This window comes from Nostoc mirabile CHAB5784 (assembly GCF_020829645.1).
Taxonomy (GTDB): domain Bacteria; phylum Cyanobacteriota; class Cyanobacteriia; order Cyanobacteriales; family Nostocaceae; genus Nostoc; species Nostoc mirabile.
On record NZ_JAIVFS010000054.1, the window covers coordinates 1 to 54,527 of the forward strand.

Below are 54,527 nucleotides of genomic sequence, written 5' to 3' on the forward strand. Positions count from 1 at the left end.
AGCTTAATACAGGCAAATGTACGGCTGGTATAGATGGGATGAGAAACCTCAACTGCTATCAACGCTTGACACTTGCTACACAACTAAATATCAACCATTGGCAGCACGCCAAGCTCAGAAGAGTATGAGAAACTAAACAAAAGAATCTAATCTAAGGACAAGTTAGATGATGTCAGAAATGACAACAAACGGACTGAAGAAACAGCTAGAAAACTGGAACCAGATTAACTGGAAGAAGGTGAACAAAGCTGTCAGAAACTTGCGGCAAAGAATCTTTCGTGCGAGAAAGCTTGGGGACTTCCGTAAGCTTAGAAACTTACAGAAATTGATCCAAAAAAGCTACGCAAATTTACTATTGTCAGTTCGACGTATCACCCAAACCAATCAAGGTAAAGCAACGGCAGGCATTGACAAGGAAATCGTCAACACCCCAGAGCAACGGGTGATTCTGGTAAAAACCTGGAATGGGGGAAACCTCAAACCAACTAGGCGAGTAGAGATACCCAAGCCTAACGGCAAGAAACGACCGCTTGGAATCCCAACCGTGCGCGACAGAATTGAGCAAGCAATAGTAAAGAATTCACTAGCTTTATAGGATAGCAGAAAACCAAGATTGGAATTGTCCAGAATGCGGCGAACCCTTATTCAACGGCGAGGAAATCGAAACCCATCACATAGTATCTGTTGCCGAAGGTGGAACAGGCGACTTGGAAAACCTCCAGCATTTGCACAGAGCGTGCCACAAACAGGTACATAAAACCCAAGTTAAATCTCGCTTGAAGTAAGGCTTGAGCCGTGTAAGTGCGAAAGTCTTATGCACGGTTCTTAGGGGAGGGGAGAGCGGTGACGCTCAAACCTTACCCGACTAATTGGTCTGAGGTGTTCAAAATACATACACTCTAGAAGAGAAAATGATTAGACACAGTTACGTAACTAGTGAATCTTGGATAGCTCTACCGTGGAAGAAATTCCGCCGAAATCTATTCCGCCTTCAAAAGCGTGTGTACAAAGCTGTTCAAGTTGGAGACAAGCGGAAAGCGCGGTCAATCCAAAAGCTTATTATGAAATCCACCTCGGCTCGATTTCTTGCAATAAGACAAGTATCACAGTTAAACGCTGGCAAGAAGACAGCAGGTATTGATGGCAAAAAGTCCCTCTCATTTGAGGAACGTTTTGCACTTGAAATAACACTCAAGTCCCAGTATAACAACTGGCATCATCGCGGCTTACGGGAAATTCCAATCCCTAAAAAAGACGGAACCACCAGAATGCTAAAAATACCGACTATCGCGGATAGAGCTTGGCAATGCCTAGCAAAATATGCACTCGAACCAGCACATGAAGCCACTTTCCACGCCCGGAGCTACGGGTTCAGAACTGGACGGTCAGCGCATGACGCGCAGAAAAACATTTTTGACAACTTACGCTCCCAATGCAACGGAATAGAAAAACGAGTTATAGAACTCGATATTGAAAAGTGCTTCGACAGGATTGACCACTCAGCAATAATGAATAGACTCATTGCCCCCAAAGGCTTAAAACTCGGAATATTCCGATGCCTCAAGGCAGGGGTTAATCCAGAATTCCCCGAACAGGGTACACCTCAAGGGGGAGTTGTCAGTCCACTATTAGCAAATATCGCGCTCAACGGGATTGAGAGTATCCACGATTCAGAGCCAACGGGCGGATCAACGAGCCATCAATCCGATACGCGGATGACATGATTATAATACTCCGCCCCGAAGATAATGCGACAGAAATACTTGAAAGAATCAGCGAGTTCCTCCGCAAACGCGGAATGCAAGTAAGCCAAAAGAAAACCAAAGTAACTGCTACGACAGATGGGTTTGATTTCCTCGGCTGGAACTTCAAAGTTCAGAGCAACGGAAAGTTTAGAAGCACTCCATCAGTGGGTAATTTTAAAGCCTTCCGCAAGAAAGTAAAAACTATCGTCAACAACTCGAATTATGGTGCTAAGGTCAAAGCTGAAAAATTAGCCCCCTTAGTTAGAGGATGGCGGAACTACCACTGCCACTGCAAGATGAACGGGTAAACAGAAATCGAGAGGTACGCGAGATGCGAACAGCCGAAACGATACTGAACATCATACGTGAACGAGAGCTAAGGCTCTCAAAACGTAATGGTTACTGGAAAGCTACGTGATACGGAAACGGTCATGCGTAGTTTGGAGGGGGGTGGTTGGAAAAGTGCCAAAAATGGTAACTCGCTGGCTACCTACCCTACCGCACGCCCAGATTTAACAGAGAGGTGCGCGGGATAATACCCGCCATCGACTCAACCAAAAGCTTGAGAGCATTACGCGATTTATGCCTGATACAGTACGGTATCCAAGCAATAGGAAACCCTGCTGATAAGGCATCCTACATTAACGCCCTCCTGACCTTCCCTGTTATAGCCTGCAAGCAAGTGTCAGAAAATAAAGGATTGAAGTCTCCTATGCTCTCTCAAGTACAAGCGCTAGAAGCAACGCTAGAAGCGATGGGAACACCAACACCAGAGCAGTCAGCATTGCTCAAGGTGACGATGGAGGGAAGGAAGCTAGAGTACCCAGCACGGTACAGTCAAGAGAAGCTGTTTGGACTCTATCGAGTTAAATGGCATCTGGATACAGCATTAGAGATACTGGGAATGCTCTAAATCAGGACTTACGCAAACGATAGCCGAAAAGAATGATTTTCTTCTTAGGGCAATTCATGAATTGCCCCTACGGCGTGTAGTTTTGCGTAAGTCCTATAAATGATGAATTAATCATCGTACAAAATCCGTACAAAAAATAATGGAGTACAAACCGTGAAAGTTCATACTCCATTACAGGGGAGAGAGCAGGACATAAGCCGGGTTCTGTTCTCTTGCGAGGGCAGTTATCTATCTGGGACGCTTGTTACCAAACGCCTCTAGCGGCTCTCATTGAGCGGAACTGGTAAAAGACCAACCGTAGTTCCTATCGCCTTGCTCCCAACCGGGGTTTACCGAGCCAGCACCTCTCGATACTGCTGGTGCGCTCTTACCGCACCTTTGCACCCTTACCAAGTTGGGGAGTGGGGAGTAGTGAGTGGGGAGTGGGGTTTTTCTTTCCCTATTCCCTATTCCCTATTCCCTATTCCCTATTCTTGGCGGTATCTTTCTGTGGCACTATCCTCACGATCGCTCGCACTGGACGTTATCCAGCAAGTTTGGTCTTTTGGGAGTCCGGACTTTCCTCAAACCAGTAACTATGACTGATCTGCAACCGCCTGCGCCTACTCTCTCCTTAGATCCAGTGTAATCTTTGGAAGTCCCTAGTATGTTGACATGGCATTACTTTTTTTTATTCCAAGGTAGAGCGTAAGTCCAAGGTAGTTTCTTGACTGTGAAAGGACAATTGATAATGCTAATGGGAGGAAAATCACGACCTGGGGCTAGACCTAAACGCACCTCAGATATCCGTAGCACCAGTTGCAGGGAAAAGTCCAACTCCTTTCTTCTGTTAATAAAGTCGTTGTACAATTTTTTTTGCCCTTTTTGCAGTCCGTTGATATCAATTAGTGGTTTTTTGGCTGAATAGGTTCCAGCTACTTGATCGCGCTCGAAAACATCTTCTGCTGTCACCGTTTCAGAAAGTGTTTTCTTGGGGGCAATCAGGCTAGGACTTTGGGGTACTGCTAAGTCGCGGGTTAAGTCTGGTGATTTCCGAATTACGCGGCGCGATTGCTTGCTATGTTCAACTACTAAAGAACTGTTGTCCCAGTCAACGTATACAGCAACATTATCAGATTTATTTTCAATGCTAATTCCTAAATCTTTCAGTTCGTCAATTGGGTATGAGGATTTGAGTTTAAAGGAAATCCCAATTTTATCGTCGAGATTGTTTTCTTTGAGTTGCTCGTCAACGATTCCTTTTTTAAACTCAAACTTAATTTGATCATCGATGGATTCAACCATGCGGTTAAAAACGTATGAAACACCGATAATATAAATTGTTAAAACTACTAAATTCTGGTCGCTACTCCTCATAATTTATAATATTAACTCCCGGTGCTAATAAATGTATATCTGAGTCCTGATCCATCTACGATTTTTAATTACGTTTGATTACTACAGAATTTTGCAGCCAGCCTCGTCGCCAAAAAAACAATAGCAAACCAAATGCGATCGCTCCCATCACTGCCAAGCAAAGTGGGTAGCCCCAATACCAATTCAACTCAGGCATATTATATGGCGATTTTTCAGTATTGAAATTCATACCATATATTCCGGCAACAAAAGTCAGTGGGATAAATATCGATGAAACTATCGTTAGCACTTTTATGATTTCATTCATTTTATTGCTCACAGCTGAAAGGTACACATCCATTAATCCAGATGCTAGTTCTCGGTAAGTTTCCACGATCTCCATCACTTGCACTGCATGGTCATAACAGTGTCGCAGGTAGATTTGCACCTCCTCACCAATCACTTTACTACCATCTCGAATCAAAGAATTAATCGCATCTCGCTGGGGCCAAATAGCACGACGCAGTTGCAGTAATTCTCGCCTAATTTGATAAATATTTTGTAGTGTTTGCGGCGTAGGTCTGACTAATACTTCCTCTTCTAACTCTTCGATTCGCTCCCCATAAATCTCCAGCACAGGAAAAAAGCCATCAATAATCGCATCTAACACAGCGTAAGCTAAATAATCGGCTCCCTGTTTGCGGATAATACCTCTGCCTTTTTCAATTCGCGATCGCACTCTTTCAAAACAATCATGTTCTGGTTCTTCTTGTATTGTGAGCAAATAATTTTTCCCTAATATCAAACTCACTTGCTCACTGTAAAAACCACATGTTCTTTCCTTTGGCACTACCATGCGGCAAATGAACAGCAATTGGTCTTCATAATCCTCTGTTTTGGGACGGGTCGGTACATTAACTACATCTTCTAAAACTAAAGGATGTAACTCAAAAACCTTACCCAATCGTTGTAATATGTCTTGACTGCCTAAACCTTGTACGTCTACCCAAGAAATCGATTCGCTATCAAGATATGGGGCACACTCCTCAGGAGTTGCTATTTGTTCGCGGATGAAATCGGTTTGGTTATAGTCAATCAAGAAAATTATCGGTTCTGGAGCATCTGCATCAATAAAAATGGTTCCAGGTACAGTCCCTGGTTGGTGATAGAACTCATCTTCGTTTGGCTTATTTCCTATTTTGGGAAGGCGATGCAGTTTTCGTGCCATGCAATATTACCTAATAGTTATTAGTTATTAGTCATTTGTCATTTGTCATTAGTAAAAATAATTGACTCGTGGCAACTGACAACTTACACGTAATTTTACAAAAATTAATACAAATACGGCAATTTCTAGATTAAGCAATTATTTAGGTTGCTAACTTGGTCATCAACATTTTGTTGGTAGTCAGTTGTACTCACAAATAAGCACTGAAAAGTTTCATAATTACAGCTATTTTCAGATAAATAGGGTCGCGTCGTAAGGGCACAGCATTAGACCTCTTGCATAAATCACAAAATTTGAACCCCACCCCGCCAACCCCACCCCTTACTCCCCTCCCCAAGGCATCGGGGAGGGGATTAAGGGGAGCCAACGCGGTCTTCTTACATTGGGAGAGGCTAGCGCCAAGGGGGTTTCCCCCATGAGCGACTGGCGTGTGGGGTGTTAGGGACTTTTGCAAGATATCTATTGCTGTGCCCCTACGATAGGTGTGGTTTAAATAAATGAAAACTGCTGTAAGTTTATTTACGTTCAGTGAGTTACCAGCAATACACTTAACATATTGCTTCTGAATCAGCAATGCCATAAAAAAACAGTTTGCCTTAGTAAGACAAACTGCTTAAAAAATATTTATTTGGGTGAGCAGAAGTTAGAACATGCCCATGCCGCCCATGCCGCCCATGCCGCCCATACCGCCCATACCGCCCATGCCGCCCATATCAGGGGCAGCAGCAGCAGATTTCTTCTCCGGTTTTTCAACAACGATCGCTTCGGTGGTTAAGACCAAACCAGCAATGGAACCAGCGTTTTGCAAAGCTGAACGCACGACTTTGGCAGGGTCAATAATACCAGCAGCGATTAAGTCTTCAAATTCGCCGGTAGCAGCGTTGTAGCCAATGTTGAAGTCGCTATCCCGGACTTTCGAGACGATCACAGAACCTTCAGCACCAGCGTTGTCTGCTATTTGGCGCAAGGGGGCTTCTAGCGCTCGTTCGACAATATCAGCTCCAATTCTTTCTTCGTCATTTTGTAGGCTGTTTTTAATCTCTTCTACCTTCTTAGCTAAGTGAATTAAAGTTGTCCCACCACCAGGAACAATACCTTCTTCCACAGCAGCTTTAGTAGCGTTCAGCGCGTCTTCAATCCGCAGTTTACGGTCTTTGAGTTCGGTTTCGGTTGCCGCACCCACTTTAATCACTGCCACACCGCCAGCGAGCTTGGCGATGCGTTCTTGCAGTTTTTCTTGATCGTATTCAGAATCGGTTTCTTCCAACTGTCTGCGAATTTGACCAATCCGCTTTTGTACTTCTGGCTTGGTGACACTACCAGCTACAATTGTGGTGCTTTCTTTGTCAATGGTGATTTTGCGGGCAGTTCCCAGCGCTTCTAGAGAAGCGGTATCTAGACTTAAGCCGATTTCTTCAGAAATCAACTGTCCATCGGTGAGAATAGCAATATCTTCTAACAAAGCTTTGCGGCGATCGCCAAACCCAGGTGCTTTAATTGCAGCCACAGCAAGTACACCCCGCGCTTTGTTCACTACCAAAGTTGCCAAAGCATCACCTTCAACATCTTCAGCGATGATCAGCAAGGGCTGACCAGAACGGGCGACTTTTTCCAAAATCGGTACTAAATCTTGAATGCTGCTGATTTTTTTGTCAGTAACCAAGATTCGGGCGTTTTCAAATTCGACGATTTGCCGCTCGTTGTTGGTGACGAAGTAGGGTGAAATGTAACCCCTGTCAATCTGCATCCCTTCAACTACTTCTAGTTCGGTTGTGAGAGATTTAGATTCTTCAACGGTAATTACACCATCTTTGGTGACTTTTTCCATTGCTTGGGCTAACATTTGGCCAACTTCTTCATCGTTACCAGCAGAGACAGTAGCAACTTGAGCGATCGCACTTCCTTCTACTGGCTTGGCTAACCTGGCAATTTCTTGTACAAGTGCCTCAATAGTTTTGTCGATCCCGCGCTTCAAACTAACTGGGTTACTACCCGCCGCGACGTTCTTCAAACCTTCCCGAATCAAGGCTTGTGCTAAAACTGTTGCCGTGGTTGTACCATCCCCAGCGACATCTTTCGTTTTTGAGGCCACTTCTTGGATGAGTCTTGCACCAGTATTTTCCAAAGGATCTTCTAATTCAATTTCCTTGGCAACAGTGATACCATCGTTGACAATTTGAGGTGCGCCAAATTTTTTCTCTAAAAGGACATTGCGACCTTTGGGCCCCAAGGTGATTTTTACGGCATCGGCAAGGGCGTTAACACCCCTTTCTAGAGCTCGCCGAGATTCCTCGTCAAATGCAATAATTTTCGCCATGTTTCATTTCTCCAGCGCTTCCATTAGACAATTTAGCACTCACAGCGCCAGAGTGCTAATCTCTCAAGCGGCTCAAGTTACAAATGGAAATAAAAAAATTGATTAATATACAGGTGATGCTCATATTACATACAGGCAGTAATGCTTGAATTGGGAGATGAATCTATACAACTCCCTTAAGTCCCTCGGTATTGCCGACCCTAGCGGCACCGGCTGGTTGGCGGTAGTATTTACGTTTCTTTTGGCTTGCCTTGTAACGTGGCGTTTAATTCCGACAGTACGCAAATTCGCCTTGCGGGTAGGTTGGGCTGACCAACCCAACGCACGGCGGCTCAACCGAGAACCTTTACCCAATGCAGGGGGGCTGGCTATCTACGCGGGTGTGATTGCCGCCCTGGTTTTAGCTAGCCTGTTACGACCTATCGAACTCCAAAACGTATTGGCTCAGGTGCTCACTATTCTGTTGGGAGGTTCGATATTAGTCCTTGTGGGCTTTATCGATGATCAGTTCGGCTTACCGCCCTCTGTTCGTTTGTGGACGCAAATTCTCACGGCACTTTTACTGGTAGCTAATGGTATCAGTATTCATGTCATGTTTGGCACTCCCATAGACTCGCTCCTGTCTACGTTGTTAACAGTACTTTGGGTAGTAGGAATTACCAACGCCATCAACTTGATGGATGGTATGGATGGTTTGGCGGGAGGAATCAGCTTTATTACTGCCATGAGTTTGTTAGGCGTTGCAGCCCAATTTAACAATCGTGCAGCAGCAATCTTGGTATTAGCAGCCTTGGCAGGTGCTGCACTGGGCTTTTTACGTCACAACTTTCACCCCTCGCGGATCATTATGGGTGATGCCGGAGCATACTTTTTCGGCTATGTATTGGCGGCAACCAGTATTTTAGGTAGACTGCAACAAAATACAGTTTATGCGCTAATTCCCACGGTTTTATTTCTGTTGTTGCCAGTACTAGACACGACTCAAGTATTTGTGCGGCGGCTACTAGCAGGAAATAACCCCCTCAGTACTCCTGGCAAAGACCACCTGCACCACCGCTTACTTGCTTGGGGACTCTCCCAGCGCCATGCTGCGTTCACGCTTTGGTCAATTACCTTAGTTTTCAACTTGCTGGCTATGAGAATACAAGGCATGAGTTTGGCTGTGATGCTGACTACCGCCAGTAGCATTATTATTCTTTTAGGCTTTACTATCTGGCAAAGGATACGTCAACAGCCTTAGTTGCTTGTAGGGTGAGCATTGCAGTGCTAGCCCTACTATGGTTTTATTTAGTCCACCAAAAATTCAAGCTTGAGTTAAATTGTCTTGCAACCAAGCAACTAAATCTCCTTCTGTGGAAAAATCTAACAGTGCCTCGGCTAGATTTTCAAGCTGTTCAATAGATAACTGGCTGATACGCTCTTGCAATTGCGGACTCAAATTACCAATGCGTCGTCGCAGCAGACGCATGACTACCTCTATAGTCTGTTCTTGCCTGACTTCATCACGGACTTCCTCAATGATTTCATCACGGACTTCCTCATAAATTCTAGTAGTTTTGATATCAAAATCACCGAGTCCAAACATTTTTCTCAACTCCTGACGACTGATATGCGGTAGTTTGTAAACTACAATTGTTTCTATTAAATCTAGCACTTTTTTTTGAAGTGCTTTATCGCTCACTTCCGAACGTATCTTTGTAATCAAACTTTTGACTAATACAGGAGTTTGTTTTTTATTTACAACTACTAATTTGATGATACCAACTCCCAAGGAATGTTCAGCTATTTCTGGAAGCTCGTTTAGATATAGCCTCGTTACCAGTTGGCTTTCGAGTAAGACTCGATAAGGTTGTACTTGGGTTGGTTCAAGGCTGCGGCGAGGGAATATAACTACTGCTCGCCAATCTGTAGTAGGTGCGTAAAGTCGTAAATACAGAAATATTTATGAAAATAAACGAGCGTAAAATTCGTTATCTTTTTGAAATTGAACCTCCACAAAATAAATCGGCTGACTACTAGTATCAGCAACAGGAAGAAAGACTCCATCAATGCGAAATGCTGTTTGCTTTAATTCTACTGAAGCGAAATTATATGCATTTGCTTCTGATGCTTGCAGATTAATTAATTCAAAAAAAGCGCTGGGGAAAGTTTGAAATAAACGATAAAAAATGGAGTCTGTTTTCATAATTAGTTTGTCAAGCTTGATTTAATTAGGACTTACGCAAAAACCCTCTCAAACTCTCATTCCTCCGTGACGCGCCAGTTGCTTCAAGTCTCTTAACCGCAAGGGCGCACTGGCTTCTCTGCGCCGCGCCAGTTGCTTCAAGTCTCTTAACCGCAAGGGCGCACTGGCTTCTCTGTGGTTCGTTTTCCGTTACCCGTGCGTAAGTCCTATTAATAAGTTCGTAGTTAGCGCTAAAGCGCTAAAGCGCCAACTACGAACAATCGCTACCTCTCAACTATTTAAGCCATTACCATACCGCCATCGACGTTAAAGACTTGTCCGGTGATGTAGTTGGCGGCGGGATCGGCGGCGAGAAAGCGCACCATCCCAGCAACTTCTTCGGGTTGACCGAAGCGACCGAGTGGAATGTATTTCAGAATATCTTCGGGGTTGTTGAGATCGCTGGTCATGTCGGTGGTGATGAATCCAGGGGCGACGGCGTTAACGGTAATCCCGCGAGTAGCTAGTTCTTTGGCAACGCTTTTGGTGAAGCCGATTACACCCGCTTTGGCGGCGCTGTAGTTTGACTGACCTGGGTTGCCCATTTGCCCAGCAACGGAAGTAATGTTGATAATCCGCCCCGATCGCTGCTTCAGCATAATTTTACTGACGGCGCGTGTACATAAGAAAACACCAGTTAGATTAAGGTCTATCACAGCTTGCCAATCTTCTGGCTTCAAACGCAAAAGCAGGGTGTCGCGGGTAATACCTGCGTTGTTGACTAAGATATCCACACGGCTAAACTTTTCGATGACGGCGTTAACTAATGCGTCTACTTGATCGCCTTTAGAAACATCAGCTTGGATAGCGATCGCCTGACCTCCCGCATTTGTAATTTCTGTAACAACTGCCTCAGCAGCAGTACTGGAACTGGCATAATTGACAACTGCGATCGCTCCTTGTGAGGCTAATTCAATTGCGATCGCTCGTCCAATCCCTCGTGATGCACCTGTGACAATTGCGACTTTATCTTGTAATAGTGTCATTTAATGTTCCTCAATCTTAGAAATACCGCGCTAATTATCTTATGGTGATTTAGGGAACATCTAAATATTGTCTGGATAATTAAATATCTATACTTATTTCTCTATTAATAGATGAATAACTTGAAGCAATATATTGCTGATTTAACTAGTTCCGTGGGTTTAAGTCCCCCGGTTCAATAAAAATTTTGTTTTGTGTTGGGGTTAAATCCCCATTACAAAACAAAATTTACGAAAGCGTTGCGTTAGCGAGTCCGCGTTCGCGCAGCGTCTCGTAGAGAGCGTCATTACGAATTACGAATTACGAATTATTTAATTTATAGCTTCGACGCCTAATAGCCCATCGTAAACATCGCCCGATTGGATACTACTAGAAAGCGTTGCAGCTACAAGCGTCATAGACATCACTTTCCTGAATGCCTGTATAGTTAGTTATTTGCTTGGTCAAAATAGGTTTAAATACATATCTAATGCATATACACAAACCAGAATCATATAAGTATTTTATTATAATTATTTAAGATTCTTTGCTGGCAAATCAGTCTATATTGACTAATTTAACGAACTTTGGGGGTTTAAGTCCCCAACAAGACAGGCAGCGCGTTTTGTGTCGGGGTCTAAATCCCCGGACGCTCGCAGACTCGCTAACACAAAACGTAATTGCGTTAGCGCAGCGTTAGCGAGGAACGAGCGTCATTGCGTTAGCGCAGCGTTAGCAAGGAACGAGCGTCATTGCGAATTGGTTTAATCCTTTCCCAACAAAAACCCATGAACCTATACCGCTTTTATTTTCTAAGAATTACTATTGAAACAAACAATTGAAAATCGGTGTGTGTCACATGGCAACTAAAAAGCAATTTAACAGCTTTGAAGAGATGCTGTCTGCTTCTGATGTACCTGTATTAGTAGATTTTTACGCTGACTGGTGTGGCCCATGCCAGATGATGGTGCCAATTTTAGAGCAAGTCAATGCCCAACTTAAGGATCGCCTGCGGATTGTCAAAATCGACACGGAAAAATACACAGATTTGGCTACTCAGTATAAAATTGCCGCTCTACCAACCTTAGTACTATTTAAGCAGGGTCAGCCTGTGGATCGGATAGAGGGAGTGATGCAAGCACCGCAGTTGGTGCAATATCTACAAACAAAGGTTTAAGCTAACACTTAAAATTTGGATTTTAGCTGCCAGAGGCGCGGAATATCGCGTCTTTTTTAGTGGAGTAGCACAGCTTGTAGCCCTACGAATTACCGTGTAAAATCTTAAGTAAATATTAAGCATATCTACTTATACGTCTAGAGAAAGTAGTTTATAAATTGAGATAGCTATATTGTATAGATATAACAAAATATCTTGACAAATAAAGCAATATATGAATTATAAGCAGCAAAGACCTGACAAAGCCTATATTTGGGTGAATATTGATTTTGATAAAGTTAAACATAGAATAGATGCGGTGACTTGCCAGATTGAGCGAGTTATACAAAAGCACCAAATTTCAAATCAAACTGGTAAATCAGGCAAAAGAAATAATTAGGTTATCTGTAGAGCAATGTCTACGATGAGCTACACCTAGACAGTTTATTTTTATTGTAGCGTAGACCTAGCCCGCACTTCTCTACCAGACGCTGCGCGTAGCAAGATCCCCGAAGTAGTACGGCAAAGCTTAGTGACTAGCGTCGGCATCGCAACAGTTTTGCACAACAGGTTTTGGGCAAAGCGACTATATTTTTGTCAAACACTAAATAATATTATTCGATAATCGCCCACCGAATTTATACTTATTTATTAGTTATTATTTTATCCTCGACACTCCTTTTCAGGAGTGTTATTTTCGGGAGGATATCTGCTTACTAATTTAATACGGTTCACTTAGCGCCAAAAACCTTTCAGGGTTTACGCAAAAACTCTCCGAAACTCTTATTTCTTTGTGTGCTTTGCGCCCTTTGTGGTTCGTTGTTTCTTAATTTTGGCTAAGTCTTGTCCTTAACTGAACCGTATTGCTTACTAATTATGCTGTGAAAGAATGTGAAGAAATCATGGGATGGCTAGAGGTCTTGTTAAACAATTTGAAGGTGCAGCTAAGGAGGTTGTAAGAGAAAGCAGTAAAGAAATAGCTACCTTGTTTGATAATGTTTTTGCTACGTCAGCCGCTTCCTACTCGCAATCTCTTAAAACGTAAAAGTAGTGCGAAGTACACCTACAGTCGTAGTCTCATTGTTACTGTTACCTTCTGGGTTAAAGAGAATAAACGCACCAGGCGTAATACTGATATTATCGCTAACTTGAAGGCGGTAATAGCCTTCTAAATGGTAAGGAGTCGCCCGATTCTCGCCTGTGGGGGTAAGTTGAGCAGAACCACCAGTATCAGTACGGAAAAGCGGTTGACCAAAAATAATTCCGGCAGTGTTCCCTGACTTGAATAAATCTCTGAAGTGAACTCCCGCCATCCAACTTGTAAAGGTGGTGGAAGCATTCACGCTATTTGAAGAAGCATCAACAAATAGTGCTGCACCGTAGCCAGATAAGGCTATCTTGGGAGACAATCGCCATGTTACCGTACCCCCAACAGAGTTTAGTGTGACGGGTGTTCCAGTTGCAACCCCTGCTAAAGCATCGATATCACCACTAATTAATCCTGTACCTAAAATATTGATTTCGTGATAACTGTGGGCATAGTTTAAACCAATATCCAGAGCGGGACTTGGCTTGAAGGTTAACTGTGTGGCAATAACACTACTACCACTAAATAAACCTGCTCCTAAAGGTGTAGTAGAAACTCCTGGTAGTGCCTCAGTAGCGGATTTTTGGGTTAAATTTGCATTTGGATTGCCGTATAAAGCTCTTAAATCCAAATTTGGCGAAATGTTAAAAATAAATCCCGCCGCCGATGCTAAACCAGTACCCGAAGTCCCACCAGAAATCCGTACCACAGGATTCAAGCCGGCAAAACGAGATATTGACTCTTGTCCTTCACCATAAAAAGGCGTAATTGCTGGGAAAGCATCTGATGTTTCCGCCGCAGTTCCTCCAAACAAGGTTAATTTATTAGCGACGGGAAAGATATACAGCAATTTGTAAACCTGAACACTGTTTGCGCCAACACCCGACAAAGTATTGACATTTAACCCCGGAAATTGCGGCTCAAAACTGGTACGTGCGCTACTTGCACTTAAAAGGGGCGAAGCTAATCCTAAACTTTGTTGTAGGCTACCCTGTCCATCGGCTCCACCCAAAAAGTTATAGGCTTGCAATCCAGTAATTAATAAATCTTTACCAGTAAAGCTAGTGGTGAGATTTAACCGCACTCTATTGACTAGGATGATGTTCGGGTCACTGTCATTAGGAGCGCCGCCGCTAGCACCAACACCAGCAATAATTACCTCTCCATTAAGTTTAGTAGTCGTAGAAAACTGATTTGCTTCTAGTTCTGCTGTGCGAGCTTCTACAGCATCTACTCGACCCCGCAATGTTGCCAATTCTGCCGCAAATTCTTCTTGTAGTTTCTGCAACGTGGCTAAATCTTCTTTCTTGACCAAATCACCAGTTGCAGTCGCAATCAGTTCGTTGATTCGCTCTAAACAAGCATTTAAGCCAGCAGCAAATTCATAGCGAGTCATCGCCCGATTACCGCGATAGGTTTGATTGGGATAACCTGCGATACAACCATAGCGCTCCACTAAAGATTGGAGTGCCTGAAAAGCCCAATCGGTCGGCTGTACATCAGACAATTGGGATACGGATGTTACTTGTGCAAGTTTGTATGAGGTTGGAGATGAATTTGTAGATTGTGGTATGATTGGCTGCCAAAAGTTAACAGCAGAATCTACTCCTAAATCTTGATTTTTTTGCTGTTCATTGACTGAGCGTAAATTTTTTTTGTTGTCATTAGCTATCAGCAATTCACTGGAGATATTATTTGCTGAATTGCTTTGATGAGAAGAATTTTTTTCATAGCTACCATCATCTTGATTAACAGCTACGTTTTTATCTGCAATTTCTAAATTAGGAAGGGCTTGCACAGGTGATAACCCGGCAATTAAACATAAAAATCCCATCCCACTAGCAGAAGCTAGTAGATATTTTGCCATCATAACTCCCAACACCTATAAAATAGTGAAAAAATTAATTGCGATTTTCAAATGGATTGATAAGTAAATTTAAAGTAGATTTAGCAAGAGAATCTTGTTAACTTTAAATTTTTGATATCAGGTTTTTTTCTGAATTGACTTACCAGAACATCAGCTTATATCGCAAGTATTAAATTATAGTAAATACTATTTTTGGAAAGAATTAACAATAATTTTTATTGGTAGTTATTATAGCTTTTGACAAATTATATTGAGATTTCTTATAATTACTCTATCAATCCTAAATGGGTTGTGAACAGTACGTTCTGTACAATGCTTGATTCATAAGCCTTCCAAATTTTCTCTGTTCAAATATAAAATTGGATTGCTATATTGACAAAATAATAATTACATAAGTCTGATTTTGTGATAAGGAATATAGATATTGAGCCGAGGATTTCGGCTCAATACCTACCAAAGAATAATTTACTCAAAAAAAATTAAGAGACTGCGATCGCTGATCGATTTGGGTGCAGGTAAGATCAGGAGGAAAACAGTGGAAATAACTTTCAAGAATTCAATCCCACCAATAGGTAACAATAACCGCATCACAATCCTGGTGAACATCTTCACCCCATAGCCCCCCTTCCAATCTAGTTCTCAGTCGGCGCTTCAGCCGCAAACCGTAGTCTTCATTCGTGCCATCACTTACCTCTACTGAATCAGCTCGCCACTTTTTGCCCAAGTCTAAAAGCTCAGACACTTTTATGTCTTGGTTCTCTGTAAGGATATACAACGTATCGGCAGGATAAGCAATGAAATGGATGATGCTGGTTTCAGGCATGGGGCGATAGTTCGCCATTGCAAGCAGGGTATCGACCATACCACCAAAGCTTAAACCGTTTTCATCTGGTGCAAAGATTGGTTTTGTGAACAGAAAGCTTGCCCATAAATTTCTGTGGCTAGAAAGGTCAGTAATCACTTCTTCGCCATCAAACTCATTGAACCGACGCTGCCAAACCAAGGCAGCAAACAGTTCTTGAGGAGAATAGGATTTCGCAATCGATTGGATTTTGGCTAAGTCAAGCATCACATTTACGGTAAGTAATATTTTTAACAAAACATTTGTAACTACCCTTGCAGTTTATTTACCCAGTGGCTGCTATTCTTATAGTTACTTCGGTCTGTCATAGCAGATAGATTATCCTCAATAATGTTTCATTTATTAGCGCTCATATACCATCGTGGTAATGTGGGTGCTTTTACTTTATCGCTCATAGCAAAAATCCGGTTTAATTTTGAGGCGATGTCTGGTGTTTGGTACACTAAGCTGACACTGAAGCTTTAACTTGACCAAAACGGCGATCGCGTCTTTGGTAGCTCAACAAAGCCTGATAAAATGCTTCTCTATTAAAATCTGGCCAAAGAATATCGGTGAAATACATTTCTGTATACGCCATTTGCCACAGAAGAAAATTACTCAATCGCATCTCACCGCTGGTACGAATCAGCAAATCGGGTTCTGGAGTATCTGCTGTGTAGAGATGTTGTTCTACAAGACTTTCATTCACTTCTTGGGGACTAAGTTCACCCTGTTGCACGAGTTGAGCTACTTGACGGCAAACTCTAGTAATTTCGTTGCGGCTACCGTAGTTGACTGCAACAGTAAAGTGGATTGCTTGATTGTTCAACGTCTCTGTCATTGAACGTTCCATTTCTGTTTGTAGAGAGTTGGGTAAAGCCGATAAATCTCCAATAAAGGAGATGCGTACTCCTTCTTGATGCATCTGAGCCAACTCGCGGCGTAGTAATCGCTCAAACAAATGCATTAGAAAATCCACTTCTTCAACGGGACGCTGCCAATTTTCTGTTGAGAAAGCATAGGCTGTCAACGCTTTGATGCCCCAATCTTTGCAGCAACGCAATAGTTCTTTGAGTGTCTTTGCTCCTTGGCGATGTCCAGCAATGCGCGGTAATCCTCGACTGGTTGCCCATCGTCCGTTACCATCCATGATGACGGCGATATGTTGGGGGATTTTTTGGGGGTTTAAATCGGTGGGTAATTTTGATTTGTTATTTGTCATTTGTCATTTGTCCTTTGTCATTTGTCATTTGTCATTTGTCATTTGTCATTTGTCATTTGTCATTTGTCATTTATTTTTACTAATGAGTAGTTTCAAATAAATCTTGCAAATATTCTGGTGTGAGGGTGTTGTTCCAATTCCACAGACGATGCATTGTGTAGGTGAAGGTGAATAGGAGAGTTGTTTTGTTGGTTAATGACCAAGCATTCCAGTTGAGGGTAGCCATCATGCGGCGGAGGGTACGCATCAGGTTGTTACGCTGATAGTTTTGTGATCGCGTTTTGATCAGCGTGCGTCCAATTCGCATCAACCCAGTATCAGGAAAAGTCCAGACTCCAAACCCCCAGAATTTGGTCGTATGGTTGATTTCATCCTGTGCTAGTTCCTCTAGAACATCCTGGAGTGCGCCAGTGGTGTGAGCCATCAACCAAATATAAAGACAGGTAGCACCGTATTCTGTGGCAATGCGGTGTAAGCCGTGGCGATATAAATCTTCGTGAGCGTCATCTGTGGGAAGATAGCTTCTAACAGTACGAAATTTTGGGGTAATTTTCTCGCCTGTTAATTGGGTGTAGACTTTGATTAATGCGGGTGTGTGCTGACGTTCTTCCTTTTCCCACAAACCAAGTTCCAGCAGTTCGCCATCTTCACCGACAGTTCCACCAACAAACCGAGCCATCTGAGGATGCAATTTTTCCAAATACTGCCGACTGGTTTGGGTATAGCCGCGAATAGGAGCTTCTGTATCCATCGCACCGATCAATATAGATAAAAATACCTCTGCGTCTAAGCCGATAATTTGATTGCGGTTAATCGTTTGCCAGTCGATGAGTTTCCAGGGACGCGGTTGAGGATTGGCAAACTGTATCGGTAAATCTTGCAGACGTTCATGTAGTTTTTCGACTGCAATATATCTGTCTATGAGGGAACGAATACGGCGCTGTGTTTGCAAGTAATCAGGACTGGGATAGCTTTTACCTGCTAAGTCTTCTGCAATTGGGCTGAGGGTATTAAGCATATTTTTATACTTAAATTTTTATCTCTATGCCCAATAGCCTAAGCGATCGCACTTTGTTTTGTCAGTCGGCTGAAGTCGGCAGTTTTATGTGATAGGGTTGCAAAAGTCGGGGAAAAAGTTGGTTATAGAAAATTTGGGTTTCAAACCTCGCCCTTCTAAGACGACTTTACAAACTTAGAAGAGAGAATTGCAGAGAATGTGGCGAAATTGTTAGAACAAGGGTAGATAAGAGTTGAGTAACAAGATAAATCATGAACGCTTATAAAACATATATCACCATTGCAGATCCAAAGCAGTTAGTATTATCTGATTTACCATTTAAAGCAGGACAGAGAGTTGAGGTAATTATTTTGACAGACGATAATCAAAGGGTTACTTTAGCAGAAGAATTAAAAAAATTATTCAAAGAAATACAAGCGATACACGCAGATAATCCCTTGAATGATGAGGAAATAGTAGCAGAAATTGAAGCTTATAGACAGGGAGAATGAAAGTTATTATTGATACTAATATCGTAGTCTCTGCTGCTATAGCTGATAAAAATCCAGAGGCAGTAATTTTATTTGTGATTGCTAATTCTGCTTTTGAGTGGATTGTATCGGCAGAGATTATCGCAGAGTATAAGGAAGTTTTAAAGCGTCCTCGTTTAAAGTTAACTGAGGCACAATACCAAAGATGGGTTTATTTAATTGATTCAGTAACAACACTAATTGATGTGGATGTGGAAGTTGATTTCCCCAGAGATAGGAAAGATGCAAAGTTTTTAGCTTGTGCTATTGCAGCAGGAGCAGATTTTTTTATTACGGGTGATGCTGATTTTAATGAAGCGCAAACTTTGTTAAACACAACTATTATTTCTCTGTCTTTATTTAAAAGGTTAGTTTGTGATGTGAGGGAATAAGCTTCAATCTGGTAGGGTGCGTAAGATACAATACGCTTGGGTTAAGGCTAAAACTCTTTATCAAAGTCAAATTTTTAACGTAGACGCAAAGCGGTGAAGCAGCGCGGTCTTCTCCCAAGGGGAGACGCCAAGGGCGATGGGGGTTTCCCCCATGAGCGACTGCACCAAGCCGGAGGGCTTGCCGCAGGCTACCGCAGAGGCGCAGAGAAGCCAGTGCGTTGGGCGGGTTCCCCGACTTGTTCGCGCAGCGTCTCCCCTTGGGAGAAGCAACTGGCGCGAAACAGAGAGAAGAGAAAAAATGCTTAACCCAAGCGTATTGGCGTAAGATAGCGGCATAACACACCGTACAAAACTAAGCGATCGCATTATCGTTTGTCAGTCGGCTGAAGTCGGCAGTTTTATGTGATGGAGTTGCAAGAGTCGCGGAAAACGTCGGATTCGAGACTCTAATACTTACCGCCGGAATAACAGCAATCGTTTCAAGAACTTGCTGCTGAATTTTGAATAAAGTTTGCAAAAGTTGGGAAAAAAGTCGGATTTACAGAATCTTATCCAAAAACTCCAGCAATATAACTGTAGAGTGATTTATAGTTGTCCTTAAAATCTGAACTCTCCTCGTCGTTACACAATGGACGCCCAAGCAGCATTAGCATGGTTAGATGCCATAATTCCCCCTCAGACTGGGGAACGGTTGAGCGATTTGCAAAAAGTGATTCTTGTGCAAGTTTGGTTGGGTAGAAAATACTTGGATATCGCTCATTCTTACGGTTGTACCGAAGGACACGCCAAGGATGCTGGTTCTCAGTTATGGAAACTGCTTTCTAAAGTATTGCGAGAAAAAATAACCAAAAGTAATTGTCGCGCTACTTTGGAACGGGTTCTGAGAAAAACTACTGTAATATCCAGTCTGATTGATTACTCGCGATCGCCCCAAAATCCCACCCCAAAATTAGAGGATACCAATTTTATTGGACGAACAGAAGCGATCGCTCACTTGAATACTTTGGTAAATCAGGGATCGAAAGTTATTGTTATCCAAGGTGAGGGAGGCTTAGGCAAAACCACTCTAGCGCAGCAATATCTCCATCAGGGGTTTGAGTTGGTTTTGGAACTGCTGATGGCGAAGGAAACGCAGAATATCACCCCCGCCGAACGAGTAGTAGAGGAATGGCTTAAACAAGATTTTGATCAAGAACCTGGGGTAGAATTTGGGGTGACATTGGGACGACTCAAGCGCCAACTCCACAATCGGCGCATTGCGGTATTAATTGACAATCTCGAACCTGCATTGGATCAACAAGGTAGGTTGATTGCTTCTCACCGCAACTATGTAGAACTATTGCGGGTTTTGGCTGATGCTAGGGTGCAGTCTGTTACCTTGATTACTAGTCGCGATCGCCTTTGTGAACCAGGGCTGAATGTCAATCACTATCGGCTTCCTGGCTTGGATCAAAGCGCATGGCAACAGTTTTTTAGCAACCGTGGATTAGCCATCAACTCGCCAACTTTGCAAATCATGCATCGCACTTATGGCGGTAATGCTAAAGCAATGGGAATTCTCTGTGGTTCGATTCTGGAGGATTTTGACGGTGATATGGTTCTTTATTGGCAAGAAAATCATGCCGATCCGTTAGCAGCAACCGACTTAAAAAATTTAGCAGTTAGTCAAATCAATCGCCTGCAAGCCCTCGATCCCCAAGCTTATCGCCTGCTTTGTCGTTTGGGATGTTATCGTTACCAAGATATACCCACCATTGCATCTCAAGGATTGTTTTGTTTACTTTGGGATGTCCCACCCGATCAACATCGCCAAATCATTGCCTCGTTGAGAAATCGGTCTTTAGTAGAGTGTGAAAAAGGTGAATACTGGTTGCATCCGGTGATTCGGAAAGAAGCGATCGCACGTCTACGCCCCACCTATGAATGGGAAATTGCCAACCACAAAGCCGCAGAATTTTGGACAACTAGTGTTAAACAAATTGAAACCTTTAAGGATGCTTTGCAAGCTCTGGAAGCATATCATCACTACATAGAAATTAATGAATTTGAGTTGGCGGGGAAGGTCATTTTAAAAAGCCGAAATAACCAATGGCAGCAATTTTTGCCTCTTGGTAGTACGTTGTACCGTATGGGTTTAATTCAACCGATACTTGCGGCAATTAATCAAGTTATTCACAATCTGGAAAATGAGCAAAATCTCAGTGAACTTTACAACATATTGGGTGATTTATATTGGATAACAGGTAATATTAGTCAAGCGATCGCTTGTCAAAAAAAGACTATTACTCTGGCAACCCAAGCACTTAAATCACTTGTACCTCAGCCAGATAATAAACATGCAGTTTACTATCTGAGAATGCTAGAGGTAGATTCTTTATTAAGTATTGGTCTTTATCAAATAGATTTGTGGGAACTAAAGGCAGCCGCAGAGTTATTTCAACAAGTAATTTACCTGGCTCAAAATACTGAGCATCATCGCTGGGCAGAGAAAGCTTCAGTGTGTTTAGCTTTGGTGTATTCTTATTTAGGTTTACGTGATGCCTCTTATGCATTAGCAAATGTAGCTTATCAAAATATTACGAACGAAAAATTGGTGGAACAGACTGGAAGATTTGTCTATTTCATGCAAATTTTGGGTCAAACCTATGTAAATTTAGGAGATTCTTATAAGGCAAATCAAATACTCCACCAAGCTTTGACTTTTGCTGAAGAAAGCCACTATATGCAGGTAAAAGCAAAAACACTAAATGGTTTAGCAGAAATCCATCGACAACAAGCAGATTTTGCGTTAGCCCTTACTCATCATACAGAAGCAATCGAACTTTTGGATAAAATAGGTGCTAAGTGTGACCTAGCTGAAGCTTATTTTCAATTAGGTTTAACTTATCAAAAAATGGCAAAGGGTGATGAAAGTCAAAGAAATTTTAATCGAGCAATTAAGCTATTTACTGAAATAAAAGCTCCGAAACAAGTTAAAAAAATTTCAACCTGCGCGGCTCAAAGCAACGCATCTATAAAGAGCAATGTCTCTTGACATCATGCCCACAACTTAAGCGTACCTTATAACACTTGAGCATTGATAATCACAACTGTATCTGTATTAACAACAACTTAAGCGTAACTTATAGGAACTCGAACGTTTGTAACCACAGTTTCAGCAAATATAACAACAGCTTAAACTGTATTAACAACAACTTAAGCGTAACTTATAATAACTTGAATATTCATAACCACAGCTTCAACTGTATTAACAACAACTTAAGCGTAACTTATAAGAGCTTGAACGTTTATAACTACAGCTTCTTCTGTTGTAACTACAGCTTCTTCTGTTGTAACTACAGCTTAAGCGTTACTTATGACAACTTGAACCTTTGTAACCACAGCTTTAATTTTCTGAGGGACAGTGTTTAGTGTAGTGACAACTGATCAACCGATACTAACAATAGTTGCTGATGAAATCCTCATAGCGCAACTCCATTCAATTTCTCTAGAAGTAAATGGTTAATAAATTGAAGTGCGATCGCATTTCACAAAAAACATTGATTTTTAAACCAAAGCTGCATATTAGGTTCGCCAGTGTGGGCATATCTGGCCAGACAAGCGAAGAATTGTAAAACTGGATGCGGCTAATTTCTGGCGTCGAATGGTGCGTAGACGCATACTTTTACGGGGATCTTGCTTGGCGTAGCGTCTGTCTGCGACATAAATTCGCGTTCCAAGAGTTGCGGCTTGTCTTTGGACATCCCTTATATCAGCCTATCTTGATTACAAGGCGTATTTTTGAAGCAACTTATACAGTTTTTCTAATTGCGATCGCGTAGCGTGCCGTAGGCAATCGCTATCGACTTAAGTAGAAATTATTTTGTTAAGCGATCGCACATCCAGGGCAAAGAGCAATATCTGACGACAAATCGAGGAAGAGTCTACAGTTTTGCAATTCTTGAGACAAATGCGATCGCTCATCTCACCTTCCTATATCAACTAATTATGGGGTTATCTGATTGCCAAAGTTTTGTATCCACTAAATTTTAAATTTGTCAATATCTACTGTCTACAGCTAAAGTATAATGTTAAAATCAAGTCCTCAGCTAAAAATGTTAAAATCAAGTCCTCAGCTAAACTAGAGAATATACAAACCATTGCTAATTACTAGTAAAGTGTGGCGGAAGTTTGCCTACCTTTAACAAGGAGCAAAATCCCCTTGTTAGTCTGGTTAATTGAGATGGTAGCTGGATTTACACGCCCCCTTTACTAGTTGCTATGTCTTTCGCTCTCGAAGGAAATCTGGTCAAATGGTAGAGATAATTCACGACTCTAGCGCGTCTGTAAACTCAACTAATACTACAAAATTGGCTTAAAAGTTTAGGGATTGTGACACTTAGTTCGTCTGATTGCCCATAATAATAAAAGTAACACTTCAGCAATTTACTGTTGTACTCTATTAGTAATTCATAACTATATTTTAACTATGACTACGCAAACACTACCTCCATCAGAAGTTTATCAAGGTCAGTTTGGGGAATTTACAATTACTCAGAGCGATCGCACTGGCGTAATTATCTACCGCGCTGGGCTAATGGTAGCAGCACTGAGCTTTGCCATAGGCAGTGCTTTAGTTTTGCTCAACAATAACCCGGCTATTTTTACCGCACTTACACCTCTATATACTTGTTTTAGTCTCGCTCTTGGTGTAAGTTTATTTACCATTCATATCTATATGGCATCACTGCACCGAATATTGCAAATTTTTTGGGCGCTCGGTAGTATAGCATCAGTGATTCTGGCAATCTCTAGTAGTGAACCTTTAGCTCTCGCTGTTTACAATCAGCCTCTTAGCTTATTTGGAGTTGGTTTTATCTTCGTTGCTTTGACAGGTATTTATTTTAAAGAGGCTTTTTGCTTCAATCGCCTGGAAACCAAAGTATTAACCCTAATAGTACCGCTACTCTTGTTAGGACATTTGGTGGGAATTTTACCAACTCAGGGGGAAAGTGTTTTATTAGGAATTTGGGCAACATTGTTTTTGGTATTTGCCCTGAGAAAGACAGTGCAAGCAATTCCTGCTGATATCGGAGATAAGTCTGTATTTACTTACTTGAAAGAACAACGTTTAGCTAAGGTTTAATGCAGAAAAATCGTCGGTGTCAAAAATTTCCAAAAATCAAACTAATAAAACGCCAAGAAATGTGGACACTTACGGCTCAGGGGTGGGCGATTGCAATCGCTTCGATTGCTTATTTAATATTTTTCACTATTACTCATGTACACTCATTTCTCGCCGTGACTTCCCCGATAAAATCAGCAGAAGTATTGGTTGTTGAAGGATGGCTACCAGATTATGCCATACAACAAGCTTTGACTGAATTTAAAAACGGTTCTTATAGTCTAGTAATTACCACGGGAGGCTCAATAGAAAAAGGAAATTATCTTAGCGAATACAAGAACTTTGCAGAAGTGTCAGCCGCCACTTTCAAGAAACTCGGTTTAGAATCAGAGAAGGTGGTGGCTGTTCCAACACCTGTGGTAATCAAGGATCGTAGCTATGCATCTGCTGCCGAATTTAATCGCTGGCTATCCAATTCAAATTTAAAGCTACAATCAATTAATGTTTTTTCCTTGGACGTTCACACCCGTAGGAGTTGGCTGCTGTTCAAAAAACTGCTTACCCCTAACATAAAAGTTGGTGCAATTGCTGCCAAAACACAAGATTATGATCCGAAAAAATGGTGGAATTATAGCCAAGGTGTACGGACAATTATTGATGAAGGCATAGCTTATATTTATGCGCGGTTTTTGAATTGGAAAGCCTAAAAGTAATAATTCGTAATTCGTAATTCGTAATTCGTAATTCGTAATTCGTAATTCGTAATACTCGCCTCCGGCGAGAAGCAAGCTACGTAATTCGTAATTTTGAGTTACGAACTACGAATTATGTTAGATAAACTTAACTTTGGAGAGGTGCTTTTACTATAGGCAATTAGACGAGATTTTATTACTTCTCCAAGATTTGTAATAATGCTTGTCGGTAAATTTTCAGTCCTTCTGCGTTCAGATGATCACCATCGGTCGTCAAATTCTCTTTAAGAACATTATTCTCATACAATGGTGCTACTCCTGCTGCTGCAACTGGCACTTTTTCAGTTTCAGCAACTTTATTAATCAGAGCATTAATTTGTTCAACTCTAGAAAGTGGGGCTGATACAGTTGGATCTGAGCTTGCTGGAACTGTTGAATAAAAAGCCGGAATGAGAAAAATCTCTTTATTTCCCATTGTACGAATAAGTGCGATCGCCTCTTGCAGATTCTTGCTAAACAACTCATCACTAATTCCATACCAAGCATCATTTCCACCGACGGCAATAATAGCTTTTTCGCATGTAACCTTGGTAGGAATTAAACTTTTCAGTTGTTCCAGTAATGAGATTGTACTCAAGCCATTTAACGCAAAATTAAAAGTATCATTCCCAAGAGTATTACCAAGTCCAGCCGAAATAGAATCGCCAAATAAGCAACCTGAGAATTGTTTATCTTGGGCGGCAAGTATTTGATATTGCAGTGCAATTTTACCTAAGGGGGAAGAACTTACATTGTCCTTTGGAGGTGCATCAGCAGAACCAGAAGAAGAATTTGCCATGCCGACTAGCTTAGAAATTTTTGACACATCAACAACTAGTTGATTACTGGGATAGGCTGCTAGAAAGCTGACTAATCCTAGACCTTCTGGTGATTTTGCTCCTATGATAATGGCAGATCGTAGGGCTTGTGTACTCGCTTGATCGCGACGGGCGATGGCTTGGGATGCAAAAGATAAAATTTGCTTGCCCATTCCTGTATTTATCAACTTATCTAAAGCCACAATATCAAGAGACATTTTTACCTGAAGGGCATCTTGGAACTTCTGTTTCTCCTTCGCGCTGAGGTAATCTAAGAAAGATTGCAGATCGGCAGAAACCTTTTGGTTATCGGCATAGTTGCGTATATCTGCCACAGGGATCGATTGCTCAAACAATCCGTATCTGACAGTAACTTTCTCAGCCGCCAAACTAGGCAACAAACCAAGGCCACTGTGCAACAGTAAAAATATTAAACACCCAGATAAGCTTATTAAAAGACGATAGAAATATTTCATCACACAAAATAAGAAGATAGTCAATAGTTAATAGTCAAGAGTCAAGAGTCAAAAGTCAAGGGGTTAGTCATTAGTCATTAGTCATTAGTCATTAGTCATTAGTCATTAGTCATTAGTCATTAGTCATTAATTATTCTTCCCCTGCTCCCCCTGCCCCCTACTCCCCACTCCCCACTCCCCACTCCCCACTCCTCACTTTCCATTAATATCAACATCCAACCACCATTTGGGAATACTCAATCCAGTAGGCGTGAGGATGAAACCGTGGTAGAAGAAGGCGCATATTGGCTAGCTTGGGCGCAAATTTCGGGAATTGGCCCGGTATTACTGCGGCGGCTGCAACAGCATTTTGGCACGTTGGCAACAGCTTGGAAGGCTACCAAGGTACAGTTGGGAGAAGTAGAAGGTTTTGGTTTTCAAACACTAGAAAAAGTAGTACAACAGCGATCGCGTTTGCATCCAGAACAACTATTCACCAAGCACCAGCAGGAAAATTCCCATTTCTGGACACCAGCAGATGCAGATTATCCCCGCTTACTGTTGGAAACTCCGAGTCCACCGCCGATTTTGTATTATCGCGGTGAAGTTGAACTCCAAGAAAATCTCGGACAAAAACCGATGGTTGGAATTGTCGGAACCCGCCAACCCTCAGAATACGGTATCCGTTGGACTCGCCAAATTAGTACAGCTTTGGCTAAAAATGGCTTTACAGTTGTTTCTGGTATGGCAGAGGGAATTGACACAGAAAGCCACATCGCCGCGATGAAAGCAGGTGGACGCACGATCGCAGTTTTGGGAACTGGTGTAGATGTTATCTATCCACATAAAAATCGAGATTTGTACAAGCAGATTTTGACGGCTGGGTTAGTCGTGAGTGAGTATCCCACAAAAACCCCACCAGATCGCAAGCACTTTCCCCGTCGCAACCGGATTATTGCAGGTTTAAGCCGCGCTATCCTCGTAATGGAAGCGCCTTTAAAATCTGGTGCCCTAATTACTGCTACCTACGCAAATGAATTTGGTAGAGATGTCTATGCACTACCTGGAAGACTGGACGATCATCCATCCCAAGGGTGCTTAAAGTTACTGAGTCAAGGAGCTTCTTTCATCCTCAAAGAATTAGATGAACTGTTAACAATGCTAGGAGCAATACCACAAATTGATGGAGTCGAGGCTTCCACAGCACCAGAACAGTTAATGCCAACTTTATCGCCAGAATTGCAAACAGTAATGGATGCGATCGCAAGTGAAGCTTTACCCTTCGATTTTATTGTCCAACAAACCGGCATGGCTGCTGGTTCAGTTTCCGGTGCGTTGTTACAGTTGGAACTTATGGGTTTCGTTTCGCAATTACCAGGAATGCGGTATCAAAAAAGTTAAGAGTTAAAAGATACAGCAGAATTCAGAATTCAGAATTCAGGAGTAAAACACGCTTTATACCTGGGTAACAGACGCGAGCTTGTATACCTCACCAACTTGAAATCTGCTGTAATAGTATAGTTGAGCTTTTTAAGTTTGTTTTTAGCGATTTAACTAACAGATTTATGGGAATATAAAACAATACAGTTCAGTTAAGCCTAAAACTCAACTCTACGTAGGTTGGGTTGAGGAACGAAACCCAACACTTCCGTGACTTTGTTGGGTTTCACTTCGTTCTACCCAACCTACAATTGTCTTAAGTGAACTGTATTGGAATATAAAAATACAATTTTGATATAAAAACAAATTACTTAAAATCATGAATCAATGGGCTTTTGAATACCAAGTAGAAAATATAGGTAAATCTGTTATTTTGCACGCAGACTGTTTTGAGTGGCTGAGTAGAATACCAGAAAATAGCATTCATGCAGTAGTTACAGATCCCCCTTACGGGGTGAAAGAATATGATTTTGACCAGTTGCTAAAAAGAGCAAATGGAAATGGAGGTATTTGGAGAATTCCACCATCATTTGATGGACATCAACGCGCACCTCTACCACGATTTACAGCACTTAGTACCAAAGAACGTCTAGTTTTAAAAAATTTCTTTGTAGAATGGGCAAAACTAGTGGTACGTGTACTTCGCCCTGGTGGTCATGTTTTTATAGCAAGTAATGCATTTCTTTCGCAGTTAGTTTTCTCTGCTTTAGTTGAGGGCGGTTTAGAGTTTCGTGGAGAATTGATTCGCCTGGTGAGAACACTTCGTGGTGGCGATCGCCCAAAAAATGCCGAAGATGAATTTCCTCATGTGTCTTCCATGCTCAGAGGATGTTATGAGCCGTGGGGTATTTTACGAAAACCGATACCAGTAGGAATGAAACTCAGCGAATGTTTGCGAGAATTTCAAACTGGAGGGTTAAGACGCAACAGAGATGGTACACCTTTGGGTGATGTTATTGCCAGTGAGAGGACACCTCAGAAGGAACGAGCTATTGCAAATCACCCAAGTTTGAAACCACAGTCTTTTTTACGTCAGGTTGTTTATGCTGCACTGCCTTTAGGTGAAGGTATAATTGCTGATACTTTTATGGGTTCTGGTTCGACAGTTGCAGCGGCGGAAGCTGTTGGTGTTTGCTGCATTGGTATTGAGCGTAATTTAGATTATTACAAGATGAGTTGCACCGCTATTCCTAACTTGATAACTTTAGAAATCCCTTCCCAAAATATTACAGACTTGCAATTAACGCTATGGTAGATTGGGAATTTGATAAATCCAATTGGACATCATTTTTTTATATCCAGATTTAGTAACACTGGCAGTTATTGTTCTGCGACTAATTTCCGAACGTCCAGAGAATGACCAATCATTTTTTGTGAGGCTAGCACCAACAACCTTGATAAAACGAAAGGGCTTTGGCTGAATACCTTGAACAGCGTCACTAGGACGGTTACTATCAAAAACAAATACCATCAGCCAAGTATCTTCGGGATTATGACCCTGCCATCCACTCTGATAACGAGAAGCTTTTACTTCAATACCAATATGAGAATGCTGTACAGAGTTTTTAGGAAACATCCCAGCAGGAATTAAGTCAGGATGTCCGTTATGATATTGATTTTTAACCAGGCTAGAGCAGTATTTCGGAATATTTGAAATCATGAATTCTCCAACCATACTGCTAAAGTTGGCTGGCATCAGCATTACCTCAAGACGTTCTATTTCCTTACTATAAAGCTGTTGATTGATAAAGCCTAAAAACTCTACAAAATTATTCATTGCCAAAACAATGTGTTCAATTGTACAGTCGTATGGCAGAGTCGCATTAAAATTAAAACCGTTACTCTCAATGGGGTGAGGTTGGCAGGCAATCAGCTCTAGTTCGCCGCTCATTTATGAGGGGGTGATGGATGTCATAAACAATACAAAATTCAAAAATCCCAAATTAATTATCTTGGGGGATAATACTGGGGATTCATAACTGGAGATTGATAACCATTTGCCGGCACAGTACCTCCCATACTGTTGGGTACAGGACTCACAACAGGGGGCTGATAAACGCTCATGGGTACAGTGCCCGTTGTATTGTTAGGTAAAGCAGGACTTACAGCAGGGGGCTGATAACCATTTGCGGGTATTATGCTTGTGCTACTGTTGGGTATGACAGCATTTTGGCTAAATTCTTGGTAGGTAGCACTAGAAATTGAGCTAATTAATTTTTCGGCGCGAGGGTCATTATTGGGGCGTTGTACCATGACAGAGGCTATGTAGCGTTTGCCAGTTGGAACAATAACTAAACCTGCATCTGCCAGCATAGTACCAATATCACCCGTTTTGTGGTATACCCTTGCGCCTGTTCCCAAACCGGATGGTAACAGAGTGTCTCTCTGGGTGCGACGCAAGATATCGAGCATGAGATCCCGTGATGGCATACTCACTAAATTTCCCTGACTCACAATAGCCATCAAATTCCCCAATTCCCTCGGAGTAGTGGTGTTTGTCCCTTGCAAATCCGGGAGTTGATTACGAATTGTTGTGGTTGTTAATCCCCAAGTGCGGAAACGCTGGTTTAAAGCGTCCATTCCTCCCAGTCGCGCAATCAGCATATTTGTCGCCGTGTTATCACTGACGGTAATCATTTTTGTGGCGACTTCCAGAGCGGCGTACTGGGTTCCGGCTGGTTGGCGTTGCAGAGTTCCCGAACCGCCAGCAACCATATTCTGTTGCATGGTCAGCATTTCATCAAGGCGAATTTTCCCCGCGTCCACATCCTGAAAAAAGGCAATCAAAATCGGCACTTTAATTGTGCTAGCCGCCGGAAAAGTGCTAGAGCCATTGACATCTACATAATTACCAGTATCTAAATCTAATAAGAAAACTCCGGGTGTAAGATTTAGGTTGGTCGCCGCCAAATTTTGCACAGCACTTTTCAAAGAGCTAATTTCCTGGGATAAGTACAGACTCGAAGCTGCTACTGAGGGAGTTTGGGTAGGTTGTGGCTGCTCCCGCGTCACATTACTATTAGAGTGCGGCGCAGAAGTTGTGCTGATGCGATTAGCGGGGTCTAATACTGACAATGCTGTGCCAACAATTGCACCCATGCCAACACCCACAATTAACAACCGCACAATATACAACAAGGTTTTGGCCATTGGTTTTAACCGTGTCTTGGGCGATGAACGCCTGCCGATTTTTGGCTTTTCCATCCGCACTGTTTTCACCATCACAGCACCTGGTCGAAAGGGAGGAATTTTGCCCTTCACACTAGGTATTGGTTTTACTGCCGTTGGCATGACTAACCCCGATTTTACCCTACGTGTAGCACCGGGGATTGGGGGAGGACTGATGGGATTTTTTGGGCGTGTTAGCGCCGCTTCTCGTCCATTGGCAGCTTGCTGCTGGTTGTTAGCTTTAATTTTCTTCTTTACCACTTTTTGAACTTTTTGTGGCGGCTGGCGGCGATTTAAGGGTTGACGCCGCGAGAAAGCTGTTAGTTCGTCACTTGACTCTGACACAGTTACTCCTTGTGATCCACTTGGCTGTTTTCTTGCAGACTCCTAACCCAAAACTTAATCTTTAAGCAAATATTAATACTCAAATTCCACTTTGCCACTAAGTAGCATTTTTGTGTTTAGTTTAAGCCATATTAAATATTTTGAGAGATGATTGCGTATATATTAAACAAATAATTACAAGTTTTCACCATCCCTCTGGTTTTTAAGGGCCCATTCTACCTGCTGCAAAATCCCTCGCAGCATATATACTTCGCCTGTTTTCAGGTGAGCGCGATTATATAGTTGGCGGAATTTTTCCATCCGACTAGCTGCCGTATGGGGATATACATAACCAATTTTTAATAATAATGATTCTAATTGCTGATAGTATGCTTCCACAACATCTAAGGGGGCGAGTTCAGTTTGGGTTAAGGTTTTAGTGTCAGGTTGCTGGGTACATTGTGACAATTCATAACAACAGATTGCCACGGCGGTAGCCAAATTTAGGGCTACATAATCTGGACTTGTGGGAATGCCAACAAACCTCTGTGCATAATTTAATTCTTCATTGCTTAATCCCCGGTCTTCCCTGCCAAAAATCAGTGCTGCGGGTTTTTCTGGTTCCTCCAGTAACCAGGGTAGTGCAGTGCGGGGGTTTTCTAAGGGTGTTTCCCAACTCCGAACGCGACCAGTAGTAGCGATCGCCCGTACACATCCATGCAATGCTTCTGGTAAAGTCGGCACTAATACCGCAGATTCTATAATTTCCTGAGCATGAACAGCCATCATCAAAGCTTCCGTCGATAGCGGATCGCATTGGGGGTTCACTAATACTAAATTATATAGCCCGAAATTTTTCATTACCCTGGCGATCGCTCCGATATTTATCGGCCCAGCTGGCTCTACCAACACAATTCTTAATCCAGCCAAGCCCATTTTTTGCCTCCTGCGATCGCACCAAATGATATTTTTAGGCTAATTCTCAGCATTGTTATGTTCTGCTAAAAAGTTTCCTAGACATCATTCTAACTTTGCAGGTGAATGCCTACGGCAGGTGTGATAAACAATTACTCAGCGCATTCTCCGGCGTTGGCCTAGTCGTTCGTCGCTATTTATTTGTAGCAATCTAATCGTTGTACGTCCTGGAGGCGTTAAGCCCACCAGATTTAGTTCTGAAAAGGTAAAGTGTTCATCCCATTTCTGGGTGCGTGGGTTGAAGAGAAAGCTAAAAGCCCCTGTTTCTGGATAAAACGATCCTAAGTCAGTGCCTTTATGAGGATTACATCGCCAGCAGGTGAGGGCTAAATTATCAGCATCAATTGCACCGCCATGCTTTTGGGCAATAACATAATCAATTTCATGGGGAAAAAAGGCAACTCCTGCGGGTAACTGGCAATATTCACATCTGTAGTTTGCGCGTTCTTCTACTAGTCGGCGAAGAACAACCGGAATATAGGTCAATACAGTTCAGTTAAGCATTTCTTTCTTCTCTCTGTGTTCTCTGCGCCTCTGCGGTTCGTTAAAAAAATTGACTTTCACAAAGAGTTTTAGCCTTAACCCAAGCGTATTGGAATATAGGTTACACTCACGGTCAACTGGTCAAATAAAATAAGTTACCTGCTTTAATCATCACAACTAAGTGTTCAATACGTTCATACTCATTTAGTTCTTTGAACTCCGTGGGTGTGAGTTCACCTGCGTGACTGCGTGCTAGCAAAGTACGCAACCGTTCTTGCATTTCGGGAGTAGGTTTAAATTCAGCAATTTGTTCAGGAGTGGGATTGCTGGCCAAAAAATCTAGGATATATCGGTAAACTTGTGCTGGTACAGCTGGCTGTTTGAGGCTCAAAGCAAGTAGTTCAGGTAAGCGATCGCCTACTTGTGCTAGTTGTTGAGATAATTCTTCTGATACTTCCAGGGTGATTTTCGGCATGTTGCGCTTTCCTGAAGTGTGTCCTTCTCCCCATTGTAAAGGTGGTAGAACAGGCATCAAATCAATATTGCTCGCTCTGCTGTAATATCAACCTTGTAACATCGCGTGACTTCACTAAACAATGTCACGGCTAGCCCAAACAAAAAACTTCAGGAAACGTTGGTTTTCCAAGATTCTCAAAATAACTTTGGTAGAGACGTAGCATTGCTACGTCAAAACAATTCTTTTTCACTCCTATGTCTAATCTTGTAGTCAGTGGGTTGCAACCTGAGATGATGAAATTACTGAACCATTAGCTGGATAACAGAGGCTATATTCAGTTTTCAAGGATATAAATGTATATACTATTGATTATGAATCAGCCTACAATAAAATCTTGGCAAGAAGTTCTCGCTACGTTTAAAAAAATCTGGGGTTATGAAGATTTCCGTTCGCCACAAGGAGAAATTGTCAGCAGTTTATTGGCACAAAAAGATGCACTGATTATTATGCCCACAGGTGGAGGAAAATCGATTTGTTTTCAACTTCCCGCGCTACTACAAACAGGATTAACTTTGGTAGTTTCGCCCTTGGTGGCGTTGATGGAAAATCAAGTTCAGGAACTATTACAAAGCAATCAAAAAGCAGCACTTTTGCATAGTGAATTACCTTCATTTCAACGCCGTGCAACTCTGCAAGCTTTAGAACGTCAACAGCTAAGATTACTTTATTTATCCCCAGAAACTTTGCTAAGTGCGCCAGTCTGGGAAAGATTATGTCAGCCGCAATTGCAAATTAATGCCTTAATTTTGGATGAAGCCCATTGTTTAGTGCAGTGGGGAGACACGTTTCGCACAGCTTATCGCAGATTAGGGGCAGTGCGTCCTGCATTGCTAAAATCAAAACCACCAGGAACAAAAATCAGCATCGCCGCTTTTACTGCGACTGCTGACCCGTTAGCCCAAAAAATTATTCAAACAGTTTTACAATTACAGCAACCAGAGATTTTCCGCTTGAATCCCTACCGTCCTAATTTGCATCCCAGTGTTCGCATTGCTTGGACACCACGAGGTAGAAAACAACAATTATTAAAGTTTATTCAAAATAGACCGCAACAATCGGGGTTAGTTTATGTTCGCACTAGGAGAGATAGCGAAGATTTAGCCGAATGGTTAGCAGACATGGGTTATGCAACAGCTAGTTATCATGCGGGATTGGGTGCAACCGAACGCCGTGAAGTAGAAGCAAGCTGGTTAGGTGGCAAAATTCCCTTTGTTGTGTGTACCTGTGCGTTTGGCATGGGGATTAATAAAAGCAATGTCAGGTGGGTTGCCCACTTTCACGCACCACATTTGTTATCTGAATATGTGCAAGAAATAGGCCGCGCTGGAAGGGATGGGAAACCGGCAGAAGCGTTGACGCTGGTAAGTGAACCTACGGGGTGGTTAGATCCAGAGGATAAGCAAAGACAGGAGTTTTTTCAAGAAAAAATGCGATCGCAACAACAAATAGCGCAGCAACTTGTGAAAAAATTACCAAAACAGGGAGAAGTGAATGCAGTAACCCGACAATTTCCTGAAGGTGCTACAGCGCTAGCTTTACTCCACAGCAACGGTCAGCTAAACTGGCTTGATCCTTTTCATTACACCATTGCTCAAAAAGCCGGAAATCAACCAGCGACGCAATTACACGCTGCTAAACAGATGCATCAATACCTGACAACTAAGCAGTGTCGTTGGCAGTTTTTGTTAAATGCCTTTGGTTTTGACAAAGAAGCTGCTAACTTGCGTTGCGGACATTGCGATAATTGCCGTCAATGAGTATCAAAGACTCGTCAGCGAGTATAAAAGGTGGATGAATGGAGCTAAAAGCCTCGTTCACGAGTATAAAAAGTGGATGAATGGAGCTAAAAGCCTCGTTCACGAGTATAAAAGGTGGATGAATGGAGCTAAAAGCCTCGTTCACGAGTATAAAAGGTGGATGAATGGAGCTAAAAGCCTCGTTCACGAGTATAAAAGGTGGATGAATGAAGCTAAAAGCCTCGTTCACGAGTATCAAAGACTCGTTCAGGAGATCAATACCTTATCCCTTATATAGGACTAGTATTTGATTTTTGAAATGCACGTAGTGGACTGTCTACGCAAAATAGTGCATTAGACGTAGGTTGGGTGGAGCGGAGCGCAACCCAACATATATCAGGATGTTGGGTTACGCAAAGCCTCCACCCAACCTACAATTTTTTTGCAACTCGTTCACGAGTATAAAAGGTGGATGAACGGAGCTAAAAGCCTCGTTTATAAGTATCAAAGACTCGTTCAGGAGATCAATACCTTATCCCTTATATCATGTTTGCATAATTAGTTATGATTTCCACAGTCATTGCACCCCACACGCTATCCGGCTCCACTTGGGGAGACCCCAAGACCGCACTGGCTCCCCAAAATCTCCCCTCCCCGCAAGCAGGAGGGGAGACGAAGCGACGATTGTCGGGGTGGGGTTCTTCGGGTTTAATAAGTAATCAAGCGAACATGATATTATTCTCCAATGAGGTTCATCCAATAGGATGAATTGTCATTTTCATAACCAAGTGACAATAGGGAAGTCAAGTAGAGGATGAAAATATGTCATCTGCTCAAGCGCCCTCCCTACCACCGCTAATTCCGCGCGAAATTCTGTTTGGTAATCCCGAAAAAACCAGCCCGCAACTCTCGCCTGATGGCAAGTACTTGGCATATATTGCCCCTGATAAGAAAAATGTCTTGCAGGTTTGGTTGCGAACTGTAGGACAAGAAGACGACCAGATACTAACTGCCGACAAAAAGCGCGGTATCCGCATTTTCTTCTGGACTTATAACGCCGACCAGTTGATTTATATGCAGGACTCGGATGGCGACGAGAACTTTCACCTCCACTTGGTTAATATTCACTCCAAGATTGTGCGTGACTTAACGCCATTCCAGGGTGTAAAAGCCGAACTCGTGGAACTGGAACCCAAATTTCCAGATCAAATGCTGGTAGCTTTGAACTTGAACAATCCCCAAAAGTTTGACGTTTACCGCATCAACTTAAAAAATGGTGCTGTGGAGTTCGACACTGACAACCCCGGTAACATTATCAGTTGGACATCTGACGCTGATTTCCAAATACGTGCAGCGACAGCTAGCACAGCCGATGGTGGTTACGACCTCTTATTGCAGAAAACGCCAGATAAACAGTGGGAAATTCTTCGCCACTGGGGGCCAGAGGAAGAAGGGAATTCTATAAGTTTCTCGGCTGATAGTAAAACCCTTTATATTCAAGGGAATCACGATGCTAACGCCAAACGTCTGCTAGCTGTTGACTTAGACACCCGTCAAGAAACTGTCATTGCTGAAGATGAGCAGTATGATGTCGTGGGGATAATCATTCAGCCACTGACGCGAGTTATCCAAGCAGTTTCTTTCTACAAAGATAAACAGGAATGGCAAGTAATTGACCAGAGTATCGCCGCAGATTTTGAGGAAATCGCCAAGGTGCGTCCTGGAGAATTCTCTATAATTAGCCGCGACTTGGAAGATAAAACTTGGGCTTTAGCTTATAGAACTGACGATGGCCCAGTTTATTACTATGCCTACAACCGAGAGTCAAAAACTAGTACCTTCCTCTTTAGTAACCAACCCAAACTCGAAACGTTGCAGTTAGCTTCAATGCAACCGATTTCTTACGAAGCGCGGGATGGCTTAACTATCTACAGTTACCTAACAACTCCTGTGGGAATACCTACTCAGAATCTACCAACAGTACTCCTGGTTCATGGTGGCCCTTGGGCGCGGGATACTTGGGGTTTCTCTCCCACAGCGCAATGGCTAGCTAACCGGGGTTATGCTGTTCTGCAAGTGAACTTTCGCGGTTCCACTGGCTACGGTAAAGCATTTTTGAATGCTGGAAATCGAGAATGGGCTGGCAAAATGCACGACGATTTGATTGACAGCGTGAATTGGTTAGTGGAAAAAGGCATTTCCGATCCGCAAAAGATTGCGATTATGGGCGGTTCTTATGGTGGTTACGCCACTCTAGTGGGGTTAACTTTTACACCAGAAATCTTTGCGGCTGGTGTGGATATTGTGGGGCCGAGTAACCTGATTACTTTGATAGAAACTATACCGCCTTATTGGGAACCATTGAAGGCAATGCTTTTTCATCGTGTCGGTAACTTGGAGACAGAAGAGGAATTTTTGAAATCGCGATCGCCTTTATTCTTTGCTGACCGAATTCAAAAACCTTTACTTATCGGTCAAGGTGCAAACGATCCACGAGTGAAACAATCAGAAAGCGATCAAATTGTCAATGCAATGCAGCAGGCTGGTTTGCCAGTACAATATGCACTTTACACTGATGAAGGACATGGTTTTGCCAGACCAGAAAATCGGCTGCACTTTTTTGCGATCGCAGAAGAGTTTCTCGCCAAATACTTAGGCGGAAGATTTGAACCTTTAGCAGATATCCCCGGTCACTCAGGAATTGTTAGATAAAGTCTCACGCATGGTGGTTAGTGTAATTCACTGACCACCTTTTGGCGGGAAGTATTGGAGAAACTTAGACCTTATAGTTCCAAATCACTCCCGTCAAGTATAGTCAGACGTTTGTGAGATTGGATTTAAGCAACTCTACTTTCAGCATGGACACGCTTAAATAGTGGAGTTATCCGCCTCGGATGCACTACCAGACATCCCCTATCCCTTAAAATAGACTTGAGACAGTCGAATCCTTCGGGATTACTTTTTCTGCCGATGTTCAATGCACCGTTCACATCGGCATGAATTTTAAAACCATTCTTACTCATATACCACGCACGTTTGACGCGCCTCCCGGAGAAGACGTGTTTTACCTTATTGTTAGAGTCATAAGTTGGGATGATGTCCCAATCAATCGCTAAAGCCCGACTGGTGTAGGATTCTTCTGCTACCTTAACGGTGATCCCGACTCGTTCGAGTTTATAAGTCAGCATCGTTAGGAATTTAGCGTGGGGTATTTGAGTAAAGTTCTGGTTTGTACGCTTGCCTAAATTAAGATGAGTTTTCCATTGTTCGTTTTTACCTATTGATACATGAGTTACTCCTAAGCGCAAAAATTCATCCATAATCATTTTTGTCGATTGGTGCAAGTAAGAATCTACAAAATTATTCCGGTTACGAACTATGTTTGCAATCCGCTTTGATGTCCCTCTGCCATTGGGCAAGAATCCTCGCTTATTTGCAATCTGCTTGTTATAAAACTGGTTATCTGATTTTAATGGCTTACCATTGACAGCAATTGGTTGAATTGTCGGGTCATTGAAAACAATTGTCGCTAGATTGTCAAGTCCGATATCAATTGCTGCATTGAGTTGGGGGTTCAGACTACAGAAGAAATTACTATTGTCTGAAATCTCATAAACTATTTCGATAACAAAGCAACCAGTGCGCGGCACAATCCTAACTTCGCATAAGTCCTCAAACTTTAGTTCCGGTAGAATAGGAATTTTGATTGGTGACATTGACGGAACAACCCAACCCTTGCTAAATTCCCTCTTCCCAACTGCTTGATTATTAAATTTAACTAAGTTTTTGTCGTCAACATAACTTGGCGCTTTTGGAAAACCAGTGAATTTAGTTGGTTCAATCCGATAGACTTCTAAGGCTTTATAGTATGCGATCCAAGCGTCTGCATTTTGTTTCAAAACAAGTTGAGATACTTTAGCTGGCAAAGATTTGTAATTTTCGTCTTGCTTAAATAAAGCATCTAATTTGGCTTGTGTTTGAGTTCCCCATCCATAGAAAAACCCCTGACGTTGTGTAAATTGAGCCGTGTTATAAAGCTGGCGAGAAATTGTGGTAACTTCAACACAATAAGCAAACCATTCATGCCCATCTTTGATTACGTGTTTTTCTACTTGCCGCATGATGACTATTTACAACCTGAAATTAATATACCATACTCCCGATATCTGAATATATTTGATTAGATTAGACTATATTTTGTTTAAAGTTTTATCATACCATTTCACTTTAATAATGATACAATGCCATGCCCCTACGATAAATCGATATGTATCAAAATTTTCGTGAATTGGTATTACCCATGTGGGAACCCCTATAGTTCTGGGCTGCTTTGCCAGTGGAATGGAAAAACCGGACAATAGCCCGATATAAGCGAAAATAAAATTCTAAGTGTCGCAAAAGCCTTGCCTAATGGATGGACGAGAGTTCTACTCAAGCTTGATTCGGCTTCACATTCTGCATCATGCAGTTCAGGAGCCAATATTTGGGCTAGGCGTTATTGAAGAACTAGCACGTCACGGCTATAAACTCAGTGCTGGAACACTCTACCCAATGCTGCATGAGATGGAGCGCAAGGGATATCTATATTCCATTGAGCAGAGATCGGGGCGGCAAAGCCGACGACTCTACCGAGCTACCGATTTAGGAAAAATGACTCTAGAGGATGCTAAAGAAAAGGTACGGGAATTATTTGGCGAATTGTTCGAGGAGTAGTGGTGAGTGCTGAGTATGGATATGAGGGATATGAAGGAGATGAGGGAGCAGTGGAAAACTTTTAACTCCTAACTCCTAACTCAGAACTCAGCACTATTCAAGAGAGGCTTTCTAAAAACTGCTTGAAATGAGGTTGCTCTGGGTTGATATCAAGTTCTTTTGCTCTTGCTAAAACCTGTTCACGGTTCAGCTTTTATTGAGTTGCAAAAGCAATGAGTGCTAAGGCGCTGGCTCGTCCACCTGCACCACAATGAAAATATACAGGAGTCGGCAATTCTTCTAGTTCTCTAAGAACTTTTGCAGTCAAGTTATCGTTGGCTTGGGTTGGCTTGAGTGGAACATTGACATATTCAAGACCTACGGCTTGGGCATGTTGCTGTTCGTCTTCTAAGGCTCCAGTTTCATCAAGCGATGTCTAACGACAAGCCGCTTTGCGTCTACGCAGATTCACCACAGACTTATATCCTTGATCGGCAAGCTGTTTTAGTGTCTCTGGGGTTGGCTGTCCACCTGCCGAAAACTCATCGCTCACCTTCTTGACATCACTCATATATACCCCTTAATCTCGATTGTATTACCGTACTTACTAGTTGAATGCATAGTATCACAAATTAATTTCTAAGTATATAGATTTCCGCTATCGAATTTCGATATCTTAATTCTGTCATGATCATTAATCAGGAAAATTATAATGACGCAAGAAGCTGAGGATATCCAGAAAGAGCAAGAAGTAGTTTCCTATAAGGCTTTGACTCCCAGACAACAGAAGCAGCGATTAACAGAACTGGCAACGGTGTTTTTACGACTGGGGACGATCGCTTTTGGTGGCCCTGCTGCCCACATCGCCATGATGGACAATGAAGTGGTGAATCGTCGTCAGTGGATGAGCCGGGAGAAACTGCTAGATTTGCTAGGGATTACGAATTTGATTCCAGGCCCCAACTCGACGGAATTAGCCATTCACATTGGCTACGAACGAGCCGGATGGCGTGGTTTAGTAGTTGCGGGCAGCTGCTTTATTCTACCTGCGATGCTGATCGTTTGGGCATTAGCCGCCATTTATGCTCGCTATCAAACAGTCCCCCAAGTGGAATGGCTGCTCTATGGAATTAAACCTGTAATAATTGCGATCGTGATTCAGGCTGTGTGGAATCTGGGGAAAAAGGCAGCTAAAGACGTGCCGACGATCATTGCAGGGGTGGCAGCGATCGCAGCCTACTTAGCTGGATTCAACGAAATTTTGGTGCTGATTTTACTAGGTATCGCTGTCATGCTACTAAAGAATTGGCAAGCTAGAGGACACACAAGTGGAGCATTCCTGTTACCTATTTCAGGTATTCTGGCGCAGGTTGGTAGTACAACAGCAGTTACATCAGTCAGTTGGATTAGCGTCTTTGCCTTCTTTCTCAAAATTGGATGTGTTCTCTATGGGAGTGGTTATGTGTTGCTGGCATTTCTGCAACGGGATTTGGTCGAGCGCAACCAGTGGCTGACATCACAGCAGCTTTTAGATGCCGTAGCGATCGGGCAGTTTACACCGGGGCCTGTTTTTACCACCGCAACATTTATTGGGTATTTGCTAGCAGGAAATGCTGGGGCAATTGCTGCTACAATTGGCATTTTCTTGCCAGCTTTTGTGCTAGTTTGGGTGGTTAATCCTTGGGTTCCTAAGTTACGTCAATCTTCCTGGGCAAGTGGATTTCTGGATGGTGTGAATGCGGCTTCTCTCGGATTAATGGCAGGAGTAGCTTACACATTAGGACGAGCAGCGCTAGTGGATTGGTTAACAATTATCGTAGCAATTGTGAGTGCGATCGCTGTGTTCCAATTCAAAATCAATTCTGCCTGGTTAGTACTGGCAGGAGGAGCGATCGGATTTGCTTCACACATATTATTAGGTTAAAGATAGCGATATAAAAGTGGTTATAAAACTTTTTTGATGAGTAATATGATGTCCGGGTAATTAACCATAATAACCGGAACCCCACCCCGCAAAAGCTGCGCTTGAGCTAACCTCCCCGCAAGCTCTTAGGGGTTGGGGGTGGGGTTCTTTTATTATGGGTGATTTGGCGGACATGATATAATTTTTAACTTTTTAGTTTTACATTGTTCAGTAATTATCTAACTTTCCAAGCTGGATTGAGTGCTTTCTCCGGCTTGGAGTAATTGCTGTGCGGTTAATTGTAAATGTGGGAAAATAGTAGAAGCGATCGCAGAAGATTTTCTCGCCAAATAGTTAGGTGGGAGATTTTAACCTACTCTGATGCTCAGACTCTTCTTTTTGCAACAGAAAATCGAGATAGTCTTGTAATTGCAACAGCCTCGCTCCAGATAGCTGGCGTAACTTGGCTAAAATGATTTCTTCTTGCTGCAACTGGGCAATGGGGATAATTTGAGATGCTGCGACTTCGACTGTCACATGGGGCAAATCAAACCCTTCCAGACTATACCCGTCCTCTTCCCCTTCAGGCATGGGATAATGTTCCACAATTGTTGCAACATTCCCTCGCTTGAGGTTGTATTCTGGTAAATCCTGTGCTAAAGCAACTTGAGAGAATAAGGGGTACTGTACCTTCATAAGTTAGCTCCTTGATCTGGCACTAAGGTGACAAATTTGGTTGTATCGTTTGCAACCATCCAAATGGTTAAGATATTTAGTTCAACACCATTAAGCCCTCGCAGACACGCACGAATAGCATACTTCTGCCCATAACGAGTTGTTTCGATCGCCTCGGCAGGTTGCGTTAAAACTTGAGCGCGTAGATCCCGTTCCAGTTGTTGCCAATTGTCTAGTGTGTATCCAGCCCTAGCCAGAAATTTAGATTTATCGTCTTTGGGCAACGGTACAAGCAGATACTTAGTTAGCTTTTCTTCTGCGATTATTGCATCCTGCGGTAAAAAGGCCATCAACTCATGGCATGAATTTTGAGTAGGAATTATTGACTACATTTTACTGTTTGAAATGATGAAACTTTTGACAGCGATCGCACCTCTCAAATCCCTTCGTTGAACACGCCCAAGCTCCAGACAGTTTGCCTTTAAGCTTATGAGTCTGCAACAGTGGATCAAATGGATCGGCGGTTAGTAGTGCTAACCGCTCTTGAATTCGCTCTTCTAATTGTGGCTGTCGTCCCACCAATCGTTTAAATGCTCGTTTAAACGATGATGCTAGAACTACAGTTCTCACTTGCGTAACTCATCCATTATTTGAGTAACTGTTCCACGGAAAACTTTACCAGTTTGGTATTCTACTTGTGCTTGAGTGATATTAGCAGAAATTTCAGAACGCCGTCGTTCTGCCAATCGATGACGTATCAGATCAATTAGTGCTTCTTGTTCATCTACTGATAAGTTTTCGACGCTTTCTAGAACTTGATCTAACCTAGAGAATGAGGTCATTATTTCTTGTTACCTTGGTTGCAGTACATAACTATTACGTATGCCTAAAATTGCTGCAAAAACCGCAAATCACTAGCATACAAGCGACGAATATCATCGATTTGGTGTAACACCATTGCAAAGCGTTCTACACCAAAACCGGCAGCAAACCCAGTATAAACTTCTGGGTCATAACCCACAGACTTAAGTACATTTGGATCGACCATACCGCAGCCCATCACCTCCAGCCAGCGTCCATTCCACTGCAAATCCACCTCAGCAGAAGGTTCAGTAAAGGGGAAATAACTGGCGCGGAAGCGAATTGGCAAATCGCCAAATATTGCTTGTAAAAATACCTTAATTGTGCCTTTGAGGTCTGTAAAAGTTAGTCCCTCGTCAATGGCTAAAAGTTCTATTTGATGGAAAACAGCCGAGTGAGTCGCGTCTACATTATCTCGCCGATAAACTCGCCCTGGAGCCACAACCCGAATCGGTGGTTCTTCTCTCTCCATGTAACGAATTTGCACTGACGAGGTATGAGTCCGTAAAAGATTACCGTCTGGCAGGTAGAAGGTATCCTGCATATCACGGGCGGGGTGGTCAGGCGGGGTATTAAGAGCCTCAAAATTATAGTAATCTGTTTCCATCTCTGGCCCTTGAGCCACGGTGTAGCCCATACCGACAAAAATATCCAGTGCCCGGTCGATAATACCATTGAGGGGATGAATGCGACCTTGGGGGCTGTAAATTCCCGGCATAGTAACATCCAGAGTTTCAGCCTCTAGCTGTACCTGAATTTGCGCGGCTTCCAAGGCGACGCGTTGCTGGTCTAGACTAGTTTGCAAGGATTCTTTGACTGTATTGGCGATCGCTCCAATTTTTGGTCGTTCCTCTGCACTAAGGCGCCCCATACTTCGCAACAGTGCCCCCAGTTCGCCTTTTTTACCCAGATAGTTAACTCTGAGTTCCTCCAGACGTTCTAAGGTGTCGGCGGCTGCGATCGCTTTTTCTCCTTCTTGCCGCAGTGCTAAAAGTTGAGCTTCTAAATTGCTAGTCATTAGTTATTAGTCATTGGTCATTAGTCATTAGTCATTAGTCTATATTCAAAAGCTGTAAGCTGCTCGATAAATCAACTTACAGCTATGCCATCAATATCAGCCAAAGGGGAGGTTTCCGGCCATCAGAACTTTTCAAGGCGAATTTTTAATTTTGAACTCTGCCTTGCGGTACTAGTACAGCTTGACATAAATGCAGGTAACATCTCAATATCCAGCTAAAATACATCTCAATTAACTAGACAAAAAGCTGAAAGCCCCTTGTTAAAAGTAGGCAAACTTCCGCCACAGTCTACTAATGAGTGTGTATAGTTTTTTGCTGCTTGTGACCTCAGACATTGACAAATGGCTAATAACAAATAACAAATAACTAATGACCAATGACCAATGACTAATGACCAATGACCAATGACTATGAAATTACTAATTAGCAACGATGACGGCATTTCTGCCTTGGGTATTCGTACCCTAGCCAACCACTTGGCAGAGGCAGGTCATGATGTGAGTGTAGTTTGCCCAGATCGAGAGCGATCGGCAACTGGACACGGATTAACTCTGCACCAACCCATTCGCGCCGAAATTGTTGAAGGGATTTTTCATCCTGCTATCAAAGCTTGGGCTTGCGATGGTACGCCTTCAGATTGCGTCAAATTGGCGCTGTGGGCTTTGCTAGATACTCCCCCCGATTTGGTTCTCTCTGGCATTAATCAAGGTGCGAATTTGGGAACTGAAATCTTGTATTCCGGCACTGTTTCGGCGGCAATGGAAGGTTTAATTGAAGGCATTCCTAGTGTAGCGCTGAGTCTTATTAGTCACACATCTAAAGACTTTAAACCTGCTGCTAAGTTTGCCAAAATTCTCGTAGACCAGTTAGCCCAAAAACCCCTGCCAGATTTAATGTTGCTCAACGTCAATATTCCTGCCCTTAAGTGGGAAGAAATTGCTGGAGTTACTCTTACCCGTCAAGGAGTGCGGCGTTACATTGATGTGTTTGATAAACGAGTTGATCCTCGTGGAAAGACGTACTACTGGTTAACCGGAGAGGTAATTGAGGATGTAGAACCCCCAACCGGATTCAATCTGCCTCAAAATGTACCGTTAGATGTACATGTTGTACGTAAAAACTACATCAGTATCACTCCGTTACAATACAACCTTACTTACGCAGATGGGCTAAATAAATTATCTGAATGGGAATTCAATTTTCGGTGAATCATTTGATTTATCAGGATAAAACTAGAATTATTTAAATGCATCAGAGAAAAATGTAGGCTATAACGTAGGGGCACTCTTGAAATAACCGATACACATCGACCTGAAAAACTGGAAAATTTTACTTGAGAGTATTTCATTCACATTTACACAATCAGCCAGAAACAGGGTATGCTGTTTTACCAAGAAATCCTTCCTCTAGCAGAATCAGTGAGACAGCATAAACTTAGACAAAATAAGTAGCAATTTTTCCACTTATCGCCCGCTCAGTCCAGCAAGCAATACACATGTCTAGGATAGAGAATCAATTTACCGTACAATTTTGGGGCGTTCGCGGCAGCATCCCCAGCCCAGGGCCAAACACCGTTCGTTACGGCGGTAATACCCCTTGCATATCAATGCAAGCGGGCGATAAACGCTTAATTTTCGATGCTGGCACGGGACTACATGTTTTGGGGCAATCTTTATTGCGCCAAATGCCGTTAGAAGCTCATATATTTTTTACCCACTCTCACTGGGATCACATGCAGGGTTTTCCCTTCTTTACCCCAGGATTTGTGAAGGGGAATGACTTTCATATCTACGGCGCGATCGCACCTGATGGTTCTACCATAGAACAGCGCCTCAATGACCAGATGTTGCACCCGAACTTTCCCGTACCCTTGCAAATTATGCAAGCCAATTTAAATTTCTACGACATTCGACCGAGGCAACCAATCCACATCGATGACGTTACCGTAGAAACAGCACCTTTAAACCATCCAGGTGAAGCTATAGGATACCGCGTCAACTGGCGTGGTGGCGCTGCTACTTACATCACTGATACCGAACATTTTCCCGACCGACTCGATGATAATGTGCTGTGGCTAGCTCGTAATGCTGACATTCTGGTTTACGATTCCACTTACACAGACGAGGAATACTACTCCCCCAAATCCCCGAAAATTGGCTGGGGACATTCTACCTGGCAAGAAGCGGTGAAAGTGGCACAAGCTGCTAACGTCAAAACTCTGGTGATTTACCACCACGACCCCGCGCACGATGACGACTTTCTGGATAGTGTAGGCAAACAAGCAGCTGCAAAATTTCCTGGGGCTATCATGGCACGGGAAGGATTGGTACTTCAGATTCCCACCTCAGTGGTCTTATCAGAATCTTTTCCTATTAGTAAGTTTTCTACCTAAAGATTGCGATCGGAGGAATTGGAGATTTTAGATTAGATTGGTGATCAGAAGCTTTCAGCGCGAGAGCGTACCTGTTGGCTGTACGGTGAGACAGCGCTGCCCAGAGTTGTCACGCCAACCATAGGATAAGGGCGACAACAGGAGGACTACTTTATAGATTCACCAACACAGCCCAGACACCCACAGACGCCCTAAGATTGCGGCTAAACCTTCGTTGCAGTCTTAACAAGGAACTAGAGCCTTTTTAGCTCTGGTATTTGGGGTTATCTGGACTTAGTAATTAGCTGTCAAGCTAATAGCACAAGATACCATCTTGGGCAACTTCCCGTGGGTTAGGCTTTTGGCTGATAGCTAAAAGGGGTAGCATCAACACCCTGGCTGATCGCCAAGACCTCATGGGCAGTTGGTGAATGTCCTCCTCAAGGCGGTTTACCATAAGGTAGCTTCCTGCTGATAGCTAAAATAAACCTAAAATCTCAGAATCCACGTGCTAAATTTGTCTCAAAATGGGTGTTCTGTGTGGGTTGCTTCTTCTTCAAGCAAAGGGCTGCTAACGCCGACTGCTGTTGCCCTTGGCAAGTTTGATGGTGTTCATCTTGGTCATCAAAGGGTAATTCAGCCAGTCTTGCACGCTGATGGTCAGTTGTCAGTAGCTAGTAGTCCGCAGTCAAAGGAAAATCAACAACTAGCAAATGAAGAATATATTTACTCAACAGTTGTCACCTTTGACCCCCATCCACAGGAATTTTTTACGGGGCAGCCCCGGACTTTGTTAACGCCACTTGATGAAAAAGTCCAACAATTGCGATCGCTTGGGGTAGAACAACTGGTACTACTACCCTTTGACAAAGAATTATCTGCTTTGACCCCTGAAGAATTCGTCGAAAAAATTCTTGTGCAACAACTGCGATGCCAGCAAATTAGCATCGGGCAGGATTTTTGTTTTGGCGAAAAGCGCAGTGGTACTGCCAAAGATTTGCAATTAATCGCCGCCAAGCACAATATCCCCGTTACCATCATTCCCTTACAAACTTATACAGGTAACTCGCCCACCGAAAGCAGTTGCGTCAGTAGGACTCCGACTCAGGATGCCCGCATTAGCACTTCATTAATTCGCCAAACCCTTGACCAAGGTGACATCGAAAATGCAAATCTCCTACTAGGACGCCCCTACACTCTCCTTGGTGTTGTCGTTCAAGGTCAACAATTAGGCAGAACAATTGGCTTTCCCACCGCCAACCTCCAACTACCAAAAGAAAAGTTTTTGCCCCGCCAAGGAGTCTATGCTGTCCGCGTTTTCACTCTCAGTGAAACATCAGATGTCGCTCCTAGTGAAAGCTTAGGCGTAATGAATATCGGTAACCGCCCAACTTTAAATGGTACTTATTCATCTGCGGAAGTACATTTATTCGATTGGTCTGGTGATTTATATGGCAAAAAACTGGCTGTGGAACTAGTGAAATTTTTGCGCCCTGAACAAAAATTTGCTTCTCTAGAAGCCCTGAAAACACAAATTAAACTTGACTGCGTTGTTGCTAAAGAAGTTTTGAGTGCTAAAGCGCAAAGTTAAAAGTTAGGAGTTAGCAGTTCTAAGTGGGAACAATGTATTTAGGGAAATTGGGCATGGGGAAAACTCTTTCCTCATACTCCCCATTCCCCACTCCCCATTCCCCACTCCCCACTCCCCGCACCGCATGAGAGAAAAAATTGACGCTCTAACACAAAATCTGGCTCTTACCATCGTTGGCAAAGCTGAGGCGATACGTTTAGTGCTAGTAGCCTTGCTAAGTGGTGGTCATGCCCTGCTAGAAGATGTCCCTGGTGTTGGTAAAACCCTACTCGCTAAATCTCTAGCTCGTTCACTGGATGGTAAGTTTCAACGACTACAATGTACCCCCGATTTACTGCCAACTGATATTACCGGCACTAACATCTGGAACCCAAAAAGCGGCGAATTTACTTATCTTCCTGGGCCAATTTTTACCAATATCCTCCTAGCTGACGAAATTAACCGCGCTACACCCCGCACTCAGTCAGCTTTACTGGAAGTCATGGAAGAACATCAGGTAACAGTCGATGGTGTCTCTCGTGCAGTTCCCCAGCCCTTTTTTGTCATTGCCACTCAAAACCCTATTGAGTATCAAGGTACTTTTCCACTACCGGAAGCACAAATGGATCGGTTCATGTTGTCGCTGAGTTTGGGCTATCCTTCCGAAGCAGAAGAACTCCAAATGCTGCAAAATCTCCAAAATGGTGTGAAGGTTGCTGATTTGCAGCCTTGTATTACCTTGGCAGAAGTACAGGAATTGCGTTACCTCTGCTCTCAAGTAAAAGTGGCAACCTCTTTGCAACAGTACATGCTCGAATTGGTACGAGTAACACGGCAAGATGAGGAAATAGCCCTTGGTGTTAGTCCGCGTGGCACATTAGCATTACAACGGGCTGCCCAAGCGCTAGCTTTTCTATTAGGGCGTGATTATGCCATTCCCGATGATGTGAAATTTCTCGTCCCTCATGTTCTTTGCCATCGCCTCATTCCTAGAGGTGGACGGAATGCAAGAACTGTTGTTGAGCGATTATTGCGATCGGTTTCTATTCCTTAAAGATAACTGTTGCTTCTAAGCTTTTAACTCTAATTGTTTTCTCTTGAAAATGCTATTAACAGAACCTGAAATCCAACAAGTTCTAGACTAAGCTCAAGCTGCTTTTCCCAACTTGAGTAACTGGGAATACAATAATGAAAAAAATGGGGAAAGTTTGTTCTTAACCCCGATGAGCTAATGCCACGACATTTTTTTATCACACTCGATACCTATTATGAAGCAATACGCTTGGGTTAAGGATAATTGTAGGTTGGGTTGAACTTTAGTGTTACCCAACAAATGGCCGAAAATGTTGGGTTGAGGGACGAAACCCAACCTACACATTTTTATTTTTTGGGCTTAACCCAAGCGTATTGACTTATGAAGATAAGTGGCAAGGATGTCTAACGATAGGGCAACACAGCTATCTTTGGTCAAGTGCTGATGTCGGTGATGCCCACTTGCTAGATACAGAACCAAGTGAATCTTTAGAAGAGGCAATTACTGTACTGAAAGCAAAAATGGTAGAACTGTTAGCAGCTTTTTCCGTAGTTGTCTAAAAGAGGCAGTTATGAGCAACTCAAGCCACTGCTTATAACTGCCTTTCCTTTACGGAGATTCGTCCTAATGCACCTAAAATCCTTCAAATGTTAGGATCTCCTACAAAATCAGGTAGACAACAAATGAAAGCGATCGAAGTTACCGGCAGGATTGACTCTCAGGGAAACCTAGTTTTAGATGAGCCGATTCAGGGAACTACTTATCCTCATCAGGTTCGGGTGATTGTGTTGGTTCCAGAACAGGTAGAAGCAGAAGAGGTTGATCCTGATGATACACCCGTTGAGGAGATTAAAGCCAGCTTGAGGAGAGCCTTGCAGCAAGCAAAAGCTGGTCAAACTAGACCACTTAGTGAGCTATGGGACAGGATTGATGCAGAGTGATAATGCGATTTCAATTCGATTTTCCGATGAGTTTGAGCAGGAACTTTACAGACTATCAAAGAGATTCCGCAATATTCGCTCTGATGTTCAACCGATTATTGAGCAATTACAACAAAGAAATTTTGTAGGCGATGCCTACGGCGGGCTACGCCTACGCATTGCAGGCATTGGGGAAGAGTATATTGTTTACAAGGTGAGAGTTCGCAACAGTAGTATCCAAAAAGGTAAGAGTGCTGGATACCGATTGATTTATCAAGTTGAATCACCTACAAGTATTTTGCTACTAACAATTTATTCCAAATCTGACCGAGAAGATATTGGTGCAATTGAAATCCGAGATATTCTGGCTGATTTTTCTAGTGAGTCAGGTTAAAACTGCTAAGAGATTTTTCCTTGCAATGTTGAGAGATGCACAGACGCAGAAGGGCTTGCCAATAGGCATTGCTATGTTGCTACTGCCAACGCTGGGTAAGTCCTATGATTAGCACAAGCGCCACTTCTAAATATCTGGGAATGTGAGGAATGTCAATTTTTGTTAAGCGCAAAATCCGCGATCGCGAAAATCGCCCGCCAAAGAGCGATCGCCAAGTACTACAGCAAAGCGCCGAACGCCAATTCAAACGCCAATTTTTCGGTTTACTTCTGGTAATTGTAACCTGGAGCCTAGCTATGGGTTGGCTTCTAGCCTTGGCAACTAATGCCCAAAGTGCTACTCCTAACGCCGAAATTGGCACTGTTGACGTAGTGCCTGCACAGTACCAATTAGGACAAGAACTGTATTTGGAAAACTGCTCCACATGCCACATCGGCTTACCACCAGCCGTTTTACCCACCCAAACTTGGAAAAATCTCCTGGAAGACTCGCAGCACTACGGCGCACAACTAAAGCCTTTAGTCGATCCGTCACGCATCTTGGTGTGGAAATATCTTTCGACTTTCTCCCGTGTTCAGCGAGACGACGAAGAAACACCCTATCGCCTTAATAACTCGCGTTATTTCAAGGCTTTGCATCCAGGAGTTAAGTTACCACGTCCCGTCCAGGTTGGTAGCTGTGTCAGTTGTCATCAAGGCGCTAGTGATTACAATTTCCGCCGCCTGACAGCAGAATGGGAGTGAGGAGTAGAGACGCGATTAATCGCGTCTGTACAGGAGTGAGGAGTTGAAAAATTCATAACTCCTAACTCCTAACTCCTAACTCTATTCCCCCACTCCTTCTCTGGCCCCATCTGAGGGCAAAATGATACTATGAAGAAAGACTAAATAATCAGATAAGAGTTAAAACCAATCATTTAGTAAACTGATTGCCTCGTTTTTCTCCTGTTTTTGAGTTAATTCTCATTTGACACCCATCCACAACCAAGAAGGTTGGGTTGGGTTAAATGTTTATAATCAATGCCAAACCTTTAATCCCCATCCCCCTTGATTCAGTTCTATAATCTGCCATGCTAAAACTTTTGTTGGGCGACCCCAACGCTCGTAAGCTTAAAAAATATCAACCTTCTGTTACTGAAATTAACCTTCTAGAGGAAGAAATTAAGGCTCTTTCCGATGAGGAGTTAAAAGGTAAAACCGTCGAATTTAAACAACGGTTTGCCAAAGGCGAAACTCTGGATGACCTATTGCCCGAAGCTTACGCCGTTGTCCGAGAAGCAGGACGGCGAGTCTTGGGCTTGCGGCACTTTGATGTTCAACTCCTTGGCGGTATCATTTTGCATGTAGGGCAAATTGCCGAAATGAAAACCGGTGAGGGTAAAACGCTTGTAGCAACCTTACCGAGTTATTTAAATGGCCTTACTGGTAAAGGTGTACACGTCGTCACTGTGAACGATTACCTGGCTCGTCGGGATGCTGAATGGATGGGACAGGTGCATCGGTTCTTGGGGCTGAGTGTGGGGCTAATCCAGTCAAGCATGACTCCCAGTGAACGCCAAAAAAACTATGATTGCGATATTACTTATGTTACTAACAGCGAGGTAGGGTTTGACTACCTGCGGGATAATATGGCGACATCAATGGCAGATGTGGTGCAACGCCCGTTCAATTATTGCGTGATTGACGAGGTAGACTCGATTTTAATTGATGAGGCGCGGACACCCCTAATTATTTCTGGGCAGGTGGAAAGACCTACAGAAAAGTATCTGCAAGCAGCTGAAATCGCATTCACACTCAAAAAAGACGAGCATTATGATGTGGATGAAAAAGCTCGTAACGTGCTTTTGACAGATGAAGGCTTTGCGGAATCGGAAAATCTTTTGGGAGTCACAGATTTATTTGACCCAGAAGATCCTTGGGCACACTTCGTTTTCAATGCAATTAAAGCCAAAGAACTTTTCCTCAAGGATGTAAATTACATCGTCCGTAATGGCGAAGTGGTAATTGTAGATGAATTTACCGGTCGGGTGCTACCCGGACGGCGTTGGAGTGACGGATTACACCAGGCTATTGAAGCCAAAGAACACGTAGAAATTCAGCCAGAAACTCAAACTCTAGCGACAATTACTTATCAAAATCTGTTCTTGCTGTATCCAAAACTGGGTGGAATGACCGGAACGGCAAAAACGGAAGAACCGGAATTTGAAAAAATTTACAAATTGGAAGTTGCGGTAATTCCTACCAACCGCGATCGCAGACGCCAAGATTTGTCTGATATGGTCTTTAAGACAGAACCGGGCAAGTGGGGTGCGATCGCTAGAGAATGTGCCGAAATGCACGAACTCGGCAGACCTGTATTAGTAGGAACCACTAGTGTGGAAAAATCCGAACTTCTCAGCCGACTATTGAAGGAATTGGCGATTCCCCACGAATTACTCAACGCCCGTCCCGAAAACGTCGAGCGTGAGGCGGAAATCGTCGCTCAAGCTGGACGAAAAGGTGCTGTTACCATTGCTACTAACATGGCTGGTAGAGGTACAGACATCATCTTGGGTGGTAACTCCGAATACATGGCACGTCTGAAGCTACGGGAATACTTCATGCCCCGGATCGTCATGCCAGAGTCAGAAGATAGCTTTGGCGTTCAAAGACCAGCCGGATTGCCTACAGGACACGGTGGTGGTCAAGGCTTTGTCCCTGGTAAAAAAGTCAAAACTTGGCGGGCTTCGCCAGAAATTTTCCCCACCCAATTGACAAAAGAAACAGAAAAACTGCTCAAAGATGCAGTAGAAATTGCGGTGCGAGAGTATGGCGATCGCAGTTTATCGGAATTGGAAGCAGAAGACAAGGTAGCTGTAGCCGCAGAAAAAGCTCCCATTGATGACCCTGTAATTCAGAAATTGCGAGAAGCTTACAACCGTGTTAAGCAGGAATACGAACAATTTACTACCCGCGAACATGATGAGGTAGTGGGAATCGGTGGTTTGCACGTAATTGGTACAGAACGCCATGAATCGCGGCGGATTGATAACCAGTTACGCGGACGTGCAGGAAGACAAGGCGACCCTGGAACCACGAGATTCTTCCTCAGTTTAGAGGATAATCTACTGCGGATTTTTGGAGGCGATCGCGTTGCTGGGTTAATGAATGCCTTCCAAGTGGAAGAAGATATGCCCATCGAATCTGGGATGCTTACCCGCAGTTTAGAAGGCGCACAGAAAAAAGTTGAAACCTACTACTACGACATTCGTAAGCAGGTATTTGAGTATGACGAGGTGATGAATAATCAGCGTCGTGCTATTTATGCTGAACGCCGTCGGGTGTTAGAAGGTCAAGACTTGAAAGAACAGGTGATTAAATACGCTGAAAAAACGATGGATGACATCGTTGACTACTATATCAACGTAGACTTGCCCTCGGAAGAGTGGGAGTTAGAAAAGCTGGTTGAGAAAGTTAAAGAATTCGTCTATCTGCTAGCGGATTTGCAGCCAAATCAATTAGAGGATATGTCAGTCAGCGAGATTAAAGCCTTCCTGCATGAACAGGTGCGAATTGCTTACGACCTCAAAGAAGCGCAGATTGACCAAGTTCAACCCGGACTCATGCGCCAAGCTGAACGCTTCTTTATCTTGCAACGCATTGATACACTGTGGCGGGAACACCTGCAACAAATGGATGCCTTACGCGAATCGGTGGGATTACGTGGTTATGGGCAAAAAGACCCACTGATTGAATACAAGAGCGAGGGTTACGAACTGTTCTTGGATATGATGGTTAACATTCGCCGAGATGTGGTGTACTCGTTGTTCATGTTCCAGCCGCAGCCGCAGCAGATGGTGCAGGCTTCGTCTGAGATGGTGTAGTAGGGGATATCTCATGCAGAGACGCAGAGGCGCAGAAAGTGCTTTTGCGTCTTTGTTGAATGCAATCGGAAGTTGCAGGTTTTGCCGATGAATTCTGAGTAAACTTATCTGAGTGTAAGTAAGTCGGCACAATAAAACCAAACTGTATGAAGAAAAGTAAACAAGACTCAAACCCTTTTTTGCCTGCCTTCTGCTGCCTGCCTTATAAACGATAATTATTTACACCGACCTACTTATTGTAAGCGATCGCAGAGTAAGCTATAAGTAAAACGCTGTTTTTGGATATGAGTCAATTTGTGAGTTCAATTAACCTGCAATTATCTCCAGATTCCATAAATCAAGGTGAGCAGGCTATTCGTCAGGAAATTGCCTTGCAGTTATACGACCAAAATATTTTTACTTTTGGTCAAGCACGCCGCTTGGCTAATCTATCTGTATGGGAATTTCAGCAACTTTTAGCGCAACAAAAAATTCCCCGCCATTATACTGAAATGGATTTAGCAGATGATATTGAGTCAATTACAACAGGTTCCAATACAGTTCGGTTAACGTGTTTATTCGTCGAAGATCCCCCCAACCCCCCTTAAAAAGGGGGGCTTTTTTTTCTTATTACCCCCTTTTTAAGGGGGTCGCCACAGGCGGGGGGATCTTATCCGAAC

At 43.0% G+C, this 54,527-nt stretch carries 53 protein-coding genes, 1 other RNA gene and 1 pseudogene; 29 read left to right on the forward strand and 26 right to left on the reverse strand.

What is annotated here, in order from left to right; all coding sequences use genetic code 11:
- Nucleotides 1–166: 166 nt before the first annotated feature.
- The 5 genes from LC653_RS27200 to LC653_RS27210 all read left to right on the forward strand — a co-directional run bounded on the left by LC653_RS27200 (nt 167) and on the right by LC653_RS27210 (nt 2,658).
- Nucleotides 167–595, forward strand: a complete 429-nt coding sequence (locus LC653_RS27200) for a reverse transcriptase N-terminal domain-containing protein (RefSeq protein ID WP_229497791.1) — start codon at nt 167–169, stop codon at nt 593–595.
- 1 nt (nt 596) lies between these two features.
- A complete protein-coding gene (locus LC653_RS47505; protein ID WP_372478228.1) occupies nt 597–785 on the forward strand; it encodes an HNH endonuclease in 189 nt (62 codons plus the stop codon).
- A 126-nt stretch (nt 786–911) separates the two neighbouring features.
- Nucleotides 912–1,724, forward strand: a complete 813-nt coding sequence (locus LC653_RS27205; protein ID WP_504828435.1) for a reverse transcriptase N-terminal domain-containing protein — start codon at nt 912–914, stop codon at nt 1,722–1,724.
- Nucleotides 1,721–2,053 carry a group II intron maturase-specific domain-containing protein gene (locus tag LC653_RS48310; RefSeq protein ID WP_504828436.1) on the forward strand — a complete coding sequence of 111 codons (333 nt, stop codon included), beginning with the start codon at nt 1,721–1,723 and terminating at the stop codon, nt 2,051–2,053. Before LC653_RS27205 ends, LC653_RS48310 begins: the two co-directional genes overlap by 4 nt.
- 215 nt (nt 2,054–2,268) lie before the next feature.
- Complete coding sequence (locus LC653_RS27210; protein ID WP_229497792.1) at nt 2,269–2,658, forward strand: hypothetical protein; 390 nt, start codon at nt 2,269–2,271, stop codon at nt 2,656–2,658.
- Nucleotides 2,659–2,836: 178 nt separating this feature from the next.
- Here LC653_RS27210 and rnpB read toward each other — a convergent pair.
- The 4 genes from rnpB to groL all read right to left on the reverse strand — a co-directional run bounded on the left by rnpB (nt 2,837) and on the right by groL (nt 7,538).
- Nucleotides 2,837–3,267, reverse strand: an RNA gene (gene rnpB / locus LC653_RS27215) — RNase P RNA component class A.
- 51 nt (nt 3,268–3,318) lie between these two features.
- The gene (locus tag LC653_RS27220) at nt 3,319–4,014 is read right to left on the reverse strand and encodes a hypothetical protein (RefSeq protein WP_229497793.1); all 696 of its coding nucleotides are present in this window, start codon (nt 4,012–4,014) and stop codon (nt 3,319–3,321) included.
- A gap of 64 nt (nt 4,015–4,078) precedes the next feature.
- Nucleotides 4,079–5,221, reverse strand: a complete 1,143-nt coding sequence (corA, locus tag LC653_RS27225) for a magnesium/cobalt transporter CorA (protein ID WP_229497794.1) — start codon at nt 5,219–5,221, stop codon at nt 4,079–4,081.
- 643 nt (nt 5,222–5,864) lie between these two features.
- Complete coding sequence (gene groL / locus LC653_RS27230) at nt 5,865–7,538, reverse strand: chaperonin GroEL (RefSeq protein ID WP_229497795.1); 1,674 nt, start codon at nt 7,536–7,538, stop codon at nt 5,865–5,867.
- 157 nt (nt 7,539–7,695) lie between these two features.
- Here groL and LC653_RS27235 point away from each other — a divergent pair, with 157 nt between their 5' ends.
- A complete protein-coding gene (locus LC653_RS27235) occupies nt 7,696–8,778 on the forward strand; it encodes an MraY family glycosyltransferase (RefSeq protein WP_229497796.1) in 1,083 nt (360 codons plus the stop codon).
- Nucleotides 8,779–8,841: 63 nt separating this feature from the next.
- On the opposite strand, the gene LC653_RS46405 is transcribed toward LC653_RS27235, so the two are convergent.
- The 3 genes and pseudogenes from LC653_RS46405 to fabG form a co-directional block, all read right to left on the reverse strand.
- A complete protein-coding gene (locus tag LC653_RS46405; RefSeq protein WP_267923191.1) occupies nt 8,842–9,123 on the reverse strand; it encodes a DUF4351 domain-containing protein in 282 nt (93 codons plus the stop codon).
- Nucleotides 9,124–9,129: 6 nt separating this feature from the next.
- Nucleotides 9,130–9,723: pseudogene (locus LC653_RS27245) on the reverse strand (Rpn family recombination-promoting nuclease/putative transposase); the annotation flags it as partial.
- A 278-nt stretch (nt 9,724–10,001) separates the two neighbouring features.
- On the reverse strand, nt 10,002–10,748 hold the full coding sequence (gene fabG, locus LC653_RS27250) for a 3-oxoacyl-[acyl-carrier-protein] reductase (RefSeq protein WP_229497797.1): 747 nt from the start codon (nt 10,746–10,748) through the stop codon (nt 10,002–10,004).
- Between the two features lie 836 nt (nt 10,749–11,584).
- On the opposite strand from fabG, the gene trxA reads away from it, so the two are divergent.
- Together trxA and LC653_RS27260 are read left to right on the forward strand one after the other, a co-directional pair.
- Nucleotides 11,585–11,902 (forward strand): thioredoxin, encoded by a 318-nt coding sequence (gene trxA, locus LC653_RS27255; protein ID WP_109007859.1) that lies wholly within the window; start codon nt 11,585–11,587, stop codon nt 11,900–11,902.
- A gap of 214 nt (nt 11,903–12,116) precedes the next feature.
- Entirely contained in the window at nt 12,117–12,281 is a 165-nt protein-coding gene (locus LC653_RS27260; RefSeq protein ID WP_229454189.1) for a hypothetical protein, read from the forward strand.
- A 634-nt stretch (nt 12,282–12,915) separates the two neighbouring features.
- On the opposite strand, the gene LC653_RS27265 is transcribed toward LC653_RS27260, so the two are convergent.
- The 4 genes from LC653_RS27265 to LC653_RS27280 all read right to left on the reverse strand — a co-directional run bounded on the left by LC653_RS27265 (nt 12,916) and on the right by LC653_RS27280 (nt 17,916).
- A complete protein-coding gene (locus LC653_RS27265) occupies nt 12,916–14,835 on the reverse strand; it encodes an iron uptake porin (protein ID WP_229497836.1) in 1,920 nt (639 codons plus the stop codon).
- A 556-nt stretch (nt 14,836–15,391) separates the two neighbouring features.
- Nucleotides 15,392–15,934 carry a hypothetical protein gene (locus LC653_RS27270; protein ID WP_229497798.1) on the reverse strand — a complete coding sequence of 181 codons (543 nt, stop codon included), beginning with the start codon at nt 15,932–15,934 and terminating at the stop codon, nt 15,392–15,394.
- A gap of 205 nt (nt 15,935–16,139) precedes the next feature.
- On the reverse strand, nt 16,140–16,898 hold the full coding sequence (uppS, locus tag LC653_RS27275) for an undecaprenyl pyrophosphate synthase (RefSeq protein WP_229497799.1): 759 nt from the start codon (nt 16,896–16,898) through the stop codon (nt 16,140–16,142).
- A gap of 79 nt (nt 16,899–16,977) precedes the next feature.
- The gene (locus tag LC653_RS27280) at nt 16,978–17,916 is read right to left on the reverse strand and encodes a ferritin-like domain-containing protein (RefSeq protein ID WP_229497800.1); all 939 of its coding nucleotides are present in this window, start codon (nt 17,914–17,916) and stop codon (nt 16,978–16,980) included.
- A gap of 251 nt (nt 17,917–18,167) precedes the next feature.
- On the opposite strand from LC653_RS27280, the gene LC653_RS27285 reads away from it, so the two are divergent.
- On the forward strand, nt 18,168–18,407 hold the full coding sequence (locus tag LC653_RS27285) for a hypothetical protein (protein WP_229497801.1): 240 nt from the start codon (nt 18,168–18,170) through the stop codon (nt 18,405–18,407).
- Nucleotides 18,404–18,817: a putative toxin-antitoxin system toxin component, PIN family gene (locus tag LC653_RS27290; RefSeq protein ID WP_229497802.1), complete on the forward strand. Its 414-nt coding sequence runs from the start codon at nt 18,404–18,406 to the stop codon at nt 18,815–18,817. The genes LC653_RS27285 and LC653_RS27290 overlap by 4 nt, the downstream gene beginning before the upstream one ends.
- Before the next feature lie 352 nt (nt 18,818–19,169).
- Here the strand turns inward: LC653_RS27290 and LC653_RS27295 are convergent, their stop codons facing one another.
- Entirely contained in the window at nt 19,170–19,334 is a 165-nt protein-coding gene (locus tag LC653_RS27295; protein ID WP_229497803.1) for a hypothetical protein, read from the reverse strand.
- A 111-nt stretch (nt 19,335–19,445) separates the two neighbouring features.
- Between LC653_RS27295 and LC653_RS27300 the strand changes: the two genes are divergently transcribed.
- The 3 genes from LC653_RS27300 to LC653_RS27310 all read left to right on the forward strand — a co-directional run bounded on the left by LC653_RS27300 (nt 19,446) and on the right by LC653_RS27310 (nt 24,628).
- The gene (locus LC653_RS27300; RefSeq protein ID WP_229497804.1) at nt 19,446–21,851 is read left to right on the forward strand and encodes a helix-turn-helix domain-containing protein; all 2,406 of its coding nucleotides are present in this window, start codon (nt 19,446–19,448) and stop codon (nt 21,849–21,851) included.
- 1,434 nt (nt 21,852–23,285) lie between these two features.
- Entirely contained in the window at nt 23,286–23,942 is a 657-nt protein-coding gene (locus tag LC653_RS27305) for a DUF2301 domain-containing membrane protein (protein ID WP_229497805.1), read from the forward strand.
- A complete protein-coding gene (locus LC653_RS27310) occupies nt 23,942–24,628 on the forward strand; it encodes an ElyC/SanA/YdcF family protein (RefSeq protein WP_229497806.1) in 687 nt (228 codons plus the stop codon). The genes LC653_RS27305 and LC653_RS27310 overlap by 1 nt, the downstream gene beginning before the upstream one ends.
- A 181-nt stretch (nt 24,629–24,809) precedes the next feature.
- Here LC653_RS27310 and LC653_RS27315 read toward each other — a convergent pair whose 3' ends face one another.
- Complete coding sequence (locus LC653_RS27315) at nt 24,810–25,889, reverse strand: SGNH/GDSL hydrolase family protein (protein ID WP_229497807.1); 1,080 nt, start codon at nt 25,887–25,889, stop codon at nt 24,810–24,812.
- A gap of 321 nt (nt 25,890–26,210) precedes the next feature.
- Here LC653_RS27315 and dprA point away from each other — a divergent pair, with 321 nt between their 5' ends.
- Both dprA and LC653_RS27325 read left to right on the forward strand, forming a co-directional pair.
- Nucleotides 26,211–27,326, forward strand: coding sequence for a DNA-processing protein DprA (dprA, locus tag LC653_RS27320; protein WP_229497808.1), 1,116 nt, complete (start codon nt 26,211–26,213; stop codon nt 27,324–27,326).
- A gap of 358 nt (nt 27,327–27,684) precedes the next feature.
- A complete protein-coding gene (locus LC653_RS27325) occupies nt 27,685–28,620 on the forward strand; it encodes a DNA-methyltransferase (RefSeq protein ID WP_229497809.1) in 936 nt (311 codons plus the stop codon).
- Here the strand turns inward: LC653_RS27325 and LC653_RS27330 are convergent.
- From LC653_RS27330 to LC653_RS27350, 5 genes are all read right to left on the reverse strand, one after another.
- Nucleotides 28,612–29,256, reverse strand: a complete 645-nt coding sequence (locus LC653_RS27330; RefSeq protein WP_229497810.1) for a hypothetical protein — start codon at nt 29,254–29,256, stop codon at nt 28,612–28,614. The genes LC653_RS27325 and LC653_RS27330 overlap by 9 nt on opposite strands.
- Before the next feature lie 56 nt (nt 29,257–29,312).
- A complete protein-coding gene (locus LC653_RS27335; RefSeq protein WP_229497811.1) occupies nt 29,313–30,878 on the reverse strand; it encodes a serine hydrolase in 1,566 nt (521 codons plus the stop codon).
- 174 nt (nt 30,879–31,052) lie between these two features.
- Entirely contained in the window at nt 31,053–31,793 is a 741-nt protein-coding gene (locus tag LC653_RS27340) for an RNA methyltransferase (RefSeq protein ID WP_229497812.1), read from the reverse strand.
- A gap of 135 nt (nt 31,794–31,928) precedes the next feature.
- Nucleotides 31,929–32,318, reverse strand: a complete 390-nt coding sequence (locus tag LC653_RS27345) for an HNH endonuclease (protein WP_229497813.1) — start codon at nt 32,316–32,318, stop codon at nt 31,929–31,931.
- 130 nt (nt 32,319–32,448) lie between these two features.
- Nucleotides 32,449–32,790: a hypothetical protein gene (locus LC653_RS27350; RefSeq protein ID WP_229497814.1), complete on the reverse strand. Its 342-nt coding sequence runs from the start codon at nt 32,788–32,790 to the stop codon at nt 32,449–32,451.
- A 353-nt stretch (nt 32,791–33,143) separates the two neighbouring features.
- On the opposite strand from LC653_RS27350, the gene LC653_RS27355 reads away from it, so the two are divergent.
- Together LC653_RS27355 and LC653_RS27360 are read left to right on the forward strand one after the other, a co-directional pair.
- On the forward strand, nt 33,144–34,589 hold the full coding sequence (locus tag LC653_RS27355; protein ID WP_229497815.1) for a RecQ family ATP-dependent DNA helicase: 1,446 nt from the start codon (nt 33,144–33,146) through the stop codon (nt 34,587–34,589).
- Nucleotides 34,590–35,390: 801 nt separating this feature from the next.
- The gene (locus LC653_RS27360; RefSeq protein ID WP_229497816.1) at nt 35,391–37,280 is read left to right on the forward strand and encodes a S9 family peptidase; all 1,890 of its coding nucleotides are present in this window, start codon (nt 35,391–35,393) and stop codon (nt 37,278–37,280) included.
- Between the two features lie 125 nt (nt 37,281–37,405).
- Here the strand turns inward: LC653_RS27360 and LC653_RS27365 are convergent, their stop codons facing one another.
- Nucleotides 37,406–38,689, reverse strand: a complete 1,284-nt coding sequence (locus LC653_RS27365) for an RNA-guided endonuclease InsQ/TnpB family protein (RefSeq protein WP_229497817.1) — start codon at nt 38,687–38,689, stop codon at nt 37,406–37,408.
- Between the two features lie 268 nt (nt 38,690–38,957).
- Between LC653_RS27365 and LC653_RS27370 the strand changes: the two genes are divergently transcribed.
- Nucleotides 38,958–39,281 carry a PadR family transcriptional regulator gene (locus LC653_RS27370; protein WP_229497818.1) on the forward strand — a complete coding sequence of 108 codons (324 nt, stop codon included), beginning with the start codon at nt 38,958–38,960 and terminating at the stop codon, nt 39,279–39,281.
- A 415-nt stretch (nt 39,282–39,696) separates the two neighbouring features.
- On the opposite strand, the gene LC653_RS46980 is transcribed toward LC653_RS27370, so the two are convergent.
- The gene (locus tag LC653_RS46980; RefSeq protein WP_308189150.1) at nt 39,697–39,831 is read right to left on the reverse strand and encodes a hypothetical protein; all 135 of its coding nucleotides are present in this window, start codon (nt 39,829–39,831) and stop codon (nt 39,697–39,699) included.
- A gap of 141 nt (nt 39,832–39,972) precedes the next feature.
- Here LC653_RS46980 and LC653_RS27380 point away from each other — a divergent pair, with 141 nt between their 5' ends.
- Nucleotides 39,973–41,184, forward strand: a complete 1,212-nt coding sequence (locus tag LC653_RS27380; RefSeq protein WP_229497819.1) for a chromate transporter — start codon at nt 39,973–39,975, stop codon at nt 41,182–41,184.
- 333 nt (nt 41,185–41,517) lie between these two features.
- On the opposite strand, the gene LC653_RS27385 is transcribed toward LC653_RS27380, so the two are convergent.
- Genes LC653_RS27385 through pheS form a run of 5 tightly spaced genes read right to left on the reverse strand, consistent with a single transcriptional unit; the run spans nt 41,518 to nt 43,717 of the window.
- Nucleotides 41,518–41,859 (reverse strand): DUF4926 domain-containing protein, encoded by a 342-nt coding sequence (locus LC653_RS27385; RefSeq protein WP_229497820.1) that lies wholly within the window; start codon nt 41,857–41,859, stop codon nt 41,518–41,520.
- Nucleotides 41,856–42,188, reverse strand: coding sequence for a DUF6883 domain-containing protein (locus LC653_RS27390; protein ID WP_229497821.1), 333 nt, complete (start codon nt 42,186–42,188; stop codon nt 41,856–41,858). Before LC653_RS27390 ends, LC653_RS27385 begins: the two co-directional genes overlap by 4 nt.
- Before the next feature lie 43 nt (nt 42,189–42,231).
- Nucleotides 42,232–42,468 carry a type II toxin-antitoxin system RelE/ParE family toxin gene (locus LC653_RS27395; protein ID WP_229497822.1) on the reverse strand — a complete coding sequence of 79 codons (237 nt, stop codon included), beginning with the start codon at nt 42,466–42,468 and terminating at the stop codon, nt 42,232–42,234.
- On the reverse strand, nt 42,465–42,680 hold the full coding sequence (locus LC653_RS27400; protein ID WP_229497823.1) for a hypothetical protein: 216 nt from the start codon (nt 42,678–42,680) through the stop codon (nt 42,465–42,467). The genes LC653_RS27395 and LC653_RS27400 overlap by 4 nt, the downstream gene beginning before the upstream one ends.
- Before the next feature lie 44 nt (nt 42,681–42,724).
- Entirely contained in the window at nt 42,725–43,717 is a 993-nt protein-coding gene (gene pheS / locus LC653_RS27405) for a phenylalanine--tRNA ligase subunit alpha (protein ID WP_229497824.1), read from the reverse strand.
- Between the two features lie 411 nt (nt 43,718–44,128).
- On the opposite strand from pheS, the gene surE reads away from it, so the two are divergent.
- Complete coding sequence (surE, locus tag LC653_RS27410; protein WP_229497825.1) at nt 44,129–44,926, forward strand: 5'/3'-nucleotidase SurE; 798 nt, start codon at nt 44,129–44,131, stop codon at nt 44,924–44,926.
- A gap of 287 nt (nt 44,927–45,213) precedes the next feature.
- The gene (locus LC653_RS27415) at nt 45,214–46,110 is read left to right on the forward strand and encodes an MBL fold metallo-hydrolase (protein WP_229497826.1); all 897 of its coding nucleotides are present in this window, start codon (nt 45,214–45,216) and stop codon (nt 46,108–46,110) included.
- Nucleotides 46,111–46,402: 292 nt separating this feature from the next.
- On the opposite strand, the gene LC653_RS27420 is transcribed toward LC653_RS27415, so the two are convergent.
- Entirely contained in the window at nt 46,403–46,546 is a 144-nt protein-coding gene (locus LC653_RS27420; protein WP_229497827.1) for a hypothetical protein, read from the reverse strand.
- A 51-nt stretch (nt 46,547–46,597) separates the two neighbouring features.
- On the opposite strand from LC653_RS27420, the gene LC653_RS27425 reads away from it, so the two are divergent.
- The 8 genes from LC653_RS27425 to LC653_RS27460 all read left to right on the forward strand — a co-directional run bounded on the left by LC653_RS27425 (nt 46,598) and on the right by LC653_RS27460 (nt 54,455).
- A complete protein-coding gene (locus LC653_RS27425) occupies nt 46,598–47,680 on the forward strand; it encodes a bifunctional riboflavin kinase/FAD synthetase (RefSeq protein WP_229497828.1) in 1,083 nt (360 codons plus the stop codon).
- A 124-nt stretch (nt 47,681–47,804) separates the two neighbouring features.
- A complete protein-coding gene (locus LC653_RS27430) occupies nt 47,805–48,713 on the forward strand; it encodes an AAA family ATPase (protein WP_229497829.1) in 909 nt (302 codons plus the stop codon).
- Nucleotides 48,714–49,066: 353 nt separating this feature from the next.
- Nucleotides 49,067–49,252 (forward strand): hypothetical protein, encoded by a 186-nt coding sequence (locus LC653_RS27435; protein WP_229497830.1) that lies wholly within the window; start codon nt 49,067–49,069, stop codon nt 49,250–49,252.
- 123 nt (nt 49,253–49,375) lie between these two features.
- Nucleotides 49,376–49,633 carry a type II toxin-antitoxin system RelN family antitoxin gene (locus LC653_RS27440; RefSeq protein WP_229497837.1) on the forward strand — a complete coding sequence of 86 codons (258 nt, stop codon included), beginning with the start codon at nt 49,376–49,378 and terminating at the stop codon, nt 49,631–49,633.
- Nucleotides 49,623–50,006: a type II toxin-antitoxin system RelE/ParE family toxin gene (locus tag LC653_RS27445; protein ID WP_229497831.1), complete on the forward strand. Its 384-nt coding sequence runs from the start codon at nt 49,623–49,625 to the stop codon at nt 50,004–50,006. Before LC653_RS27440 ends, LC653_RS27445 begins: the two co-directional genes overlap by 11 nt.
- A gap of 149 nt (nt 50,007–50,155) precedes the next feature.
- Nucleotides 50,156–50,749: a cytochrome C gene (locus tag LC653_RS27450; RefSeq protein WP_229497832.1), complete on the forward strand. Its 594-nt coding sequence runs from the start codon at nt 50,156–50,158 to the stop codon at nt 50,747–50,749.
- A 326-nt stretch (nt 50,750–51,075) separates the two neighbouring features.
- Nucleotides 51,076–53,868, forward strand: coding sequence for a preprotein translocase subunit SecA (secA, locus tag LC653_RS27455; RefSeq protein ID WP_229497833.1), 2,793 nt, complete (start codon nt 51,076–51,078; stop codon nt 53,866–53,868).
- 284 nt (nt 53,869–54,152) lie between these two features.
- Nucleotides 54,153–54,455 (forward strand): UPF0175 family protein, encoded by a 303-nt coding sequence (locus tag LC653_RS27460; RefSeq protein WP_229497834.1) that lies wholly within the window; start codon nt 54,153–54,155, stop codon nt 54,453–54,455.
- Nucleotides 54,456–54,527 lie beyond the last annotated feature (72 nt).

Excerpts from the sequence above, each read along its gene's own strand:
- LC653_RS27460 (WP_229497834.1), top strand. The coding sequence starts at position 54,153 with ATGAGTCAATTTGTGAGTTCAATTAACCTGCAATTATCTCCAGATTCC.
- LC653_RS27325 (WP_229497809.1), top strand. The coding sequence starts at position 27,685 with ATGAATCAATGGGCTTTTGAATACCAAGTAGAAAATATAGGTAAATCT.
- LC653_RS27400 (WP_229497823.1), bottom strand. The coding sequence starts at position 42,680 with ATGACCTCATTCTCTAGGTTAGATCAAGTTCTAGAAAGCGTCGAAAAC.
- LC653_RS46980 (WP_308189150.1), bottom strand. The coding sequence starts at position 39,831 with ATGAGTGATGTCAAGAAGGTGAGCGATGAGTTTTCGGCAGGTGGACAG.
- surE (WP_229497825.1), top strand. The coding sequence starts at position 44,129 with ATGAAATTACTAATTAGCAACGATGACGGCATTTCTGCCTTGGGTATT.
- LC653_RS27285 (WP_229497801.1), top strand. The coding sequence starts at position 18,168 with ATGAACGCTTATAAAACATATATCACCATTGCAGATCCAAAGCAGTTA.
- LC653_RS27235 (WP_229497796.1), top strand. The coding sequence starts at position 7,696 with ATGAATCTATACAACTCCCTTAAGTCCCTCGGTATTGCCGACCCTAGC.
- secA (WP_229497833.1), top strand. The coding sequence starts at position 51,076 with ATGCTAAAACTTTTGTTGGGCGACCCCAACGCTCGTAAGCTTAAAAAA.
- LC653_RS27220 (WP_229497793.1), bottom strand. The coding sequence starts at position 4,014 with ATGAGGAGTAGCGACCAGAATTTAGTAGTTTTAACAATTTATATTATC.
- LC653_RS27390 (WP_229497821.1), bottom strand. The coding sequence starts at position 42,188 with ATGGCCTTTTTACCGCAGGATGCAATAATCGCAGAAGAAAAGCTAACT.
- LC653_RS27310 (WP_229497806.1), top strand. The coding sequence starts at position 23,942 with ATGCAGAAAAATCGTCGGTGTCAAAAATTTCCAAAAATCAAACTAATA.
- LC653_RS27430 (WP_229497829.1), top strand. The coding sequence starts at position 47,805 with ATGAGAGAAAAAATTGACGCTCTAACACAAAATCTGGCTCTTACCATC.
- LC653_RS27420 (WP_229497827.1), bottom strand. The coding sequence starts at position 46,546 with ATGGTAAACCGCCTTGAGGAGGACATTCACCAACTGCCCATGAGGTCT.
- LC653_RS27355 (WP_229497815.1), top strand. The coding sequence starts at position 33,144 with ATGAATCAGCCTACAATAAAATCTTGGCAAGAAGTTCTCGCTACGTTT.
- corA (WP_229497794.1), bottom strand. The coding sequence starts at position 5,221 with ATGGCACGAAAACTGCATCGCCTTCCCAAAATAGGAAATAAGCCAAAC.
- LC653_RS27380 (WP_229497819.1), top strand. The coding sequence starts at position 39,973 with ATGACGCAAGAAGCTGAGGATATCCAGAAAGAGCAAGAAGTAGTTTCC.
- LC653_RS27290 (WP_229497802.1), top strand. The coding sequence starts at position 18,404 with ATGAAAGTTATTATTGATACTAATATCGTAGTCTCTGCTGCTATAGCT.
- LC653_RS27415 (WP_229497826.1), top strand. The coding sequence starts at position 45,214 with ATGTCTAGGATAGAGAATCAATTTACCGTACAATTTTGGGGCGTTCGC.
- LC653_RS48310 (WP_504828436.1), top strand. The coding sequence starts at position 1,721 with ATGATTATAATACTCCGCCCCGAAGATAATGCGACAGAAATACTTGAA.
- LC653_RS27200 (WP_229497791.1), top strand. The coding sequence starts at position 167 with ATGATGTCAGAAATGACAACAAACGGACTGAAGAAACAGCTAGAAAAC.
- LC653_RS46405 (WP_267923191.1), bottom strand. The coding sequence starts at position 9,123 with ATGTTTGGACTCGGTGATTTTGATATCAAAACTACTAGAATTTATGAG.
- LC653_RS27365 (WP_229497817.1), bottom strand. The coding sequence starts at position 38,689 with ATGCGGCAAGTAGAAAAACACGTAATCAAAGATGGGCATGAATGGTTT.
- LC653_RS27445 (WP_229497831.1), top strand. The coding sequence starts at position 49,623 with ATGCAGAGTGATAATGCGATTTCAATTCGATTTTCCGATGAGTTTGAG.
- trxA (WP_109007859.1), top strand. The coding sequence starts at position 11,585 with ATGGCAACTAAAAAGCAATTTAACAGCTTTGAAGAGATGCTGTCTGCT.
- LC653_RS27340 (WP_229497812.1), bottom strand. The coding sequence starts at position 31,793 with ATGGGCTTGGCTGGATTAAGAATTGTGTTGGTAGAGCCAGCTGGGCCG.
- LC653_RS27205 (WP_504828435.1), top strand. The coding sequence starts at position 912 with ATGATTAGACACAGTTACGTAACTAGTGAATCTTGGATAGCTCTACCG.
- LC653_RS27450 (WP_229497832.1), top strand. The coding sequence starts at position 50,156 with ATGTCAATTTTTGTTAAGCGCAAAATCCGCGATCGCGAAAATCGCCCG.
- pheS (WP_229497824.1), bottom strand. The coding sequence starts at position 43,717 with ATGACTAGCAATTTAGAAGCTCAACTTTTAGCACTGCGGCAAGAAGGA.
- uppS (WP_229497799.1), bottom strand. The coding sequence starts at position 16,898 with ATGACAAATAACAAATCAAAATTACCCACCGATTTAAACCCCCAAAAA.
- LC653_RS27440 (WP_229497837.1), top strand. The coding sequence starts at position 49,376 with ATGAAAGCGATCGAAGTTACCGGCAGGATTGACTCTCAGGGAAACCTA.
- LC653_RS27350 (WP_229497814.1), bottom strand. The coding sequence starts at position 32,790 with ATGCCGAAAATCACCCTGGAAGTATCAGAAGAATTATCTCAACAACTA.
- LC653_RS27305 (WP_229497805.1), top strand. The coding sequence starts at position 23,286 with ATGACTACGCAAACACTACCTCCATCAGAAGTTTATCAAGGTCAGTTT.
- LC653_RS27260 (WP_229454189.1), top strand. The coding sequence starts at position 12,117 with ATGAATTATAAGCAGCAAAGACCTGACAAAGCCTATATTTGGGTGAAT.
- LC653_RS27300 (WP_229497804.1), top strand. The coding sequence starts at position 19,446 with ATGGACGCCCAAGCAGCATTAGCATGGTTAGATGCCATAATTCCCCCT.
- LC653_RS27265 (WP_229497836.1), bottom strand. The coding sequence starts at position 14,835 with ATGGCAAAATATCTACTAGCTTCTGCTAGTGGGATGGGATTTTTATGT.
- LC653_RS27330 (WP_229497810.1), bottom strand. The coding sequence starts at position 29,256 with ATGAGCGGCGAACTAGAGCTGATTGCCTGCCAACCTCACCCCATTGAG.
- fabG (WP_229497797.1), bottom strand. The coding sequence starts at position 10,748 with ATGACACTATTACAAGATAAAGTCGCAATTGTCACAGGTGCATCACGA.
- groL (WP_229497795.1), bottom strand. The coding sequence starts at position 7,538 with ATGGCGAAAATTATTGCATTTGACGAGGAATCTCGGCGAGCTCTAGAA.
- LC653_RS27280 (WP_229497800.1), bottom strand. The coding sequence starts at position 17,916 with ATGCTTAATACCCTCAGCCCAATTGCAGAAGACTTAGCAGGTAAAAGC.
- LC653_RS27360 (WP_229497816.1), top strand. The coding sequence starts at position 35,391 with ATGTCATCTGCTCAAGCGCCCTCCCTACCACCGCTAATTCCGCGCGAA.
- LC653_RS27385 (WP_229497820.1), bottom strand. The coding sequence starts at position 41,859 with ATGAAGGTACAGTACCCCTTATTCTCTCAAGTTGCTTTAGCACAGGAT.